Origin of the sequence: Methylobacterium sp., from assembly GCF_028290105.1 — a bacterium.
GTDB lineage: Bacteria > Pseudomonadota > Alphaproteobacteria > Rhizobiales > Beijerinckiaceae > Methylobacterium.
Genome location: NZ_JAQGKL010000081.1, coordinates 1 through 42155 on the forward strand (window position 1 = coordinate 1; position 42155 = coordinate 42155).

At 70.9% G+C, this 42155-nt stretch carries 44 protein-coding genes and 1 pseudogene; 23 read left to right on the forward strand and 22 right to left on the reverse strand.

Features of this window, described 5'->3' with window-relative positions; all coding sequences use genetic code 11:
* Both JWQ05_RS06265 and JWQ05_RS06270 read left to right on the forward strand, forming a co-directional pair.
* Positions 1-254 (forward strand): hypothetical protein (locus JWQ05_RS06265; RefSeq protein WP_299656206.1); only part of this gene is annotated, 254 nt, incomplete at its 5' end.
* A 175-nt stretch (positions 255-429) separates the two neighbouring features.
* Positions 430-900 (forward strand): hypothetical protein, encoded by a 471-nt coding sequence (locus JWQ05_RS06270; RefSeq protein WP_299656209.1) that lies wholly within the window; start codon positions 430-432, stop codon positions 898-900.
* Between the two features lie 16 nt (positions 901-916).
* Here JWQ05_RS06270 and hpxZ read toward each other — a convergent pair whose 3' ends face one another.
* The 4 genes from hpxZ to JWQ05_RS06290 form a co-directional block, all read right to left on the reverse strand.
* Entirely contained in the window at positions 917-1297 is a 381-nt protein-coding gene (gene hpxZ, locus JWQ05_RS06275; RefSeq protein WP_299656212.1) for an oxalurate catabolism protein HpxZ, read from the reverse strand.
* Positions 1298-1308: 11 nt separating this feature from the next.
* The gene (locus JWQ05_RS06280) at positions 1309-2712 is read right to left on the reverse strand and encodes an AtzE family amidohydrolase (RefSeq protein ID WP_299656215.1); all 1404 of its coding nucleotides are present in this window, start codon (positions 2710-2712) and stop codon (positions 1309-1311) included.
* 5 nt (positions 2713-2717) lie between these two features.
* Positions 2718-2921 carry a DUF4089 domain-containing protein gene (locus JWQ05_RS06285; RefSeq protein ID WP_299656218.1) on the reverse strand — a complete coding sequence of 68 codons (204 nt, stop codon included), beginning with the start codon at positions 2919-2921 and terminating at the stop codon, positions 2718-2720.
* Between the two features lie 178 nt (positions 2922-3099).
* Positions 3100-3777, reverse strand: coding sequence for a cysteine hydrolase (locus JWQ05_RS06290; RefSeq protein ID WP_299656221.1), 678 nt, complete (start codon positions 3775-3777; stop codon positions 3100-3102).
* Positions 3778-4222: 445 nt separating this feature from the next.
* Here JWQ05_RS06290 and JWQ05_RS06295 point away from each other — a divergent pair, with 445 nt between their 5' ends.
* The 9 genes from JWQ05_RS06295 (at position 4223) to xdhC (ending at position 16162) form a co-directional block, all read left to right on the forward strand.
* Positions 4223-5224 carry a hypothetical protein gene (locus JWQ05_RS06295; RefSeq protein WP_299656224.1) on the forward strand — a complete coding sequence of 334 codons (1002 nt, stop codon included), beginning with the start codon at positions 4223-4225 and terminating at the stop codon, positions 5222-5224.
* A gap of 141 nt (positions 5225-5365) precedes the next feature.
* Complete coding sequence (locus JWQ05_RS06300) at positions 5366-6727, forward strand: 8-oxoguanine deaminase (protein WP_299656228.1); 1362 nt, start codon at positions 5366-5368, stop codon at positions 6725-6727.
* Between the two features lies 1 nt (position 6728).
* Positions 6729-8327 carry an ABC transporter ATP-binding protein gene (locus JWQ05_RS06305; RefSeq protein ID WP_299656231.1) on the forward strand — a complete coding sequence of 533 codons (1599 nt, stop codon included), beginning with the start codon at positions 6729-6731 and terminating at the stop codon, positions 8325-8327.
* Positions 8317-9393 carry an ABC transporter permease gene (locus JWQ05_RS06310; RefSeq protein WP_299656234.1) on the forward strand — a complete coding sequence of 359 codons (1077 nt, stop codon included), beginning with the start codon at positions 8317-8319 and terminating at the stop codon, positions 9391-9393. The genes JWQ05_RS06305 and JWQ05_RS06310 overlap by 11 nt, the downstream gene beginning before the upstream one ends.
* Positions 9390-10316, forward strand: a complete 927-nt coding sequence (locus JWQ05_RS06315; RefSeq protein WP_299656237.1) for an ABC transporter permease — start codon at positions 9390-9392, stop codon at positions 10314-10316. Before JWQ05_RS06310 ends, JWQ05_RS06315 begins: the two co-directional genes overlap by 4 nt.
* 27 nt (positions 10317-10343) lie before the next feature.
* Entirely contained in the window at positions 10344-11420 is a 1077-nt protein-coding gene (locus tag JWQ05_RS06320) for a BMP family ABC transporter substrate-binding protein (RefSeq protein WP_299656240.1), read from the forward strand.
* Positions 11421-11488: 68 nt separating this feature from the next.
* Positions 11489-12985 carry a xanthine dehydrogenase small subunit gene (xdhA, locus tag JWQ05_RS06325; protein ID WP_299656243.1) on the forward strand — a complete coding sequence of 499 codons (1497 nt, stop codon included), beginning with the start codon at positions 11489-11491 and terminating at the stop codon, positions 12983-12985.
* Positions 12978-15347, forward strand: coding sequence for a xanthine dehydrogenase molybdopterin binding subunit (xdhB, locus tag JWQ05_RS06330; protein WP_299656246.1), 2370 nt, complete (start codon positions 12978-12980; stop codon positions 15345-15347). Before xdhA ends, xdhB begins: the two co-directional genes overlap by 8 nt.
* Entirely contained in the window at positions 15344-16162 is an 819-nt protein-coding gene (gene xdhC / locus JWQ05_RS06335; protein WP_299656249.1) for a xanthine dehydrogenase accessory protein XdhC, read from the forward strand. The genes xdhB and xdhC overlap by 4 nt, the downstream gene beginning before the upstream one ends.
* 3 nt (positions 16163-16165) lie before the next feature.
* Here the strand turns inward: xdhC and JWQ05_RS06340 are convergent, their stop codons facing one another.
* From JWQ05_RS06340 to uraD, 3 genes are all read right to left on the reverse strand, one after another.
* Complete coding sequence (locus tag JWQ05_RS06340; RefSeq protein WP_299656252.1) at positions 16166-16426, reverse strand: hypothetical protein; 261 nt, start codon at positions 16424-16426, stop codon at positions 16166-16168.
* A 31-nt stretch (positions 16427-16457) separates the two neighbouring features.
* Positions 16458-16685 (reverse strand): hypothetical protein, encoded by a 228-nt coding sequence (locus tag JWQ05_RS06345; protein ID WP_299656255.1) that lies wholly within the window; start codon positions 16683-16685, stop codon positions 16458-16460.
* A 190-nt stretch (positions 16686-16875) separates the two neighbouring features.
* Positions 16876-17757 (reverse strand): 2-oxo-4-hydroxy-4-carboxy-5-ureidoimidazoline decarboxylase, encoded by an 882-nt coding sequence (uraD, locus tag JWQ05_RS06350; protein WP_299656258.1) that lies wholly within the window; start codon positions 17755-17757, stop codon positions 16876-16878.
* Positions 17758-17959: 202 nt separating this feature from the next.
* Between uraD and JWQ05_RS06355 the strand changes: the two genes are divergently transcribed.
* Positions 17960-18328: a hypothetical protein gene (locus tag JWQ05_RS06355; RefSeq protein WP_299656261.1), complete on the forward strand. Its 369-nt coding sequence runs from the start codon at positions 17960-17962 to the stop codon at positions 18326-18328.
* A 255-nt stretch (positions 18329-18583) separates the two neighbouring features.
* Entirely contained in the window at positions 18584-20830 is a 2247-nt protein-coding gene (locus tag JWQ05_RS06360) for an EAL domain-containing protein (protein WP_299656264.1), read from the forward strand.
* A 10-nt stretch (positions 20831-20840) separates the two neighbouring features.
* On the opposite strand, the gene JWQ05_RS06365 is transcribed toward JWQ05_RS06360, so the two are convergent.
* Positions 20841-22796 carry an alpha/beta hydrolase domain-containing protein gene (locus JWQ05_RS06365; protein WP_299656267.1) on the reverse strand — a complete coding sequence of 652 codons (1956 nt, stop codon included), beginning with the start codon at positions 22794-22796 and terminating at the stop codon, positions 20841-20843.
* Between the two features lie 218 nt (positions 22797-23014).
* Here JWQ05_RS06365 and JWQ05_RS06370 point away from each other — a divergent pair, with 218 nt between their 5' ends.
* The 3 genes from JWQ05_RS06370 to JWQ05_RS06380 all read left to right on the forward strand — a co-directional run bounded on the left by JWQ05_RS06370 (position 23015) and on the right by JWQ05_RS06380 (position 25777).
* The gene (locus JWQ05_RS06370) at positions 23015-24343 is read left to right on the forward strand and encodes a nucleobase:cation symporter-2 family protein (protein WP_299656323.1); all 1329 of its coding nucleotides are present in this window, start codon (positions 23015-23017) and stop codon (positions 24341-24343) included.
* 31 nt (positions 24344-24374) lie between these two features.
* Entirely contained in the window at positions 24375-25217 is an 843-nt protein-coding gene (gene pucL / locus JWQ05_RS06375; protein WP_299656270.1) for a factor-independent urate hydroxylase, read from the forward strand.
* Between the two features lie 308 nt (positions 25218-25525).
* Positions 25526-25777, forward strand: coding sequence for a hypothetical protein (locus JWQ05_RS06380; RefSeq protein WP_299656273.1), 252 nt, complete (start codon positions 25526-25528; stop codon positions 25775-25777).
* Positions 25778-25869: 92 nt separating this feature from the next.
* Here JWQ05_RS06380 and JWQ05_RS06385 read toward each other — a convergent pair whose 3' ends face one another.
* The 7 genes and pseudogenes from JWQ05_RS06385 to puuE form a co-directional block, all read right to left on the reverse strand.
* Positions 25870-26349 (reverse strand): flavin reductase, encoded by a 480-nt coding sequence (locus tag JWQ05_RS06385; RefSeq protein ID WP_299656326.1) that lies wholly within the window; start codon positions 26347-26349, stop codon positions 25870-25872.
* Between the two features lie 71 nt (positions 26350-26420).
* Entirely contained in the window at positions 26421-27200 is a 780-nt protein-coding gene (gene rutD / locus JWQ05_RS06390; RefSeq protein ID WP_299656329.1) for a pyrimidine utilization protein D, read from the reverse strand.
* A gap of 7 nt (positions 27201-27207) precedes the next feature.
* Complete coding sequence (gene rutC / locus JWQ05_RS06395; protein ID WP_299656276.1) at positions 27208-27597, reverse strand: pyrimidine utilization protein C; 390 nt, start codon at positions 27595-27597, stop codon at positions 27208-27210.
* Positions 27598-27630: 33 nt separating this feature from the next.
* Positions 27631-28377, reverse strand: a complete 747-nt coding sequence (gene rutB / locus JWQ05_RS06400) for a pyrimidine utilization protein B (RefSeq protein ID WP_299656279.1) — start codon at positions 28375-28377, stop codon at positions 27631-27633.
* Positions 28377-29477 (reverse strand): pyrimidine utilization protein A, encoded by a 1101-nt coding sequence (gene rutA / locus JWQ05_RS06405; protein ID WP_299656332.1) that lies wholly within the window; start codon positions 29475-29477, stop codon positions 28377-28379. The genes rutB and rutA overlap by 1 nt, the downstream gene beginning before the upstream one ends.
* Positions 29478-29724: 247 nt before the next feature.
* The gene (gene rutR, locus JWQ05_RS06410; protein ID WP_299656282.1) at positions 29725-30369 is read right to left on the reverse strand and encodes an HTH-type transcriptional regulator RutR; all 645 of its coding nucleotides are present in this window, start codon (positions 30367-30369) and stop codon (positions 29725-29727) included.
* A 41-nt stretch (positions 30370-30410) separates the two neighbouring features.
* Positions 30411-31301 (reverse strand): annotated as a pseudogene (gene puuE, locus JWQ05_RS06415) (allantoinase PuuE); the annotation flags it as partial.
* Positions 31302-31524: 223 nt separating this feature from the next.
* Here puuE and JWQ05_RS06420 point away from each other — a divergent pair.
* From JWQ05_RS06420 to ureG, 7 genes are read left to right on the forward strand one after another with little or no spacing between them, the layout of a single operon-like run.
* Positions 31525-32145 carry an urease subunit gamma gene (locus tag JWQ05_RS06420; protein ID WP_299656285.1) on the forward strand — a complete coding sequence of 207 codons (621 nt, stop codon included), beginning with the start codon at positions 31525-31527 and terminating at the stop codon, positions 32143-32145.
* Between the two features lie 5 nt (positions 32146-32150).
* A complete protein-coding gene (gene ureC / locus JWQ05_RS06425) occupies positions 32151-33878 on the forward strand; it encodes an urease subunit alpha (protein ID WP_299656288.1) in 1728 nt (575 codons plus the stop codon).
* Between the two features lie 36 nt (positions 33879-33914).
* A complete protein-coding gene (locus tag JWQ05_RS06430) occupies positions 33915-34373 on the forward strand; it encodes a DUF29 domain-containing protein (protein WP_299656291.1) in 459 nt (152 codons plus the stop codon).
* A complete protein-coding gene (locus JWQ05_RS06435; RefSeq protein WP_299656293.1) occupies positions 34370-34870 on the forward strand; it encodes a DUF29 domain-containing protein in 501 nt (166 codons plus the stop codon). The genes JWQ05_RS06430 and JWQ05_RS06435 overlap by 4 nt, the downstream gene beginning before the upstream one ends.
* Positions 34867-35370, forward strand: a complete 504-nt coding sequence (locus JWQ05_RS06440) for an urease accessory protein UreE (protein ID WP_299656296.1) — start codon at positions 34867-34869, stop codon at positions 35368-35370. Before JWQ05_RS06435 ends, JWQ05_RS06440 begins: the two co-directional genes overlap by 4 nt.
* Positions 35363-36037, forward strand: a complete 675-nt coding sequence (locus JWQ05_RS06445) for an urease accessory UreF family protein (protein ID WP_299656335.1) — start codon at positions 35363-35365, stop codon at positions 36035-36037. Before JWQ05_RS06440 ends, JWQ05_RS06445 begins: the two co-directional genes overlap by 8 nt.
* 10 nt (positions 36038-36047) lie before the next feature.
* Complete coding sequence (gene ureG / locus JWQ05_RS06450; RefSeq protein WP_299656299.1) at positions 36048-36662, forward strand: urease accessory protein UreG; 615 nt, start codon at positions 36048-36050, stop codon at positions 36660-36662.
* Positions 36663-36705: 43 nt separating this feature from the next.
* Here ureG and JWQ05_RS06455 read toward each other — a convergent pair whose 3' ends face one another.
* The 7 genes from JWQ05_RS06455 to JWQ05_RS06485 all read right to left on the reverse strand — a co-directional run.
* Positions 36706-37173, reverse strand: a complete 468-nt coding sequence (locus tag JWQ05_RS06455) for a hypothetical protein (protein WP_299656302.1) — start codon at positions 37171-37173, stop codon at positions 36706-36708.
* Between the two features lie 131 nt (positions 37174-37304).
* Positions 37305-38045 carry a molybdopterin-dependent oxidoreductase gene (locus JWQ05_RS06460; RefSeq protein ID WP_299656305.1) on the reverse strand — a complete coding sequence of 247 codons (741 nt, stop codon included), beginning with the start codon at positions 38043-38045 and terminating at the stop codon, positions 37305-37307.
* Positions 38038-38763: a cytochrome b/b6 domain-containing protein gene (locus JWQ05_RS06465; protein ID WP_299656308.1), complete on the reverse strand. Its 726-nt coding sequence runs from the start codon at positions 38761-38763 to the stop codon at positions 38038-38040. Before JWQ05_RS06465 ends, JWQ05_RS06460 begins: the two co-directional genes overlap by 8 nt.
* The gene (locus JWQ05_RS06470; protein WP_299656311.1) at positions 38760-39347 is read right to left on the reverse strand and encodes an SAM-dependent methyltransferase; all 588 of its coding nucleotides are present in this window, start codon (positions 39345-39347) and stop codon (positions 38760-38762) included. Before JWQ05_RS06470 ends, JWQ05_RS06465 begins: the two co-directional genes overlap by 4 nt.
* A gap of 62 nt (positions 39348-39409) precedes the next feature.
* Complete coding sequence (locus tag JWQ05_RS06475; RefSeq protein ID WP_299656314.1) at positions 39410-40576, reverse strand: acyl-CoA dehydrogenase family protein; 1167 nt, start codon at positions 40574-40576, stop codon at positions 39410-39412.
* 93 nt (positions 40577-40669) lie between these two features.
* On the reverse strand, positions 40670-40834 hold the full coding sequence (locus tag JWQ05_RS06480) for a hypothetical protein (protein WP_299656317.1): 165 nt from the start codon (positions 40832-40834) through the stop codon (positions 40670-40672).
* Between the two features lie 188 nt (positions 40835-41022).
* The coding region (locus tag JWQ05_RS06485; RefSeq protein ID WP_299656320.1) for an SfnB family sulfur acquisition oxidoreductase at positions 41023-42155 on the reverse strand (1133 nt) is incomplete at its 5' end.

The following is a 42155-nucleotide window of genomic DNA, read 5'->3' on the forward strand; positions in this document are numbered from 1 at the left end:
CCGAATCGCTTGGGAACGACGCGTTTGACGAGCGGAATGTTCGTCTCGATCACCTGCATGGAAACACCTGCATCGAAAAGGCCTTCGATTTTCAAAATTCGACCGTTCTAGGCGGTTTTTGGACGCGATCTGTCAAGGGGCAGTCTGTTTTTCTAGTGCTTCACGCGAGCCGAAGTCGCGTCAGCCGCCGAGTGCATCGAGATCTTGGCCGTGTTTTTGACTTAGGACTTTGCGACGCGCTTTTGAAGTTTTGAATTCAAAGGACGCTTTTCAAGTTCTATCTTTGATCTTGCGCATCGGGCAGGGTGCAAGTGGAAAGTTGCGATGACCGAGATTTCATTTAGTTCCGGAGATTTCGGAGACGGTCCGGGATCTTATGACATGGGCGTCTTTCACTTGCCGAATGGTCAGGTGATAGGCATCGAGGACGTGGCGGACCTGATTCTGCCGGACGCTTCGGGTGCTGTGCCGGTTGCGCGTCGGGGTGGGATCGCCCGCGGCCTGCGGGATGCCCTGGCGGCTTCCGGACCCCTGCCCCGGCCCCTCGGCCTCGCGGCCTCCGTCATGGGCTTCGGCCTCGACGTCCTGGGGGCGGATGGCCGAGCCGCCCTGTCGTCCGTCGAACTCCGCTTCGCGGATGGCACGACGGCAACGATCCGGGTGGATGCCCAGTGCGCCGCGCAGATCGGTCGGGATCGTGAGGTGGTCCGCATGGCCGCCCTGCGCCAGGCGCGGTCGGCCCCACCGCGCCTTCCGGCCGAGTCGCGCACCGATAGACGGCCGACCGAGGAATATCACTCGGAGGGGCCGGACGCGCGCGCCCTGGCGTCGATCTTCGCCTACGAGAAGCGCGGGGGCCGCCTGCGCCGCCTCTCCGCCAAGGCGCCGGACGAGGCCTGATTCCCGCGCGCGGCGATCAGGCATTGATGACGCTCACATGGGCGGCGACGACCTTCCAGCCCTCGGGAAACCGGATCCAGGTCTGGCTCTGGCGCCCGATCCGACCCGGGGCGCTCGACCGTGTGAACAGCGTCATGGCGATGCCCGTGCCGGCGCCGTAGGTGGTGACGACCGTGTCCTTCAGGTCGCGGGCGAGTCCCTCGGGGGAGCGCCCCCGGCGGAAGGCACGGATCGCCGCCATGCCGTAGAGGTTCTCGGCTCCCCCATAGCGGATGGTGCGGGGATCGTCGTGGAAGAGGGCCTCCAGCGTCGGCATGTCGTTGCCGACCAGGGCCGCCTCGTAGGCGGCGAAGGCGGCCTCCACCTCGGCCATCACGGCCGGATCGTCGATGATCATCACGGTCTCGCTCACAGGTTCGCGACGGGCGCGCGGACGATGCCGTCCCGTTCGAGGCGATGCGCGACGCGCAGGGCCAGGTCCTCGCGCCACGGCGCGGCGATGACCTGGACCCCGAGCGGCAGGCCCTCGTCGAGGCGCACCGGCACCGCGACCACCGGCAGGCCGATGAACGAGATCGGCTGCGTGAACACGCCGATATTGGCCCGCACCGGCAGGGTCACGCCGTCGAGCACGAAGGTGGTCTGGCCGGAGCGCGGGGCGCGGCACGGGGTGGCGGGCGCCAGGATCACGTCGACATCGCGGAAGAGGTCGAGCACGGCGGCCCGGTACCAGCGGCGGAAGCGCTGCGCCCGCTCCACCAGGGGCGCGGGGATCATCGCCCCGGCGATCAGCCGGTCTCGGACGGCGGGGTCGAAGGCGTGGCCCTGGTGGCGCAGCCGGTCGAGATGGAGAGCCGCGCCCTCGGCGGCGGTGATGAGGTAGGCCGCCGCCCGGGCCCGGGCCGCCTCAGGAATCTCGACGCGGCGCGTGCAATCGAGGGCCCGGGCCACCTGCGCCACCGCCTCGAATGCCTCCGGATCCCCGCCGCGTGAAAAGTAGCCGCCCGCCACCGCGACGCGCAGGCCGTCGACGCCCTCGGCGAGGCCCGGGAGGGTCGGCTCGGGCGGGCGTTCGGTCGCCACCGGGTCGTCGGGGTCGGGCCCCTGCATCGCGTCGTAGCTGAGCGCGAGGTCCGTGACGCTGCGCGCCATCGGCCCGAGATGGTCGAGGCTGCCGACGAACGGGAAGCTGCCCGCCCGCGTCAGCCGGCCATAGGTCGGCTTGAGGCCGAAGCAGCCGCAGAAGGCCGAGGGCACCCGGATCGAGCCGTTGGTGTCGGAGCCGAGCGCGATCGGCACCAGCCCCGCGCCGACGGCGCCACCGGATCCGCCGGATGAACCTCCGGACATGTGGCCGAGATCGTGCGGGTTGCGGGTCGGGCCGTCATGCACGTTCTCCCCGGTGAAGTCGTAGGCGTATTCGCCCATGTTGAGGGCGCCGACCAGGATCGCCCCCGCCGCCTCCATCCGGCGCACCAGGGCGCCGTCGCGGTCCGCCGGAGCGCGGGTCCGGTTGATCCGCGATCCGGCCCGTGTCGGCAGGCCCGCGATGTCGAAGAGGTTCTTGACCGCGAAGGGCACGCCGGCGAGCGGACCCAGGGGCTCGCCCCGCGCCCGGGCCACGTCCAGCGCCGCGGCGCGTGCCGTGGCGCGCTCGCAGAGCACGTCGGTGAAGGCGTTGACCGCGCCATCCACCCGCGCGATCCGCGCCAGGACAGCCGCGACGGTGTCGGCCGCGCTGGTGGTCCCGTCACGAAACGCGCCGGCCAGCGCCTCGGCCGTCAGCGTGCCGGGATCGGGCCTCGTCTCCATCCGGCTCACGCCTCGTAGACCGGGGCGGGCTCCGCCTCGTCGGGTAAGGGAAACGCACCGACCTGGTCTGCTGCGGCGCGCAGGACGGCGAGATTGCTGCCGACGGCGCCCATCCAGGCCGGATCGAGGGGAATGGACAGCAATCCGGCGGCCGCCGCGATGTAGGTGTCGAGGTCGCCCGCCGGCGGCGTGTCGTTCTGCTCTGACATGAGCCGTCTCCCGAAAGGCCGCGCGGCACGGCGCCGGATTTCGCCGGACCGGACGCTAAAGCCGCCGTCACCGTGCAAGCAAGCGCCAGGCCGACCACGTATCCAAGCTGGGCCCAAAGCTGCTTTCGCGGTCGCATTTTCTCCACGCGAGCCGGCATCCATCTCCCTTGAAAAGGCGCTAGCGCGCGGCGCCGCCGAGGGCCGCGACCACCGCGCCGGAGGATGAGACCCAGCCGAAGATGCCGCCCTGGGCCACGATCATCGCGAGGCCGACCCGGTGGAACTCGGGAAAGTACGAGGCGCAGCCATCGCCGATCGCGACGCAGCGATAGCCCCGGTCGTTGCCCTCCCGGATGGTCGTGTGCACGCAGACCTCCGTCGTCACGCCGCAGACCAGCAGCGTGGCGATGCCGCGCGCGCCCAGGATGGCGCCCAAATCGGTGGCGTGGAAGGCGCCCTTCCCCGGCTTGTCGATCACCACCTCGCCCCGCACCGGCGCCAGGGCGGGCAAGATGCCGTGGCCGGGTTCGCCCCGGATCAGGATGCGGCCCATCGGCCCGGCCGCGCCGATCCGTGCCGTCGGCGCGCCCCGTTCGAGCTTGGCCGGCGGCGCGTCGGAGAGATCGGGCTTGTGGCCCTCCCGCGTGTGCACCACCAAAAGGCCGGCGGCGCGGGCCGCCGCCAGGACCGCCTGGATCGGCGCAACCGCGGCCTGGAGCAGAGAGACGTCGTTGCCGAGGCTCTCGCCGAAGCCGCCTGGCTCCAGGAAGTCGCGCTGCATGTCGATGATCACCAGCGCGGTGGTCGCCGGATCGAAGTGCAGGTCGGCGGGCTCGGCCGCGAGGGATCGGATCATGTCGGGGCCCCTTTTTCGGAGGTTCCGCTCCGTGCGGTGAGTGACGCGAGCCCGCCACACGATTCGTCTCCGATGATGCCCGCACGGGCGTGCGGAGGCACGCCCGAATGATGCGCGCAGCCGCATCGATCCGGCTCGGGCCGCGGCGCACCTGCGCGCCCTTCACGACCGACGAAGCGAAGACGCCGGACCGGAGCCGTGCACAGATCCGACGCATCCGTGATCGGAAAATGGCCTCGGCGCGCAGATGCGGCGGGCCGAGGCCCGCGCGTCGCCGAATGTGCCGGTGCCGACGCGCCTCCGGCGCCCGCCGGTGCGAAGGTCGCGCGGCTAAGTTGTTGCAAATTTGCGTCTGTCGGGCACGGGCTGATCGTGCAGCGTCGCGATGGCATATCGGTTGCTGATGCTTCCTCCCCATGGGCGTTCGAGCCCCTTGGGGGACGGTATGACGATCACGACATTCGCGACGCCGCTGGCGGCGGTGGCCCTCGGCCTCACCGCCCTGGTGCCGGCCCAGTCCGCCGACCTCGACAAAGCGAAGGCGCCTGTCGCGCCGGTCGAGATCCCGTCCTCCTTCTTCCTCTTCACCGACACGCAGGTCAGCTATCGCTACCAGTTCCCGGCCGCGAACCCGGGCAGCCAGGTCCAGCGGGCCGATGGCAGCTTCCGGAATCAGGATGCGCCCAAGCACATCCTCAACATCTCGCATGCCGATGCCTGGGCCTACGGCACGAACTTCTTCTCCCTCGACATCCTGAAGTCCGGCGCGCAATTCCCGGCGGGCATCACCAACGCTCAGGGCGTGCCCACTTTCTACGATTTCGGGAACACCGAAGCCTACGGCCTCTACCGCGGCACCCTCAGCCTGAACGCGCTGACCGGCACGAAGGCCTTCGTCGTCCCCGGCATCATCAAGGACGTGTCGCTCTCCTATGGGTTCGACGCCAACGCCCAGAACGACGCCTTCGGTTCGAAGAAGCGCGACGTGGTCGGCGGCCTGAACTTCGCCTTCGATGTGCCGGCGGGCTTCCTCAACGCATCCGTCCACGCCTACAAGGAGTGGAACCGCAACGGCTTCAACACCGGACCGGACCGGTCGACCAGCTTCGACACCGTGCCGGAATTCGAGATCGTCTATAACTTCCCCCTCGCCTTCACGGGCCTGCCGCTCAGCATCGCGGGCTTCAACAACATCGTGTTGCCCAAGGGGCGCGGCGTCGACAATCCGGCCGCCTTCGCATTCAATCCGAAGACCGGCCTCGAATTCCTGTCGCGAACCAACCTCGTTCTCGATGTCGGAAAGCTGATCTACAACCAGCCGAACCGGGTCGATGTGTTCATCGGCTTCCAGTACTGGCACAACAAGTTCGGCAACATCGAGCGCGTCGATTTCAAGGGAACGGAAGAGAAGAGCTTCCTGGCCGGTGTCGCCTTCCACGTCTTCTGAGATCAGCTCCCGCTCCGCAGAGACGATTGCGCCATTTCTGCTCGGGCCGAGCGTCCAGCAAGGCTAGAGGATCGCAACGGCAAGAGCTTTCGAGGGCAAGCGATTTAAAGGGCGGGAGATTTGGAAGGAATGACAGGCAGCATGGTCGAGACCCGCCCGGCGAAACGCCTCTGGATCCGCAACCCGCTGGCAATCCTGGCGCAAGATTCCGGCGGCGGCGTCGTCGTCGAGGGCACCCGCATCGTCGAGCGCGTGGCCTCGGGCGCCGTGCCGGCGATGCCGGTGGACGAGACCTTCGAGGCCGGTCGCCACGTAATCATCCCCGGCCTCGTCAACACCCACCACCACTTCTTCCAGACGCTCACCCGCGCCCATCCGGTGGCGATCAACAAGCCCCTCTTCCCGTGGCTGAAGTCGCTCTACACGGTCTGGGACAAGATCACCCCCGAGGCGTTCCGGCTGGCGACGCGCCTCGCCTACACGGAACTCCTGCTCTCCGGCTGCACCACGGCCGGCGACCATCATTACCTGTTTCCCAAGGGCCTCGAATCCTCCGTCGACATTCAGGTCGAGGAGGCCGGGCCGCTCGGTATCCGCGCCTTCGTCACCCGTGGTTCGATGAGCCTGTCCGAGCGCGACGGCGGGCTGCCGCCCGAATGCCTGACGCAGGACGACGACACGATTCTTTCCGACAGCGAGCGGGTCCTGCGCCTGTTCCACGATCCCAGACCCGGCGCGATGGTGCAGATCGGGCTCGCCCCCTGCTCACCCTTCAACGTGACGAAGCGGCTGATGCGCGAGAGCGCGGCCCTGGCCGAGGCCCACGATTGCCGCCTGCACACCCATCTCGGCGAGACGCTGGACGAGGACCGCTACTGCGTCGAGATGTTCGGCCAGCGCCCGGTGGACTACCTCGAGGAGGTGGGCTGGATGGGCCCGCGCACCTGGCTCGCCCACGGCATCCACTTCAACGACGACGAGGTGAAGCGCCTGGGCGCCGCCGGGGTCGGCGTCTGCCATTGCCCGACCTCGAACATGACCCTGGCCTCCGGGCAGTGCCGCACCTGCGAACTGGAAGCGGCCGGCAGCCCCGTGGGTCTGGGCGTCGACGGCTCAGCCTCCAACGACAGCTCGAACCTGATGGAGGGCGTGCGCCACGCCCTGATGCTCAACCGCCTGACCTACGGCGCGGAAGCCGTGACCCATCTCGACGCCCTGCGCTGGGCGACGGAGGGCTCGGCCGCCTGCCTCGGGCGCGGCGACATCGGCCGGATCGCGGAAGGGTGCGAGGCGGATCTGGCGCTGTTCACCCTCGACGAACTGCGCTTTTCCGGGGCGCACGATCCGCTCGCCGCCCTGGTGCTCTGCGGCGCCCACCGGGCCGATCGGGTGATGGTGGCGGGCGCCTGGCGCGTCGTCGACGGCCAGCCCCTCGGCATCGAGACCGGGCAGTTGCGCGAGGCCCATACCCGCCTCGCCCACACGCTGTTCGGGACGCTCTAGGATGCCGCCCCTCGCGCCGCGCCCGCCGGCCGAGGGGCCGACGCCCCTGTTCGGCGCCTACGGCATCGTCAAGCGCTTCGGCGACTTTCGCGCCAATGACGGGATCGACCTGGAGATCCGGGCCGGCGAGATCCACGCCCTGCTCGGCGAGAACGGGGCCGGCAAGTCGACCCTGATGAAGATCCTCTACGGGCTCCTGGAGCCGACCGAGGGCGTCGTCACCCATCGGGGCGACATCGTGCGCCTCTCCAATCCGGAGGCCGCCCGGGCGCTCGGCATCGGCATGGTGTTTCAGCACTTTTCCCTGTGCGAGAACCTCACGGTGGCCGAGAACATCGCCCTGGTGATGCCGCGCGGCCTGAACCGTCGGACCTTGAGCGCGCGCATCGCGGAGGTCGGGGCCACCTACGGCCTGCATCTCGACCCCGGCCGTCCGGTCTGGTCGCTCTCGGCGGGCGAGCGCCAGCGCATCGAGATCATCCGCTGCCTCCTGCAGGACCCCAGGCTCGTGATCCTCGACGAGCCGACCTCGGTGCTGACCCCGGGCGAGGCGGAGGGGCTGTTCACCGTGCTGGAGCGCCTGCGCGACGAGGGACGGGCGCTGCTCTACATCTCGCACCGCCTCGACGAGGTGCGCCGGCTCTGTTCGCGCGCCACCATCCTGCGCGGCGGCCGGGTGGTGGGCGCCTGCGACCCGCGCGAAGAGACCGCCCGGTCGCTCGCCGCCATGATGGTGGGCGTGCAGGTGGGCGAGGTGAAGCCGCCCGCCGAGGTGCCGGCGGGGCCCGAGCGCCTCGTGCTCCGGGACCTCGCCCTCCCCGCCCCCGGATTGCACGGGACGGCCCTGCGGGACGTCTCCTTGAGCGTCCGGGGCGGCGAGATCGTGGGCATCGCTGGCATCGCCGGCAACGGGCAGGCGGAGCTGTTCGACGCCCTCTCCGGCGAGGCGCTGGCGCCGGAGCCCGGCATGGTGCGGCTCGACCGCGTCGAATCCGGCCGCCTCGGCATCACCGCGCGGCGGCGCAACGGCGCCGGCTTCGTGCCCGAGGAGCGCAACGGCCACGCCGCCGCCCCGACGCTCAGCCTGTCGGACAACGCGATCCTCTCGCGCCACGCCACGGCGGCTTTGAGCCGTTTCGGAGTCCTGAGGCGGGCCGCCGCGAAATCCCTCGCCGAGGCCGTGACCAGCGCCTTCGACGTGCGCAAGGCCGGGCCCGACCCGGCCGCCGGCACGCTGTCCGGCGGGAACCTCCAGAAGTACCTGATGGGGCGCGAGATCCTGGCCGAGCCCGGCATCCTCGTGGTCAACCAGCCGACCTGGGGCGTCGATGCGCTGGCCGCCGCCCACATCCGGCAGGCACTCCTCGATCTCGCGGGCCGCGGCGCCGCCGTGCTGGTGATCAGCCAGGACCTCGACGAATTGTTCGAGATCGCCGGGCGCATCGCCGTGCTGCACGCCGGCCACCTGTCCCCGGCGGTGCCCGCTGCCGAGACCAGCCGCGAGACCCTCGGGCTGCTCATGGGCGGGGCGGCGCCCGCGCAGAGCGCGACGGTCGCCGGTACGCCGGAGCCCGCCCGGGAGCCCGCTCATGCGCATTGACCTCACCCCACGCACCAACCGCTCGGCCGGGATGGACGCGCTCTCGCCCGTCCTCGCCTTCCTGGCCGCGCTGGTCGTCGGCGGCATCGCGGTGGCGGCCATGGGCCGCTCGCCGGCGCAGGCCTTCGTCACCTACTTCGTGGCGCCGTTGAGCGAAGTCTGGTCGCTGCAGGAGGTGGCGCTCAAGGCCGCGCCGCTCGCCCTCGTCGCCACCGGCCTCGCCTTCTGCTTTCGCGCCAACATCTGGAATATCGGCGCGGAGGGGCAGTTCGTGGTCGGCGGCCTGTTCGGCGGCTGGATCGGCGTCGCCACTCACGGGGCCACCGGCAATACGCTCTGGGTGCTGCCCCTGATGCTCGTCGTCGGCACGCTGGCCGGCATGGTCTATGGGCTGATCCCGGCCCTGCTGAAGGTCCGACTCGGGGTCTCGGAGATCCTCACCAGCCTGATGCTGGTCTACGTCGCCGAATTGCTCCTCGACTACATGGCGCGGGGGCCGTTGCGCGATCCGGCGGGCTTCAACTTCCCCCAGAGCGTCACCTTCGATGACGCCGCCCGCCTGCCCTACCTGATGGAGGGCGACACCCTGCATGCCGGCGTCGCCATCGCGCTGGCGGCGATCGTCGTCGCCACTCTGGTGCTGTCGCGCACCCTGTTCGGCTTCACCGTGCGGGTGGTGGGCGCGAGCCCGCGCGCGGCGCGCTTCGCGGGCTTCAGCGACGCGCGCCTGACGCTGGCGGTCTTCGCGATCTCGGGCGGTGCGGCGGGCCTCGCCGGGATCGCCGAGGTGGCGGGCAAGATCGGCCAGCTTCAGCCCTCGATCTCGCCGGGTTACGGCTTCACCGCCATCATCGTGGCGTTCCTCGGGCGGCTCTCGCCCGTGGGGATCCTGGTGGCCGCCCTCGTGATCGCGCTCACCACCATCGGGGGCGAGGGCGCGCAGATCGACCTGAAGCTCCCCCTCGACCTGACGCGGGCCTTCCAGGGCCTGCTGCTCGCCCTGGTGCTCGGGGCCGATGCCCTGTCGCGCTACCGCGTCCGCCTCGTGCCGGGCGTGGCGGCATGAGCCCGGACATGATCCAGATGGTGCTCGTCACCATCGTGGCGGCCGCCACCCCGCTGATGATCGCCGCGCTCGGCGAACTCGTGGCCGAGCGCGCCGGCGTGCTCAATCTCGGCGTCGAGGGCATGATGGTGCTGGGCGCCGCCACCGGCTTCGCGGTGGCGGTGGAGACCGGCTCGACGCTTCTCGGCGCGGCGGCGGGGGCCGGGGCGGGCCTCGCCCTCGCGGCCCTGTTCGGCATCCTCACCGTGGTCCTGAGCGCCAATCAGGTCGCCTCCGGACTCGCCATGACCATCCTCGGCCTCGGGCTCTCGGGCCTCGTCGGTGCCTCCTATGTGGGCTTGAAGCGCGAGCCGGCGCCGCACCTGAACCTGGCGGGGCTCACCGACCTGCCCGGCATCGGCCGCCTCGTCTTCGGGCAGGACGGCTTCGTCTACCTCGCCTTCGCGCTGGTGGCGGGGGTGTGGTGGTTCCTCTGGCGCACCCGCGCCGGCCTGATCCTGCGGGCCATCGGCGACGACCACACCGCCACCCACGCGCTCGGCCTGAAGGTGCGCCGGGTGCGCTTCCGCGCCGTGCTCTTCGGCGGCGCCTGCGCGGGCCTGGCGGGCGCCTACCTGTCGCTCGCCTACACGCCCTTCTGGGCGCCCGCGATGACCGCCGGGCGCGGCTGGATCGCCCTCGCCCTCGTCGTCTTCGCCTCGTGGCGCCCGCTCCGGGTGCTCGCCGGCGCGATGCTGTTCGGCGGCGCCACCGTGCTCCAGCTCCACGCCCAGGCCGCCGGGCTCGGCCTGCCGGGGCAGGCGCTCTCCGCCCTGCCCTACCTCGCCACCATCCTGGCCCTGGTCTTGCTCTCACTGGGCAAGCGACAGGGCGGCTCCCTCGCCCCGGCGGCCCTCGGCCGGGTCTTCACCCCGCACCGCTAGGCGCGCTTCACCGGAGACATCGAAACGATGCGGATTCTACGCGGTGCCCTGTCGGCCGTCCTCGCGCTCGGGATCGGCGCGGCGCAGGCTCAGGAGAAGAAACCCGGCGAAAAGCTGAAGGTCGGCTTCGTCTATGTCGGCCCGGTGGCCGATTACGGCTACTCGTTCCAGCACGACCAGAGCCGCAAGGCCCTGGCCGCCGCGCTCGGCGACAAGGTCGAGACGAGCTTCCTCGAGAATGTGCCGGAGGCCGACAGCGAGCGCTCCATCGAGAGTCTCGCCCGCTCCGGCCACGGCCTGATCTTCACCACCTCGTTCGGCTTCATGGAGCCGACCCTGAAGGTCGCCAAGAAATTCCCCAAGCTGAAGTTCGAGCACGCCACGGGCTACAAGCGTTCGCCCAACGTCTCGACCTACTCGGCCCGTTTCTACGAGGGCCGCTACATCTGCGGCGAGATCGCGGGTCGCCTCTCGAAGACCGGCACGCTCGGCTACATCGCCTCGTTCCCGATCCCCGAGGTGGTGAGCGGCATCAACGCCTTCATGCTCGGCGCGCAGTCGGTGAACCCCAACATCAAGCTCAAGATCGTCTGGGTGAACACCTGGTTCGATCCCGGCAAGGAGGCGGAGGCCGCAAAAGCCCTCCTGGCGCAGGGCGCCGACATCCTGTCGCAGCACACCGACTCGGCCGCGCCGTTGCAGGAGGCCGAGAAACAGGGAAAACTCGCCTTCGGACAATCCTCCGACCAGATGCGCTTCGCGCCGAAGGCCCAGCTCACCTCCATCGTCGACGATTGGGACGGCTACGTCATCGCGGAGGCCAAGGCGGTCCTGGACGGCACCTGGAAGAGCCACGACACCTGGGGCGGCATCAAGGACGGCATGGTCGTGCTGGCGCCCTTCGCCAACATGCCCGACGACGTGAAGGCCAAGGCCGAGGCCAGCAAGAAGGCGATCGCCGACGGTACGCTCCACCCGTTCCACGGCCCGGTGATCAAGCAGGACGGCACCGAGGCGGTGAAGGCCGGCGAGACCGCCCCCGACCCGATGATCCTGGGCATGAACTGGTACGTGAAGGGCATCGAGGACAAGCTGCCGCAATAGGGTCGGCCGTCGACGGCGCGCCTGCGCGGGGCGATGCTGATCCGCGCAGGACACCAACCGAGGCTCGCATGAGACACGCCATCCGCTTTCTCCTCGGCCACGAACTGCGCACGATCGAGGCCTGCGGTCCGACGCTGACGGTGCTCGACTGGCTGCGCGGCCCCGAGCGGCTGATCGGCACCAAGGAAGGCTGCAACGAGGGCGATTGCGGGGCCTGCACCGTGGTGCTCGTGCGCCCCGAGGGCGAACCCGGCGCCGAGCGCCTGCGCTACCGCACGGTGGATGCCTGCATCACCTTCGTGGGGCAGCTCGACGGCTGCCAAGTGCTGACCGTGGAGCACCTGCGCGGGGCCGACGGCGCGCTCCATCCAGTGCAGCGCCTGATGGTGGAGGAGCACGGCTCGCAATGCGGCTTCTGCACGCCGGGCTTCGTGATGTCGCTGTTCGCGCTCACCAAGGACTCGCCCGCCGCGACCGGCGAAGCCTGGGCCTCGGCGAGCCCCATCGACGATGCGCTCGCCGGCAATCTCTGCCGCTGCACCGGCTACGCCCCCATCGTGCGTGCCGCCGAGCGGGCGTTGTCCGCCCCCGCGCCGGACGCCTTCGACGCGGCCCACGACGCCACCCTCGCCCGTCTGCTGGCCCTGCGCGACGACGAGACCATCGCGGTCTCGGGCGCCAGGGGCCGCTTCTTCGCGCCCGCCACCCTCCCCGCCCTGACCGATCTCGTCGCCGAGCATCCGGGGGCGACGATCGTTGCCGGGGCCACCGACGTCGCCCTCTGGGTCACCAAGGGCCTGCGCGTGCTCGATCCGGTGATCTGGCTCGGCCGGGTGCGTGATCTGGCCGTGATCACGACGACGCCGCAGGGCCTGCGGATCGGCGCCGGCGTGACCCTGGCCGAGGCCGGCGCGACGCTGGCCGGTCTCCACCCGGATCTCGGTGAATTGTTTCGCCGCCACGGCGCGGCCCAGACCCGCAATGCCGGTACGCTGGGCGGCAACATCGCCAACGGCTCGCCCATCGGCGACGCGGCCCCCGCCCTGATCGCGTTGGGGGCGACGCTGCATCTCGCCAGCCGGGCCGGCACCCGCGACCTGCCCCTGGAGGATTACTTCATCGCCTATGGCCGCCAGGACCGTGCCGCCGACGAGATCGTCACGGGCGTCACCGTGCCGGTCCTGGCCGAGGGCGCGCGTCTGGCGGTCTACAAGATCTCCAAGCGCTTCGACGAGGACATCTCCGCCGTTCTCGGCGCCTTCCGGCTCACCCTCGAGGGCAATACGATCCGCCAGGCTCGGATCGCCTATGGGGGCATGGCCGGCACCCCGAAGCGCGCGACCCACGCGGAGGCCGCCCTGATCGGCTTGCGCCTCGACGCCTCCGCGATCCCCGTCTTCAAGGCGGCCCTGGCCCAGGATTTCACGCCGCTCTCGGACATGCGGGCGTCGGCCGCCTACCGCCTCAAGGTCGCCGGCAACCTGATCGAGCGCCTGATCCACGAAGCCGGGCCCCAGGCGCCGGAAACCCGCCTCGCCGCGGTTCGGGAACCGGCCCATGCTTGACCGCACGCCCGACCCCATCGCCCCCGCCGCGAAGGCGGACGACCGCATCGCGGGCGGCGCCCATACCCCGCGCATCCATGACAGCGCCGCCCGCCACGTCGGTGGCTCGGCCCTCTACATCGACGACATGCCTGAGCCGGCCGGCTTGGTGCATGTCTGTCTGGGCCTCAGCGAGCGCGCCCATGCCCGCCTCCTTTCGGTGGATCTGAGCCCCGTGCGCGCGGCCGAAGGGGTGGTCGCGGTCTTCACCGCCGCCGACGTGCCGGGCGTCAACGAGATCTCGTCCTCGCATCGCGACGACGAGCCGATGCTCGCCGAGGACACCGTCTCGTATCTCGGCCAGCCGATCTTCGCGGTGGCGGCGCTCACCCGCGACGCCGCCCGCCGGGCCGCGCGTCTGGCCGTCATCGCCTACGAGGACCGCGATCCCGTCCTGACCTACCGCGAGGCCCGCGCGGACGGCACCCTCGTCTGGCCACCGATGACCCTGAAGCGCGGCGATTCCGACGCGGTGCTGGCGGAGGCCCCCGGCATCGTCCGGGGTCGCCTCGCCATCGGGGGCCAGGAGCATTTCTACCTCGAGGGTCAGATCGCGCTCGCCATCCCGGGCGAGGACGACGAGGTCACGGTCTACACCTCGACGCAGCACCCCTCAGAGGCGCAGGCCCTGGTGGCCAAGGTGCTGGGCACGGTGAATTCCGCCGTCACGACCGAGATCCGCCGCATGGGCGGGGGCTTCGGCGGCAAGGAGAGCCAGTCGAACCTCTTCGCCTGCGTGGCGGCGCTGGTGGCCAAGAAGACCGGACGCGCGGCCAAAATCCGGCCCGACCGCGACGACGACATGCTCATCACCGGCAAGCGCCACGATTTCGAGGTGGATTACCTCGTGGGGCACGATGCGGACGGCAGGATCCTGGCGGTGGACATGCAGCTCGCCGCCCGCTGCGGCTGGGCCGCCGACCTGTCTGGGCCGGTGACCGACCGGGCCCTGTTCCACGCCGACAATTGCTACCACTACCCGGCGGTGCACCTGACCTCGCGGCCCTACCGCACCAACACCCAGTCCAACACCGCCTTCCGGGGTTTCGGCGGGCCGCAGGGAATGGTCGCGGCCGAGCGGGTGATCGAGGAGGTCGCCTATGCCTGCGGCCTCGACCCGCTGGAGGTGCGCAAGCGAAATTTCTACGGCACCGAGTCCGACAACGTCACGCCCTACCACCAGATCATTTCCGACAATTGCATCCGGGACCTGGTGGCCAAGCTGGAGGCGGATTGCGACTATGCCGCGCGCCGCAGGACGCTGCATGCGGCGAACGAGATCAGCCCGGTGATCAAGCGCGGCATCGCTTTGACCCCCGTAAAATTCGGCATCTCCTTCACTTCCACCGCTTACAACCAGGCCGGCGCTCTGGTGCACATCTACAACGACGGCTCGGTCGGCCTGAACCACGGCGGCACCGAGATGGGCCAGGGGCTCTATGTCAAGGTCGCGCAGGTGGTGGCCGAAGAATTCCAGATCGACGCCGACCGGGTCCGCATCACCGCGACGACGACGGGCAAGGTCCCCAACACCTCGGCCACCGCCGCGTCGTCGGGGGCGGACCTCAACGGCATGGCGGCGCGGGCCGCCGCGCAGACCCTGAAGGGCCGCCTCGTCGCCTTCGCGGCGGAATCCTGGAGCGTCGCCCCCGAGACGGTGCTGTTCCTGCCCAACCGGGTCCGGGTGGGAAACCAGGAGATCGCTTGGGGCGAACTCATCCACAAGGCGTATCTCGCCCGTATCCAGCTCTCGGCCACGGGGTTCTACAAGACGCCCACCATCCATTGGGACCGGGACGCCGGCCGGGGCCACCCGTTCTACTACTTCGCCTATGGCGCCGCCTGCGTGCAGGCGGCGGTGGACACGCTCACCGGCGAATATCGCATCGAGCGCGCCGACATCCTGCACGATTGCGGCCGCTCCCTGAACCCGGCGGTGGATCGGGGCCAGATCGAGGGCGGCTTCATCCAGGGGCTCGGCTGGCTCACCACCGAGGAATTGTGGTGGGACGGCAAGGGCGCTTTGCGCACCCACGCCCCCTCCACCTACAAGATCCCCGCCTGCGGCGACCGCCCGCGCATCTTCAACGTGGCGCTCTACGAAAACGAGAACCGCGAGGCGACGATCTATCGCTCGAAGGCGGTGGGCGAACCGCCCCTGATGCTCGGGATCGCCGGCCTACACGCCCTCTCGGACGCAGTGGCGAGTGTCGCCGGCCACCGGTATTGCCCCCGCCTCGACGCGCCGGCGACACCGGAGCGCGTCCTCGACGCCGTCGACCGGATGCGGGCCCTCGCCGAAGCGCCGCCCGACCAGCCGTGAGCGCGGACCCGTCCGAGGCGCTGTCCGAGGCCCTTGCCGCCGCCCTCGCCTCGAGCGAGCCGGCGGCCCTGGTCGCCCTGTCGGAGGCGCGCGGCTCCACCCCGCGCGAGGCCGGCACCGCCATGCTGGTGATGCCGGAGCGGGTCGTCGGGACCATCGGGGGCGGCACCTACGAATGGGAGGGCATCGCCCGCGCCCGGCGGCTCCTGGCCGAGGGGGAGGTCGAGGCCAGTCTGCGCATGCCGCTGGGGCCGGAGACCGGCCAGTGCTGCGGCGGGCACGTCACGCTGGCGATCCGCAGGGCCGATGCCGGCACCCTCGCGGCCCTGCGGGCGCAGGAAGCGGGGCGCGCGGCGCAGGCGCCCCTGGTGCTGATCTACGGGGCCGGCCATGTCGGGCGCGCCCTGGCGCTGGCCCTCGACCCGCTGCCCTTCCGCACCCGGATCGTCGATGCCCGGCCGGAGGAGATCACGCGGGTCGAAGCAGGCCGCGTCGAGCGCAGCGTCGGCTCGGGGGGCGCGCTGGCGGAGGCCGCGCCGCCCGGTGCGGCGCACGTGGTCGTCACCCACAGCCACGCCCTCGACAGCTTGATCTGCGCGACCCTGCTGGAGGCGAACACCTTCGCGTATCTCGGCCTGATCGGGTCCGCCACGAAGCGGGCGACCTTCCTCGGGGCCTTCCGGGCGATGGGCCTCGACGAGGCGGCGCTCGCCCGCCTCGTCTGCCCGATCGGGGGCACGCGGGTGCGCGACAAGCGCCCCGCCGTGATCGCCGCCCTGGTGGCGGCCGAACTTCTCGGGGTCTTCGCGGCCTGAGCCTCAGGGGCGCGGCGGGGGGGGCGGCGTCATCGGTACCTCGGGGGCCGGCATGCGCTCCTCGACCGGGACGCCGGCGCCCGGCGGCACCGGGATGGCCTCGCCGCTGCGGATCGCCTCCGCCTCGTTGCGAGGGCCGGCCCGGCCCTCGGTCCCGCCCGGGGCGGTGGCGCTTTCCATGCCGGCGGGGGCGCCGACGCTCTGCGCGAAGGCCGGCCCCGCGAGGCCGAGGGACAGGGCGAGGAGTGTCGTCAGGCGGATCATGGGCAGGGCTCCTGGATCGGGGCGGGATGTCTTAACGGTGACGGCGCTGATGGATCGTCCCGCGCCGGGCCTTGTGCCGGTGCCTCAGGGCCGCGCGCCCGCGCAGGCCGCCGGGGGCCGTCACGCGCGGCTGGCCGCCGGGCGCGATCAGGGTGCCCTGCGCCCGGGGCGCCGGGGTGAGGAGGAACAGCCCGGCCGTGAGGAGCGTGGCCGCGAGGGCTCGCGCCGCCAGCCGGGTGGCCGAAAACCGATGCGTCAAATCCGATCCTCCCGCGGGCGTGGCGCCCGACCGTCGGTGAGGCGGCAGGCAAAGGATGTGCCGGAGCCATCTGAAATCACAGGGTTTTGCCTGAACCGGCCGACGTGGCGTCGGCGAGGCTCCGCGAGGGTGGCCAGGAGCGCACCCGGGCGCCGGGATGGTGGCTGATCCCACCCCCTGCAGGCCGGCCTCAGCTTCCCCGATAGGTCTGGTAGCTCCACGGGCTCGCCACCAGGGGCACGTGGTAGTGACCCTCCGGATCGGCGACGCCGAAGCGCAGGCTGACGATGTCGAGGAAGGGCGGTTCGGGCAGGCCCGGATGGGTCGCTCGGAAATGGTCGCCGATCCGGAAGCGCAGGTCGTAGGCGGCGATCGGCACCGGCCGGCCGCCGATCAGGGGCGCGTCGGTGCGCCCGTCGGCGTTGGTCACGGCCCGGGCGACCAGGGCGGTCTCGGTCTCCGAGACCCATTCGTGGAGTTCCACCGCCACCCCCGGCGCCGGCCGGCCCGACGCGGTGTCGAGGACGTGGGTTGAGATCCGGCCCGTGGTGCGCGGTGCCTCCGCTCCGCTCACCAGGGCGCCGAGGCGGATCGCGGCGATGCGGAAGACCTCGGTCAGCGCGGTCGCGCGCTCGCTCTCCGGGTCGGAGTCGAGGCGCGCATGGAAGGTCCGCATCAGCGAGGCGCGGCCGTGCCGCTTGATGCAGAGGATGAAGGGAAAGCCGAAGGCCTGCCGGTAGGCGCCGTTCAGCGCCGCGAAGCGGGCGTACTCCGCCTCCGGGAGCCGGTCGAGCCCCGCCGAGGCCTGCTCGGCGATGGAATCGGGGGCGATGGCGCCGTCGCGGGCCGCGCGCCCGGCCAGTTCCGGGTGGTTGCTCAAGAGGGCGAGGCGCGCCTCCCCGGACGCGGCCTCCACCGCGCCCCGCATGGCGGCCAGGAGCGCCGCGACGGTGGGAAAGGGGCGCTGTCCGGCAACGGCCTCGGCGACCCAGGGCGCGTGCTCGAAGACCGCCCCGAGGGTGGTGACGAACGTGCCGTGCGAGGCCTGGTTCAAGTCGTCGAGGGTCGGCATCGAGATCTCAATCCTGCGCGCGGGGCCGGCGGCCGGAGAACGGCTTAGCAGGCAACGGGCCAGCCCGCCCGAACTCGACCCGCCGGCAACCCCGCCGGTGAACCTCGCCAGCAACCCCGAAATGTGGTCTGGCCCGCGATCCCGGCCGTCGGCGCGCATGGTTCGTCCCGGCGGCCCGGACCCGACAACGAGGCGACGCCCCATGATCCGCAAGACGCATCTTCCGCCCGACGCGACGCTGATCCAGGTCGCGGGCGATCTCGCCGAGCCCGAGGAATACCTGCGCCGGCTCCTCGGCAACATGCGCTTCTGCCAGAAGCGGCACGGCGACGCCCTGGTGCGCATCGGCGTGAGCGGCAAGGGCGGGGCCCACGGGATCAGCCCGTCCTACCGCATCGACTACCACGTCGACGGGGTCGAGACCGTCTTCAACGGGTTCGGCGGCACCTCGCACAGCGCTTTCACCGAGACCAACGTGCGAGAGACGAACTGGAGCCGGGGCCACGCCACGATCCAGGAGGTCCAGCGCCTCTACGACGACCTGCGCAAGGGCCCGCCGCGCGCCTCTTGAGCGAAGCCCGGCGGCCCAAGGGGCGTGCGTCCCGCCTCGCGCAACCAGGGTGCGAGGCGCGCGCCCGGTTTCGTCCAAGCGCATCGGTTCCGAGAGGAGGCCGTCACCTCGGAAGATCGAAAATAGTAAATTATGTTAATGGCGACTCGGGTTCCCGGTTGAAATCAGTCGTCGCGACAATCGATCCTGTATTCGTCTTCGATTGAAGGTTGTAGGGAGATCCGCTCGACGTGTGGATTCGTGGGCCGGACGGAAATGATCGGAGCATCCCTTTCGTGCGTCGTGCCCGATGCCTCCGAGGTCTCGGGCGAGCCCGCGCCGGATGCCCAGCTTGATGCCGTGTGCCGGACCGCCGCCGCGCTCTTCGGCGTGCGCTTCGCCTTCGTGTCGCGGGTGGACAAGGCCTACCAGTGGTTCCTCGGTCGCGAGGGCTTGAGCGTTCCGGGCACGCCGCGGGAGGTGGCGTTCTGCGCGCATACCGTCCTGGGCGAGCCCCACGTGCCCCTCGTGGTGCTCGACACCCACCGCGACGCGCGCTTCCGCGCCAATCCCCTGGTCACGGGCGAGCCGTTCCTGCGCTTCTACGCGGGCGTGCCGATCGCCCTGGCCGACGGCATCAACGCCGCGACCGTCTGCATCGCCGACACGGACCCCCGCGCCGGCTTCGGCGAGGCCGACCGCAGGCGCCTCGCGGATCTCGCCCTGTTCGTCGAGGCGACGCTGCGCGGGCGGGCGTCGCAGGTCGAGGCCGCCCAGGCCCAGCGCCGGGTCGAGGCCTCGGACACGCTGCTGCGCACCACCCTGGAGAGCATGGACCAGGGCCTGCTCATGACGGATGCCGACGACCGCGTGCGGGTCTACAACCGGCACGTCGCCGCCATGATGGGGGTGGCGGAGGCTCTCCTCTACGACGGCGCGCCGTTCGCGGCCGTGCGCGCCTACCAGACGGCGCAGGGCGAGTTCGCCCACCTGCCCGATACGCTCCGCGCATGGCTGGAGCGCGGCGATCCGGCGGCACGCATCTACGATTACGAGCGCGCCCGCCCCGACGGCACCGTGCTCCAGGTGCGCACGCTGCCCCTGCCCGAGGGCGGGCTGGTGCGCACCTTCACGGACGTGACGGGGCGCCGGGCGGCGGAGGAGCAGATCCGCTACATGGCGCTGCACGATGCCCTGACCGGGTTGCCCAACCGCACGCTGTTCCGCGACCGGCTGGATCAGGCCATCGCGCATGCGAGCCGGGCCCGCAGCGCCTTCGCGGTGCTGGCCTGCGATCTCGATCGCTTCAAGGCGGTCAACGACAGCCTCGGGCATCCGGCCGGCGACGCGCTGCTGCGCGTGGTCGCCGAGCGGATGCGGAATGTGCTGCGCCCCTACGACACCATCGCGCGCCTCGGCGGCGACGAATTCGCCATCGTGCTCGCCTATCTCGACGAGGCCCGGGAGGCGGACGGCATCGCGGACCGGCTGATCGCGGCGGTGAGCGAGCCGATCGACCTCGACGGCCAGAGCGTCGAGGTCGGCGTCAGCATCGGCGTCACGATCGGGACCGAGCTGGACCAGGACCCGGACGAACTGTTCCAGCGCGCCGACATCGCCCTGTACGAAGCCAAGGCGGCGGGGCGCAACACGCACCGGGAGTTCGAGCCCGGGGCGGGCGCCCGCATCGCCACGCGCGGACAGCTCGCCCTCGACATGAAGGAAGCGATCCGGTCCCGCGAGTTCCACCTCGCCTACCAGCCGGTGGTCGATTCCGCGACGGCCTCCGTCGTCAGCTTCGAGGCGCTGATGCGCTGGCGCCATCCCGTCCAGGGCGAGATCCCGCCCGGCGCCTTCATCGCGCTCGCCGAGGAGACCGGGTTGATCGTGCCGCTCGGCGCCTGGGCGCTGCAGGAGGCCTGCCGCGAGGCGGCGTCCTGGCCGGCACCCGTCCGCGTGGCGGTGAACGTCTCGGTGGTGCAACTCCGGCGCGCGGGCCTGGAGGCCACCGTGATGGCGGCCCTGGCCGCCAGCGGCCTGCCGGCGGACCGCCTCAAGCTCGAGGTCACCGAGAGCGTGCTGATGCAGGATGCGGAATCGGTGATCGCCGGTCTGCATCGCCTGCGCGCGCTCGGCGTGCGCATCGCCCTCGACGATTTCGGCACCGGCTATTCCAGCCTGAGCTACCTGCGCCGCTTCCCCTTCGACCAGATCAAGATCGACCGGTCCTTCATCCGCGACATCGCCGATCCCGATGCGGCCGCGATCGTGCGGGCGGTGGTCGGCATCGGTGAGCGTCTCGGCATGGGCATCGTGGCCGAGGGCGTGGAGACGGCCGAGCAGCTCGAACTCGTGCGCCGGGAAGGCTGCACGCAGGTCCAGGGCTTCCTGTTCAGCCGGCCTCTGCCGCCGGACGCGGCGCGCGATTACCTCCGGACCGCGGCGCGCCTGGATTCGTCCGAACGAGGCGCATTCGGACGCGGCGTCGCGAATCGGGGTGCCCCGGAATCGGACGGCGCGTGAACACGCGGGCTCAAGGCTGAGGCCCTGCCGCACCGACGAGGCGTTCGGCGTCTTCCGGCAGGAGCAGCCGGTCCGCCACCAGCAATTCGGCCGCGCGCGCGACCGCCGCGGCGTGGTCGCCCGGCGCCGGATAGCGCTCCTCGAGGGAGGGGCGCGGATCGCCTTGGGCCTCCCGCTCGGCCCGGGTCCGGGCCAGGGGCAGCCGGCTGCCCTCCCGGTCGCAGAGTTCTCCCGCCGGGAACGGCTCGGCGTAGAGGTTCCAGCCCGTATGGGTCGCGAGCGGCGCCGCGACCTCGGGCAGACGGATGCCCGCGATCTCGTGCCCGTCCGGGTCGACCTTCGGCACCAGGGGGCGATATTGCGGGCCGCTTTCGGGACGCGGATCGACGAAGCTCGCAAAGCGCGCGATGGCATTGGGCGCGTCGGGCAGGCGCAGGCCCGGCACATAGGGAAAGCCGGTCTCCCCAGCGGCCACCAGCGTCCCGTCGGCCAGGCGCGGCACCCGGCTCGGCGGGGGCGCGATGCCGCGCGTGACCCAATCCTCCAGGGCCACCAGGAGCGCGCGCAGGGCCGGGGCGGGGTTCAGGGTGTTGCGGGGGTGCAGGCACGGCCCCTTGTTCGCGGTCAGGCCCGCGCGCCCGTAATGGAAGCCGCTGGCGACAAGGTAGGCCCGCGCGGTCCCGGGTAGCGCCACGTCGGCCTGACCCAGGGGATCGGTCGTCAGCAGTGAGGCGCCCTTCTGCCAGTATTCGGTGCTGGTGTTCACCTCCATCAGCAGCGGGTCGAAGCCGTCCCCGCGCAGCAGCGCGCCGGTCTGGCCCGTCACGGGATCGTGCTGGGTGGCGGCGGAAAACGGGAAGGCGTTCTCGGGGTAGAGGTGGTCCTCGTGCTGGGTGTTGGTGCGCGAGGGCTGGCCGAAGCGGGCGTTCAGGAAGACGCCGCCGATGCCCGAGATGTGCAGGAGCATGCCGTCGAAGACGCGCTGGCCGGCCTCGTCCTGGTTGAAGCCCTGGCGGATGTAGTCGCGCAGGAAGCGCCCGCTCTGCGAGATGCCCAGCGCCACGGCATGCCGGATCACGCCGCCCGCCGGGTTCTCGGGGGCGGCCGGCCCGCGCAGGAAGGCCACGACGTCGCGCGTGGCGGCAAAGCCGATGCCGAGCACCTTCGGGTTGGCCGCCTGATAGGTCAGCGAATAGAGCGTCCCGGGCTCGGGCTTGACGGTGGCGGGCAGCAGGCGCAGCTCGCCCGGCGAGGCGAAGGTCCAGGCGCCTTCCGGAACCGGACGGGGCGCGTCCGCCTCCCGGCGCCGGACGGTGAGCTGGGCGCTCGCGCGATCGAGGCCCGCGGCCTTGAAGGTGAGGAAGAACGGCGCCTCGGGCGGCCCCCGCGTCCCGCTCACGAGTTCGTCGCGCACGGTCTCGACGATCGGCGTTCCGTTGCGGGTCGCCACCGGCACGTCGATCGCCATGCCGCCCTGCTGGCGCAGGGCGTCCGCCTCCCAGCCCGACCAGACGATGGTGTCGCCCCGGCGCAGCACCAGGGCCGTGCCCGCATCCCCGGCGCCCCTGGGGTCGTTCACCGCCTGCGCGGCCTGCGCGGGGGCATCGAGCACCCAGTTGAACAGGAATTTCCGGCCCCGATTGGGCGCTTCGTACAGCAGGGTGCCGCTGGCGCGGGCGGGATCCTTCGGACGCAGCAGGAAGATGTCGGTCCGGTATTCCACCATCCCGCGTCCGTTGCGGGGCGCCAGCGTGAGGTCGACGATCCTGGCGTTGCGCGGGTCCGCCGGATCGAGCTCACCCTGGGCGACGCCGACGACGCGCTCGTAGGCACCGGCCTCGCCGAAGCTCTGGTTGTCGGCGAAGGGCTCGACGGCGCGCACCTCGATGGCGGTGATCCGCGCTTCGACGGGCTGTCCGAGGCTCCCATACAGGAGGGCGCCCAGGAGAGCGGAGACCGTTCGCATGGATGTTTCCTCGAGCCCCGCCAGCGTCAAGCTGCGCTGTTGGCCGGGATCTTACACGGCGCATCCGCGCGGTCGAGGGCGTCTTGGCCTGGGGGATCGCCCCTTCTGGGGTGGCACGTGGTTTGCGGACCCTTCTCCGTGCGCGGCCCTCAGCGGCTCGCCTGACGAGGGACCGACGCGTGGATCACAGCGCTTCTCAACCTGCCCCACCCGCGCCGGTGGCCAAGGTGCCTCCCGTCGCCCTCGGCCTCCTGGGACTGCAGCACGTGCTGGTGATGTATGCCGGTGCGGTGGCGGTGCCGCTCATCGTCGGGCGCGCCCTCAAGCTGCCCCCCGAGCAGGTGGCGATGCTGGTGAGCGCCGACCTGTTCGCCTGCGGCCTCGCCACCCTGGTCCAGAGCTGGGGCCTGCCCGGCATCGGCATCCGCATGCCGGTGATGATGGGCGTCACCTTCGCGGCGGTGACGCCGATGATCGCCATGGGCACCAACCCGGCCCTCGGGCTCACCGGCATCTACGGCGCGGTCATCGTCGCGGGCCTGTTCGCGCTCTTCGCCGCTCCGCTGGTCGGGCGCCTGCTGCCCCTGTTCCCGCCGGTGGTGACCGGAACGGTGATCCTCGTCATCGGCATCTCGCTGATGCGGGTCGGCGTGAACTGGGCCGCGGGCGGCATCGGCAACCCCCAATACGGGGCGCTGCTCTACCTCGGCATCGCGCTCTTCGTGCTCCTCGTCATCCTCGGACTGACCCGCTACGCCCAGGGCTTCCTCGCCTCCGCGTCCGTGCTCATCGGCATCGTGGTCGGCATGGCGGTGGCGGGGTTCTTCGGCCTCGTCGACCTGTCGCGGGTGGCCTCGGCGCCGTGGTTCGACGTGGTGCGCCCCTTCGCCTTCGGGATGCCGAAATTCGACCTCGTGGCGAGCCTGACCCTCTGCCTCGTCATGGTCGTGGTGATGATCGAATCCACCGGCATGTTCCTGGCGCTCGCCGAGATCACCGGCGAGACCGTGGACGAGGCGCGCTTGGTCCGGGGCCTGCGCGCCGACGGGCTCGGCACCGTGCTCGGCGGGATCTTCAACACCTTCCCGTACACCTCGTTCTCGCAGAACATCGGGCTGGTCGGCGTCACCGGCGTGCGCTCCCGCTTCGTGACGGTCATCGGCGGCTTCGTGATGCTCGGCCTCGGGCTGGTGCCCAAGCTCGCCGCCCTGGTGGAGGCCGTGCCGCAATGCGTTCTCGGCGGCGCCGGCCTCGTCATGTTCGGCATGGTGGCGGCCACGGGCACGCGCATCCTCGGCGCGGTGGATTTCGCGGGCAACCGCAACAACCTGTTCATCGTCGCCGTCTCGGTGGGCTTCGGGCTGATCCCCCTGGTGGCCCCGGCCTTCTTCAAGCAGATGCCCGACGTGCTGCATCCGCTGCTCGAATCCGGCATCCTGCTCGCCGCCCTGTCGGCGGTGGCCCTGAATCTGTTCTTCAACGGGCTCGGCAGCGAGGCCGGCGCCCGCGCCGAGGCGACCCGCCTCGCCCACGCCGCCGAGGCGTGAGCCAACCGACCACGAAAAAAGGACACGCATCATGGCGCTGACGAAGGCACGCTACGGCAAGGGCCGCGTCCGGGTGCTCCGCCTCGCCCGCGACGGCGAGCGCCACGCTGTGCGCGAACTCTCCCTGACGGTGCTGCTGGACGGTGATTTCGGGGCCGCCTGGACGCGAGGCGACAACCGGCAGGTGGTGGCCACCGACAGCATCAAGAACATCGTCAACATCACCGCCGCCCGGCACGTCGAGGCCGAGACCGAGGCCTTCGTCGGCCACGTGGCGGCGCTGTTCCTGGAGCGCTACGCGCAGGTCGCTTCCGTCAGCATCGAGGCCCTGGAGACCCGCTGGCTGCGCCGGGACGTCGACGGCCGCCCCCATGCCCACACCTTCACCCTCGACGGCAACGGCCAGCCCTTCGTGCGGCTGGTGGCCGACCGGCAGGCCGCGGTGCTGCAATCAGGCCTGCGCGGCTACACCCTGATGAAGACCACGCAATCGGGCTGGGAGGACTTCGTCGACGACGAATTCCGCACCCTGCCCGATACGGGCGACCGAATCTGCGCCACCAGCATGGACGCGACCTGGACCTGGACCACGCCGCCCGAAGACCCGGTGGCGGCGAACGCCGCCGTGCTCGACACGATGATCGCCGAATTCGCCACGACCTACAGCGCGGGCGTGCAGGACAGCATGTACCGCATGGGCGAGGCGGTGCTGGCCGCCCGGCCGGACATCGCCGAGATCGGCTTCGCGATGCCCAACAAGCACTACATCCCGATGAATCTCGCGGCCTTCGGCATCGATCACGGTGGGCAGGTCTTCCTGCCCACCGACGAGCCCCACGGGCAGATCGAGGCCACCATCGGCCGTGCCGGCTGACGCACACCCGGCCTCATCCGCCGCACGGTGTGCCGAACCGCACGCTCCGGCCGAGAACCATGCCAAGGCGCCTGCCCGGCTGCGGGAATTTTGGGCGACAGCCTAAGTCGATGTGAATGTTTGGCTTTTTTCGGATGAGCGCCGTGCGTATCGCGGGCGCGTCGAGAATTCGTAAGATCTGCACATCTTCAATGCACAGTCGGCGAGCATTTTCTGTTGTTTTACGCGGCAGGTGTGCTCAATTTTGAGGAACATGAACGGTGCGCGTCGCGTCTTCGCGACAACCGTTGTGATCCAGGATTGCCGACATGACCCATCGCCGTCTCACCGCCGCCCTCGCCATGGCCCTCGGCCTCTCCGCCTCGGCCGCCCTCGCCCAGAGCTACAATGCCCCCGCGGGCATCCCGGCCGCCGTGGCGCCGGGTGGTCTCGAAGGTCAGGCCGCGGCCCGGAACCTGAACGAGCTTCGCAGCAGCCGCGGTTATGTCGTCGCCCCGCGCGCCGATCAGGGCGACTTCACCACCGGCTCGGTCCGCGCACGCCGCAACGACCGCTGGTAAGGCCCGGACCCGACGACCCATCATCAGGAAGGCCGGCGTTCCCCCGAGGAGCGCCGGCCTTCGTCGTCTCGAGCGTCCCGCGAAAACCCGCCTCAGGCGGCGGCCTCGCGCGGGGCCGCCCCGCCCAGCGGGACCGTGTGATAGTCCCGGTCCGCGTAGACGAGGCCATGCCCATCCCCGGGCTCGGCGAGCCCCAAAACCTCGCAATAGAGCACGTCGTGGGTGCCGACCGGATGGCGGGCGACGATGCGGCAATCGAAGGCGGTGAGCGCGCCCTGGAGCACCGGCGCGCCCGTGAGGAGGGTCGTCCAGGCGGCCGCCGCGAAGCGGGCCTCCATCGGCGTGCGGCCCCCGAAGGCGGCCGCGATCCCGGTCTGGTCGGCCGCCAGGGTGTTGATGCACAGCGCCGCGTTGGCGCTCACCGCCGCGTAGGCCGACGAGGTTCGGTTGATGCAGACCAGAAGCGTCGGCGGGGCGTCGCTGACGCTGCAGACGGCGGAGGCGGTGAAGCCGGCCCGGCCCCCCGGCCCGTCGGTGGTGACGAGATGGACCGCGCTGGCGACCCGCGCCATCGCGCCGCGAAAGGCGGCGCCTTCGACGGGCGGGGGCGTCGTTCCGGTCGGCCTCGTCTGAATCACGGCGCTCACTCCTGTCGCGCGAGGAACGCCACGAGCGTCCGGTTGAAGGCGTCGGCGCGGGTCACGCTATGGGCGTGCCCGCCGCTCGGCACCCGGTCGAGGCGCGCGTTGGGCAGGCCCCGTGCGAGCGCCTCCGAGCACAGATAGGGCACCAGCACGTCGTCGTCCGCCGCCATCACCAGGGTCTCGTGCGAAATTGCGGGGAGATCCGCCGTCAGGTCGAAGGCCTCCAGGGCCGCGATCCGCGCCAGCACCGTCTCGCGCCCCGGAAAATGCGCCAGGGCATGCGCCTCGTCCTCGGCCACGCGGGCGGCGTTCTGCGAGAGCCACGGCGCCGGGTAGAGGAAGATGGCCTGCGCCCGGACATAGGCCTCGGGGCCGGCATCCAGCAGCAGCTTGCGGGCGGCAAAGCAGCGCCTCGTCGCGGAATCCGCCTTCGCCCAGCCGTTGATCACCACGAGGCGCCCGACCCGCTCGGGGTGGGTGCGGGCGAGTTCGAGGCCGATCAGGCCGCCGAGCGCATGCCCGACGATGTCGCAGGTGGCGACATCGCAGGCATCCATCACCGCCAGCGCGTCGCGGGCCATCGCGGCGATGTCGTGCCCCCGCTCGAGCGCTCCCCCCGAGCGTCCGGTGCCGCGATGATCGTAGGTGACGACGCGAAACCGCGCGGCGAGCGCCTCCATCTGCGGCGCGAAGTAGCCGGCCGAGCCGCCGAGCCCCGGCGAGAGCAGCACCGTCCGGGTGCCCTGACCCTGGACCGCGTGGTGGATCGCGGCGGCCACGCGCGCCTCAGGCCCGGCCGACATGCGCCACCGAGGCGATCTCCACCAGGGCGTCGGGCTTCACGAGGCCGCACTGGATGCAGTAGCGCGCCGGCTTCTCGCCGGGAAAGTACTCGGCGTAGACCGCGTTGATCGCCGCATAATCGGACCAGTCCTTCAGGAAGACGTGGTTGAAGGTGACGTCGTCCATGGTGCCGCCGGCGGCCGCGACGACACCCTTGATCGTCTCCAGCACGTGCCTCGTCTGCGCGGCCGCGTCGCCCACGTGGACGACGTTCGCATCCGCATCGAGGGGCAGCGTGCCCGAGACGTAGAGCACGCCGTCGGCCAGGGTGCCGGGCACGTAGGGCGCCAGCGGCTTGCCGGTGCCGGGCGGAACGATCACGGTCTTGGGCATTGTTCGGGGTGCTCCTCAGAGGGCGTCAAGGGCCTATTCGGCGGCCGCCGCGATGCCCGGCCGCAGCGCGGCCTCGAAGGCGGTCACGTCCGAGACCCAGCCGAAGAAGGTCTCGATGTTGGACAGGGCCCCCGCCTGCAGGGCCGGCGGCCCGGCCTGATGCGTCGCGTCCGCCAGGACGATCCCGAAATATTCGAGGAAGAAGCCGTCGCGCAGGGTCGATTCCACACAAACATTGGTGGCGATGCCGGTGAAGACCAGGGTGCGGATGCCGGCCGCGCGCAGCAGGCTGTCGAGCTGCGTGTTGTAGAAGCCGCTGTAGCGCGGTTTGCCCAGCACGATGTCGCCGGGCTCGGGCTTCAGGGCATCGACCAGCGCGTAGTCCCAGGTGCCCCGGGCGAGCAGGCGCTCGTTCATACCCGGCCGGCTTCTCATGGTCTTGAGGGCGTTCGACTTGTGCCAGTTCGGCGAGCCCGGTCCCCCCGCCTCCACGTAGTCGGGGTCCCAGCCGTTCTGGAACCAGACGATCCGGATTCCGGCCGCCCGCGCCGCTTTCACCGCGCGGGCGATGCACGCCACCACCGGGCCCGTGCCGGAGACGTCGAAGCCCGCGAGATCGAGGTAGCCCCCCGGCGTGGTGTAGGCGTTCTGCATGTCGACGACGATGAGCGCGGTGGCCGACGCGTCGAAGGCGATGACCTCCGGCCGCGCCGCCAGGGTGATGCCGCCCAGGCGCCCCGCCGGGTCGGTGTAGCCGGCGGGTTTTTGCGTTTCCGCCATCACGCCACCTTCGCCATCGGTTCGGCTCCAGCCGCGATATGCGCCCGGCTCGCCATCAGCGGCTGGATGCGGGTGCCGTAGGCGTCGAGCCCTTTCAGGAAGTCGTCGAAGACCAGGAGCACGCCCTCGGTGCCCGGCACGGTGGCGACCTCGTCGAGCATGCGCGCCACCTCCGCGTAGGAGCCGACCAGCGTGCCCATGTTGATGTTCACCGGCGAGGTCGGGTCTGTCATCTGGCGCACGTTGGTGTCCGCCCCCGACCGGGTGTCCGCCGCGCCCTGCAATCCGAGCCAGGCGATGGCCTCGGCATCCGCGCCGGCCTTGTAATGCTCCCAGGTGGCGCGGGCGGCCTCGTCGGTCTCGTCCGCGATGATCATGAACAGCACGTAGGAGGAGACGTCGCGGCCCGTGGCGGCCTTGGCGGCCTCCAGGCGCTCCACCGTGGGGGCGAAGGCGGTCGGCGTGTTCACGCCCTTGCCGAAGCAGAAATTGTAGTCCGCGTATTGCGCCGTGAACGCCATGCCGGCGGTGGATTGGCCCGCGCAGATGACCTTCATGTCGGCCTGGGGGCGCGGGCTCAGGCGGCAATCCTCCATCTGGAAGAACTCGCCCTTGCGGTCGCAGGCGCCGGTCTCCCAGAGGTCGCGCAGCACCTGCGCGTATTCCGCGAGGTACTCGTAGCGGCGGGAGAAGTACTCGTCGCCGGGCCACAGGCCCATCTGGGAGTATTCCGGCCGCTGCCAGCCGGTGACGAGATTGAGGCCGAAGCGTCCGTTCGAGATCGAATCGATGGTGGCGGCCATGCGCGCCGTGATGGCGGGGGGCATGCACAGGGTGGCGGCGGTGGCGAACAGCTTGATCCGGCTGGTGACGGCGGCCAATCCCGCCATCAGCGTGAAGGATTCGAGGTTGTGGTCCCAGAACTCGGTCTTGCCGCCGAAGCCACGCAGCTTGATCATCGAGAGGGCGAAGTCGAGGCCGTAGCCCTCGGCCTTGAGCACCACCTGCTTGTTCAGCTCGAAGCTCGGCTTGTATTGCGGCGCGTTCTCCGAAAGGAGCCAGCCGTTGTTTCCGATCGGGATGAAGACGCCGACGTTCATGGAAGCCTCGCTGGGCATGACGACCTCGCTCGCGCGGACGCAACCTCTCCGAAGGCAAGTCCGCGGCCCGCTTGGACCGACCGGAGACTGGGAATCACCTTCGGTTGACCCGATCGAAGATCATTCAGACCAGATGGTCAAACTCTGAACCGCCGGTTTCGGCCGGTTGCATAAACTCTCTCCCGTCTGCCTATGGGCTGAGCGAGGTTTGCCCAGCCGGGCGGCGAAAATTCGGGTCCGTGACGGCTCAGGGCCGCAGGCCGAGCCCGCCCAGGATCAACGCCTGCGTGCTCGCGACGACGCTCTCGAAGAACTCCGGGTCGTCGAGGCCGCGTCCGGTGACGGCGTTCACCTGAACGGCGAAGTCCGCGTAATGCTGGGTGATCGCCCAGATCGAGACGATCAGGTGGTGGGGATCGTGCGCGCCGATCCGCCCCTCGGCACGCCAGCCCCGGAGGATCGCGGCCTTGGCCTCGACGAGCGCGCGCAACGGTCCTTCGAGTTCGGCGCGCAGCAGGGGGGCACCCTGCACGATCTCCAGGCAGAACAGTCGCGAGGCCTGCGGCGCGTCGCGCGACAGGGTGAGCTTGGCGCGGATGTAATCCTTCAGCGCCTCGGCCGGCGCGCTGTCCGCGTCGAGGGCTTGCAGGGGGTCGAGCCAGATATCGAGGACCCGGCGCAGGACCGCGACGTAGAGGTCTTCCTTGGAGGGAAAGTAGTAGAGCAGGTTGGTCTTCGACAGGCCTGCCCGCTCGGCGATGCCCTCGACGCTGGCGCCGTGCAGCCCGAGACCCGAGAACAGCGCGAGGGCCGCATCGAGGATCGCCTCGCGCCGCGCTTGTCCGTCCTTGCGGCGCCGACGCGCGGGCGGCGTGTTGGCTGGCTGCTGCACGAAACGATGACTCCCTCGGGCGAGGCTGCGCGTCAGGCCGGCGGATGCGTCCGGATCCAGTGCTCGGCGATGTCGATGCGCCGCGCCACCCAGACGTGCTCGTGGGTGGCGATGTGGTCGAGGAAGCGGATCAGCGCGCCGATCCGCCCCGGCCGCCCGATCAGGCGGCAATGCAGGCCCACCGACATCATCTTGGGCGCCTCCGCCCCCTCGGCGTAGAGCGCATCGAAGGTGTCGCGAAGATAGGTGAAGACATGCTCGCCGGTGTTGAAGCCCTGGATCGCCGCGCACTTCATGTCGTTGGCGTCCAGCGTGTAGGGCACCACGAGGCCGCGTCCGCTCGGTTCCGTGATCCAGTAGGGCAGGTCGTCGGCGTAGGAATCGGCCAGGTATGTCATGCCGGCCTCGATGCCGAGGTCGAGGGTGTGGGGCGAGGAGCGCCCGGTATACCAGGCGCGCGGGCGCTCCCCCGTGATCTCGGTGTGGATGCGGATCGCCTCGTCAAAGTGCACCTTCTCTTGCGCCCGGGTGAAGTCGCGGTAGTCGATCCACTTGAGGCCGTGGCAGGCGATCTCCCAATCGGCCTCCTTCATGGCGGCGGCGACATCGGGGTGGCGGGCGAGCGCCGTGGCGACCGCGAACGCCGTCACGGGGATGTTGCGCGATCGGAACAGCCGCCAGAGGCGCCAGAACCCGGCGCGGGCGCCGTATTCGAACAGCGATTCCATGCTCATGTGGCGCTGGCCGGGCCAGGGTTGCGCGCCGACCAGCTCCGACAGGAATGCCTCCGACGCGGCGTCCCCGTGCAGGATGCAGTTCTCACCGCCCTCCTCGTAGTTGAGCACGATCTGCACCGCGATCCGCGCGCCGTTCGGCCAGCGCGGATGCGGCGGGTTGCGGCCATAGCCGACGAGATCGCGGGGGTAGGTCAACGGGCCGGCCCTTTGGCTCGGGGAAAGGATCGGCCCTGCTGTTCGGCCGAGGGGCCGCGCCCTGTCAACCGCCGGAGCGCGCACCGGAGCGCGCTCCGGGGCCTTGCGCTCGGCCCTGCGGGATGCATGCATGCGGCCCGCGTCCGAGAGGCGGCCCGCCGCGCACGGTCCTTGCCTTCACGGCCCCCGACAGGCCCCGCGCCCAACCCCTGAGGTTCTTCCCGTGCTCCTGACCCCACGCGAAAAGGACAAGCTCCTCCTCGCCATGGCCGCGCAGGTGGCCCGCAACCGCCTCGCCCGCGGGGTGAAGCTGAACTACCCGGAGGCGATCGCGCTGATCAGCGACTTCGTGGTGGAGGGGGCACGCGACGGGCGCTCGGTCTCCGACCTGATGCAGGCGGGCGGGCACGTGCTCAGCGCCGAGCAATGCATGGACGGCATCCCCGAGATGATCCACGACATTCAAGTCGAGGCGACGTTTCCGGACGGCACCAAGCTCGTCACCGTGCACCACCCGATCCGGGGGGCCGCCTCCGCCGAGGTGCCCGGCACCGTGACGACCCTGCCCGGCGAGATCGTCTTCAACGAGGACCTGCCCCGCACCTTGTTGAGCGTGGCCAATGTCGGCGACCGGCCGATCCAGGTCGGCTCGCACTACCATTTCTACGAGGTGAACCTCGGCCTGACCTTCGAGCGCGAGAAGGCGCGCGGCCAGCGCCTCGACATCGCCCCCGGCACGGCGGTGCGCTTCGAGCCCGGCGCCACCCGCGAGGTGGTTCTGGTGCCGCTCGGCGGCGACCGCACGGTCTATGGGTTCCGCGGCGACGTGATGGGAAAACTCTGAACACCATGACGAACCTGCCCCCCCGCGCCGCCCTGCCCCGGGCCGCCTATGCCGACATGTTCGGCCCGACCACCGGCGACCGCATCCGCCTCGCCGACACGTCCCTCGTCATCGAGGTCGAGCGCGACCACACCACCTACGGCGAGGAGGTGAAGTTCGGCGGCGGTAAGGTGATCCGCGACGGCATGGGGCAATCCCAGGTCACCAACCAGGACGGCGCCGTCGACACGGTCATCACCAACGCGGTGGTCCTCGACCATTGGGGCGTGGTGAAGTGCGACGTCGGCATCGTGAAGGGCCGGATCGCGAAGCTCGGCAAGGCCGGCAACCCGGACATCCAGCCGGGCGTCGACATCGTCGTCGGGCCGGGCACGGAGGTGATCGCCGGAGAGGGCAAGATCCTGACGGCGGGCGGGTTCGACAGCCACATCCACTACATCTGCCCGCAGCAGATCGAGGAGGCCCTGTGTTCAGGGATCACCACGATGCTCGGCGGCGGCACGGGGCCGGCCCACGGCACCTTCGCCACCACCTGCACGCCGGGTCCCTGGCACCTCGCCCGGATGATCGAGGCGGCGGATGCGTTTCCCATGAACCTCGCGTTTGCCGGCAAGGGCAACGCCTCGCGGCCCGAGAGCCTCGTCGAGATGATCCGCGCCGGGGCCTGCGCCCTGAAGCTCCACGAGGATTGGGGCACCACGCCGGCGGCCATCGACACCTGCCTCACCGTGGCGGACCTGCACGACGTGCAGGTGATGATCCACTCCGACACGCTCAACGAATCCGGCTTCGTCGAGGACACGATCCGGGCGTTCGCCGGGCGCACCATCCACGCCTTCCACACGGAGGGGGCGGGCGGGGGCCACGCGCCGGACATCATCAAGGTGGCGGGCCTCGCCAACGTGCTGCCCTCCTCCACCAACCCGACGCGGCCCTACACGGTCAACACCATCGACGAGCATCTCGACATGCTGATGGTGTGCCACCACCTCGATCCGGCGATCCCCGAGGATCTGGCCTTCGCCGAGAGCCGCATCCGCCGCGAGACCATTGCGGCCGAGGATATCCTGCACGACATCGGCGCGCTCTCGATGATGTCGTCGGACAGCCAGGCCATGGGCCGGGTCGGCGAGGTCGTGATCCGCACCTGGCAGACGGCGGACAAGATGAAGCGCCAGCGCGGCGCCCTCCCCGGCGACACCTCCGGCCACGACAACCTGCGCGCCCGCCGCTACATCGCGAAATACACCATCAACCCGGCCATCGCCCACGGCGTCTCGGCGCATGTCGGCTCGGTGGAGCCCGGAAAGCTCGCCGACCTCGTCCTGTGGAACCCGGCCTTCTTCGGGGTGAAGCCCGACCTCGTGATCAAGGGCGGCGCCATCGCCACCGCGCCGATGGGCGACCCCAACGCCTCGATCCCGACCCCCCAGCCCGTGCATTACCGGCCGATGTTCGGCAGTTTCGGCCGCGTGCCCTTCGCGACCGCGCTGACCTTCGTCTCGAAAGCGGCCATCGAGGACGGGCTCGGCGACAGGCTCGGCGTGCAGAAGCGCCTCGTGGCCGTGGAGAACGTGCGCGGCGGCATCTCGAAGAAGAGCATGATCCTCAACGACGCCACCCCCCACATCGAGGTCGATCCCGAGACCTACGATGTCCGCGCCGACGGCGAATTGCTGGTCTGCGAGCCGGCCGAGGTGCTGCCGATGGCGCAGCGATACTTCCTGTTTTGACGTAGGATGGCGTCGCGAACCCTCAGGGAGGCCCTCGTGTCCAAGGTCGCGCTGAAGCCGCCACCGGCGGCCGATCTGTACGAGCGGGATTTCTTTGCCTGGACGCAGGCGCAGGCCCACCTGCTCGCGCGGCGCGACGATGCCGCGCTCGACGTCGCCAACCTGCTCGAAGAGGTGGAAAGCTGGGGCCGCAGCCAGCGCGACGCGATTACCTTGCGCCTCGAAGTGCTGCTTGCACATCTGCTCAAGTTTCGCCTGCAGCCTGAGCGCGCCACGCCGAGCTGGCGCAGGGCGCTTCGCGAGCGACGCCGCCAGATCGAGCGGCTGATCGCACGCAATCCCAGCCTGCGCGGCCTGCCGCGCGAGGCACTCCCGGACGTCTACCCGGATGCGGTGCGGATCACCTCCGGCGAAACCCGCATCGCCATGGCCGCGTTTCCGCCCGCCTGCCCCTTCACGATCGAAGACATCCTCGATCCCGGATTCGAAACGTGACGCTGTCGCCGCCCGATGCCTTTTCCGCCGATCTGAGCGCCTGGGCCGAGGCGCAGGCGCGTGCCCTGCGCGAAGGCCGCACCGGCCGGCCGGATCACGGGAATCTGTCGGCGGTGGTCGGCCGGCTCGGCCTTCGCGAGCGGCACGACCTGCGGGCACGCCTGGGGGTCGTCCTGACGGGCCTGCTGCGATGGGCCGAGCAGGTCGACCTGCGCTGCCATGGCTGGGCGGCGACCCTCGACAACCAGTGGCTTCGGATCGAGCGCAGCCTTCGCGACGACCCGAGCCTGCGTCGCGAGATTCCCGACTTGATCGCGCGGATCTATCCGGCCGCGAAGGCGCGTGCGGTTCTCGAAAGCGCGTTGTTCGACGAGAGCTTCCCGGATTCCTGCCCTTTTTCGGACAGCGAGATCCTGACGGTCGGCGTCTATCCGGATCCTCACGGAGATGAGGCGATCCGCGGCGAGGGCTGGTGGATGCTGAAGGTTCTCCCATGATCCGCGCCACCCGCGTCCTGCGCCGCGACGCGCTCCGGGGCGAGATCGTCGACCGCATCGTCCTCGACCACGGCGACCGGCACCGCCGGCGCATGGCGATGCGGGGTCTCGGAGGGCTGTCCTTCCTGCTCGACCTGCCCGAGCCGACGATCCTCGACGACGGCGACGCCGTGGTGCTGCAGGATGGACGGCTGATCTGGATCGAGGCCGCGCCGGAGCGGCTCCTGGAGATCCGCGCGGCCGACGACCGCGCCCTCAAGCGTCTGATCTGGCATATCGGCAACCGCCACATCCCGGCCGAGATCGGCGCGGACGCGGTCTACATCGCCTTCGACCATGTGCTCGCCGAGATGGTGCGGGGGCTGGGCGGCAGCGCCGAGCCCGTGGAGCGCCCGTTCCGCCCCGAGGGCGGCGCCTATGCGGGCGAGGCCGCCGGCCATCACCACGGGCCTCATCACCACGATCATCCACTCCACGATCATCCGCATCCCCATGATTGAGGCCCTGCGCCTGATGGCGTGGCTGTCGCCGGGCTATCCGGTGGGCGCCTATGCCTATTCGCATGGGCTCGAAGGGGCGGTGGAGACGGGCGACGTCACCGACGAGGCCTCGCTCACGCCCTGGCTCGCCGACGTGCTGGAGCACGGTTCGGGCCGCAACGACCTCATCCTCCTCGCCCACGCCCATGCGGCGGCGCTGGGCGAGGATGCCGCCGCGCTCGCCGACCTCAACGACCTCGCCCTGGCCCTGGCCCCATCGCGCGAACTGCACCTGGAGACGAGCCAGCAGGGCCGCAGCTTCCTCGACGCCACCCAGGCGGCCTGGGGCGCCCCCGGGCTCGAGCGGCTTGCCGCCGCCCTCGAGGGCGCGGTGGCCTACCCGGTCGCGGTCGGCCTCGCCGCGGGGGCGCACCGCATGGCGCTGGCGCCCGTGCTGGCGGGCTTCGGCCTCGCCTTCCTGCAGAACCTCGTCTCGGCGGCCCTGCGCTGCGCGCCCATTGGCCAGAGCGCGGGCACGCGGATCATCGCGACCCTGACGCCCCGGGTGACGGCGCTCGCCGCCACGATTCCCGCCCTCGGCCTCGACGATCTCGGCAGCGCGACCCTGAACCTCGATCTCGGCTCGTTCCGGCACGAGACCCAGTATTCCCGGATTTTCCGTTCCTGAGGACTGAGCGATGACCTCTCCAAATGGCCCGCTTCGCGTCGGCATCGGCGGCCCCGTGGGCTCTGGCAAGACCGCCCTGATGGAGCAGCTCTGCAAGCGGTTCCGCGACGTCTACGAGATCTGCGCGATCACCAACGACATCTACACCAAGGAGGATGCCCGCCTGCTCACGGTGGCGGGCGCCCTGCCCGAGGAGCGGATCATGGGTGTCGAGACCGGTGGCTGCCCGCACACGGCGATCCGCGAGGACGCCTCGATCAACCTCGCGGCGGTGGCGGAGATGCGCCGGCGCTTTCCGAAGCTCGACCTCATCCTGATCGAATCCGGCGGCGACAACCTCGCGGCGACCTTCTCGCCGGAATTGGCCGACCTCACCCTCTACGTCATCGATGTGGCGGGCGGCGAGAAGATCCCCCGGAAAGGCGGGCCCGGCATCACCCGCTCGGACCTCCTTATCGTCAACAAGACCGACCTCGCGCCGTTGGTCGGAGCCGATCTCGGCATCATGGAATCCGACACGAAGCGCATGCGCGGCACCCGGCCCTACGTGTTCGCGTCGCTGCGCGACGGCCACGGGGCGGACGCCATCGCGCGATTCGTGGTGGAGGCGGGCGGACTGTCCTGACGCCGGTCCGCTCCCGCTGGATCCCGACGCGAGCCGGAATCACCTATCTGGGAAGCCGGATCAGCCGCGGTCTCCAGATGCCCAGCACGACGTTGGCTGTGGCGACGACGAGCAGGACCCAGAGCGTGTTGCGCTCCGGCCCGAGGGTCGCGGCGAGCGTCGCGGGGTCGACGCGGCCCGCCAGCGCCCCGGCGCTCTGCTCCGCCTCCTGCTGCATCGGCCCCTGCACGTAGACCAGCACGCCTTCGAACATCAGGACCCCGGTGGCGAGCTTCAACCAGGCCCATCCGGCGTTGAGGAAGGCCCGGTTCAGGGTCATCGCCAGGAGGCCGGACACCAGCATGAGCGCCAGGCTCGGCAGGATGATCCAGGTGGCGACGGCCCCCATGGCCCCGCGGACCGCCGCGTAGCTGGCCAGCGCGCTCGGCGGGGGCGCTACGCTCAGCATGACGAGAAGCGCCGCCATCGCGCCCATCAATCCGGCCGCCCCCATCGTGTGGAGGAATTTCATCAGGCGTCGCCGCATGCGTCCAGGAACCCGCCTTCGTCAGACGCCGGGATCGTAGCCATTCCCGGACGTGCCGTGCATCCGGGCGCTCGCCACGATCACGCGAGCCGGCCGGTCGCGCCCCGCGCCGAGCCTCAGATTCCCGCGTACCAGGGAAACCCGAGTTCGGCGACCATGCTGCCCCGGCCCTTGCCGAGGCCGTCGACCCGCGCCACCGCCTCGATCGCGCTGACGTATTTCAGGCTCTTGTAGCCGAGCTGGCGCTCCACCCGCAGGCGCACCGGCGCCCCGTGCGCCAGGGGCAGGTCGCCCCCGTTCATGCCGTAGGCGAGGATCGTCTGGGGATGGAGCGCGTCGAACAGGTCGTAGCTGTCCCACCAGCCGTCGACGCTGCGGATCACGATGAAGCGCGCCTCCGGCTTCAGGCCGACCTGCGCGAGCAGATGGGCGAGCGGCACGCCCGTCCAGCCGGCGATGGCCGACCAGCCCTGCTCGCAGGCATGGAGCGTGATCTGGGAGCGCGCCGGCATCGCCCGGAGTTCGGCGAGCGAGAAGGCGCCCGGGCGTTCCACCAGCCCGCCGACGGGAAGCCTCCAGTCCGAGAAGCCGAGGGCGCGGGAGCGCCGGTAATCGGGATTGTCGGGATCGGTGGTGTTGATGGTCGGGAAGACCGCCGAGATGGATTCCGGCCCGAACTCCCGCACCAGGGGCTGCCGGCGCAGGAGCCAGCGCTGGACCGCGAAGGTGAGGCCGTTGCTCCAGTCGTAGGGGGTGGCGAGGCGCGACAGGGCCGGCGCATCGCAGCCCCCGAGCAGCCCGGCGCCGACGAGCGTGCCCGAGCCCGCGAGGAGGCGGCGGCGCGAGAGGTCACGCATCGGGGGCCCCCGCGAAAGTCTCTTTGGAGATCTCTGGAGGGACGCGGAAGCGTCCGGTGATCATCGCGCGCATCAGGTTGCCGGCCCCGCCGACGAAGACCTGCGCCACGTGGACCACGAGGAACAGCACGAGCAGGCAGGCGGCCAGGAAGTGCAGCGTGCGCGCCGATTGGCGACCGCCGAACAGGCTGAACAGCTCGGGATAGGCCGCCGTGACGCCCGGCGACATGGTGAGCCCGGTGAGCACCATCAGGGGAAACAGCAGGAGCAGGACGGCGAGATAGGCGAGCTTCTGCAAGGCGTTGTAGCGCAGGGCCTCGCGCCCGCGCGCCGGCCTCAGCCGGGCGTGGTCGGCGATCTCGCGGGCGAGGTGGCCGGGGGCCAGCTGGTCGGAGGTCGGTACGAGGTCGCGCCGCAGATGGCCGCCGACCAGGGCGGCGACGAGGTAGAGCGCGCCGTTGAGGACGAGCACCCAGGCCGCCAGGAAGTGCAGGTTTCGGCCCCAGCCCGTCTGTTCGAGATTCACCGGCATGGGGAGCTCGAAGGCGGCCGGCGCCCCGTTGGCGCCGGTCTCCCCCCAGAACAGGCGCGGCAGGGCGAGCAGGATCGCGACCCCGCTGACGGCGAGCGCCAGGAAGGCGGCCGCGTTGAGCCAGTGGGTCAGGCGCACCCAGGCGGCGTGCCGGTGGACGACGTCCGGAGGCGGCGCCTGCGTCACGCGGGTGCCCGCAGCACGTCGAGGCGGTAGCGCTCCGTGCGGCTCTGCAGGCCGGACTGCAATTGGCCCGCCGTCGCTCCGATCAGCGTCTCCACGGCCTCGTCCGCGCTCAAGGGGAAGTTCGTCTCCCCGAGCCAATGCACGAGGACGACCTCGCCGCCGGGCTTCAGTGCCGCGAGGAGATGCGCGGCGAGGCTCGCCAGATCCTCAGGAGTGAAGAAGTACAGGACCTCCGAGAGCACGACGAGGTCGAATCGGCCGGGCGGCCACTCGCTCGGCACTGCGGCCCGCAGGAAGGCGACGTGCGGGCTGTCGGCGCAGCGTGCCTTGGCGGCATCGATGGCGCTCTGGGCGACGTCGAGGGAAAGCAGGCGTCCGCAGCGATCCGCCAGCTGCCGGGTGAGCACGCCGATGGAGCAGCCCACCTCGAGGGCCTCGGCGTAGGTGGGCCGGCCGAGAGCCGCCAGGGTGGCGGCGTACTTGGCGTGCTCGTAGGGGCTGGCGGTGAAGTCCCAGGGATCGGGGTTGGAGGCGTAGAGCTCGGTGAAGTAGTCCGGCGGGATCGATTCCGTGGTGCGTGTCATGGACCCTCACCGTTGATGGACGTGCCCGAAACGACGTGCCGGATTGCAGATTTGCCGGAGCTTCATGGAGTAAGGGCCTCGGCGGGATCGCGCCAGAGCCGGTCGGCGGGGCCCGCATCGGCGAGGACATAGGCGGCCGCGCTGGTCAGGGCCCGGTCGGGGCCGGGCTGGCGCAGGTAGGTCGCGAGATCGCGCGCCAGCCGCTCCAGGGGATGCGGCGCGAGGAAGCCGGACAGGCCCACCGAACGCTGGGCTCGCTCCAGCACGTCGAGCCCCGCCCGCTCCACGGCGAGCCGGGTTAGGTTGACGTAGGCGATCACCCGGTTCGGGTCGGCTTCCGGGTCGCTGGCGAGCGTCGCCGCCTGGGTCACGAACAGGCGGGCGGTCTCGACCGCGATCGCGGCCTCCCCGAGGCGGGCCGCCTGATGCGGGTCGCCGCCCCGCCCGGTCTCCCGGAGGTGCGTGCGCAGGGCGTCGAACACCGCCTCGATGCCGCCGAGTTGCACGGCGGCGAAGCGCCAGGCCCCGCCCGAGAAGTGCGGCTCGGCGAAATAGGCGTCGGGGCCGCCGACGAAGCCGTCCGCGTCCGCCGGCAATCCGGTGAAGTCGAGCACCCCGGAGGTCGAGGCGCGCATGCCCTGCGCGCGCCAGCCCGAGAGGTCCGCCCGGGTCCCGGCCTCCAGCGCCACCACCAGCATCTGCTGGCGCCCGTCGGGCCGGCGAGCGGTCACGAGGGGGCGCGTGACGGAGCCGGCCCCGGAGGCGAACGACTTGGCGCCGCTCAGCGTCCAGCCGGCGCCCGCCGCCTCGAGGCTGAGGCCGCCCGCCTGCGGCTGGGTGTTCCAGACCCCGAACAGGTGCCCGGCGCGGGCGTCCCGCGCCAGGCGCTCGGCCACGGCCGGTTCGGCGTAGCGAAGGACGAGGGACAGGGCGTTGACGTGGCCCTCGTAGAGCCGCCCGAGGGCGAGGCTGCCGCGCCCGATCTGCGCCAGGAGATCGGCCAGAACCGGCGCCATTCCGGGTGCGTCGAGGCCGGCGCCGCCGAGTGCCACCGGCAGCGGCGCCGTGAGCAGCCCGGCCGCGTGGGCGTGCGCCACGTCCTCGGCGGGAAACCCACCCTCCCGGTCGAGGGCGTCGGCGCGCTCCGCCGCGCGGCGCGAAACGGCGCGCCCGGCGGCCCTGATCCGGGCCGGGCCGGTCTCGATGCGGTCTTGAAAAGCGAAGTTCATCCCGGTGACATGGATCACACATCCGCGATCACCAGATGCGATCTGCGTCGGAACCGGGGCTTTGCCCGCGTCAAAGGGCGCGGGGCTCGGGCCTCAGGCCCGGTTCGCCTCGGAGGGTCCGCTCCGCCGCTCGGCGCGTCCGGCCCGCAGGTCGCTCACCATGTCGCGGATCATTCCGACCATCGTCAGCACGGAAAAAGCCCCGATGGCGAGGACGAGGGCGGCCCCCACCAGCATCTTGGCGGTCTCGGTATCCACGGCGTTGCAGTCCTGAAAACACGTTTCGGCCGCCGCATGAGGCGGCGGAAGAGATGACGATGATCTTAAGATGCGCCCTCGCCCCCGTCCGGAGGAGTACCGCGCGGCGATACGCTGCCATGCGTCGGGCGGCTCCGGGCGCGTGCCCCTGCACACGCCCGTCGTCCCGTTGCTTCGCCGCGAAGGCGTCAGCTCCAGGCGTGGAAGGGCGGGTTCACCCCGTTGAGGGCGTGGTTGCCGACGATCGCGTATTTCCAGCGCACGGGGTCGTGGAGCGTGTGGGTGCGGGCGTTGCGCCAATGCCGGTCGAGGTTGTGCTCGGCGAGCGTCGAGCGGGTGCCGGCGAGTTCGAACAGGGTGTTGGTGGTGGCGAGCGCCACCTCCGTCGTGAGCACCTTCGCTTCGGCCACCGCGAGCTGCGCGGCCGCCACCGTGTCGGCATCGGGTGCGGCGACCGCGGCGTCGATGGCCAGACCCGCCCGGTCGAGCAGCGCCTCGGCCGCGTGCAGGCGGATCGTCAGATCGCCGACGATGCGGATGGTGTGGGGATCGTCGGACGCGCGCTCCAGGCCGCTGTCGATCCAGGGCCGGGACTTGGTGCGCACGAAGTCGATGGTCTCGGCGAGCGCAGCCCGGGCGATGCCCGCATCCACCGCCGCCTGGATGATCTGGAAGATCGCCCCGTCGGCGCTCGGATGCGCATAGCCCTTCCAGGCGGGCACCAGATGGGATTTCGGCACCCGCACCCCGTCGATCCGGACGGTGCCGCTCGCGGTGGTGCGCTGGCCGAAGCTCGACCAGTCGTCGATCACGGTGAGGCCGGGCGCGTCGCGCTCCGCGATGGCGTACCAGGCCCGGCCCTCTCCATCGAGGGCCACGATGGGCACGAGGTGGGCGAGCAGCGCCCCCGTGGCGTAGAACTTGGTGCCCTGGACCACGACGTGGTCGCCGTCCTCGACGAAGCCGGTCTTGAACTCGGCCGCGCGCGGTGTGCCGATCTCCGAGAAGGCATTGCCGAAGCGGGTGCCGGCGAGCACGAGGCCGAACAGCAGCGCCTTCTGGGCCTCGTCCGAGACGGTGTCGATGGAGGCCACGATGCCGAGATGGTTCTGGGCGATCTGGCCGATGGAGGGGTCGGCCGCCGAGATGATGGCGATCACCTGCGCCAGGGTCCTGTAGGACACCCCCGGCCCGCCGTGTGCCCGGGGCACGTTGATCGACCACAGGCCGCTCTGCGAGAACGCGTCGAGTTCAGGCAGCGGCCGGCGCCCGGTGCGGTCGCGCTCGGACGCCCCGACCCGGAACTCCGCCGCGAGGCGCG

Excerpts from the sequence above, each read along its gene's own strand:
- hpxZ (WP_299656212.1), bottom strand. The coding sequence starts at position 1,297 with ATGATCATCGACGATCCGGCCGTGATGGCCGAGGTGGAGGCCGCCTTC.
- JWQ05_RS06280 (WP_299656215.1), bottom strand. The coding sequence starts at position 2,712 with ATGGAGACGAGGCCCGATCCCGGCACGCTGACGGCCGAGGCGCTGGCC.
- JWQ05_RS06285 (WP_299656218.1), bottom strand. The coding sequence starts at position 2,921 with ATGTCAGAGCAGAACGACACGCCGCCGGCGGGCGACCTCGACACCTAC.
- JWQ05_RS06290 (WP_299656221.1), bottom strand. The coding sequence starts at position 3,777 with ATGATCCGATCCCTCGCGGCCGAGCCCGCCGACCTGCACTTCGATCCG.
- JWQ05_RS06295 (WP_299656224.1), top strand. The coding sequence starts at position 4,223 with ATGACGATCACGACATTCGCGACGCCGCTGGCGGCGGTGGCCCTCGGC.
- JWQ05_RS06300 (WP_299656228.1), top strand. The coding sequence starts at position 5,366 with ATGGTCGAGACCCGCCCGGCGAAACGCCTCTGGATCCGCAACCCGCTG.
- JWQ05_RS06305 (WP_299656231.1), top strand. The coding sequence starts at position 6,729 with ATGCCGCCCCTCGCGCCGCGCCCGCCGGCCGAGGGGCCGACGCCCCTG.
- JWQ05_RS06310 (WP_299656234.1), top strand. The coding sequence starts at position 8,317 with ATGCGCATTGACCTCACCCCACGCACCAACCGCTCGGCCGGGATGGAC.
- JWQ05_RS06315 (WP_299656237.1), top strand. The coding sequence starts at position 9,390 with ATGAGCCCGGACATGATCCAGATGGTGCTCGTCACCATCGTGGCGGCC.
- JWQ05_RS06320 (WP_299656240.1), top strand. The coding sequence starts at position 10,344 with ATGCGGATTCTACGCGGTGCCCTGTCGGCCGTCCTCGCGCTCGGGATC.
- xdhA (WP_299656243.1), top strand. The coding sequence starts at position 11,489 with ATGAGACACGCCATCCGCTTTCTCCTCGGCCACGAACTGCGCACGATC.
- xdhB (WP_299656246.1), top strand. The coding sequence starts at position 12,978 with ATGCTTGACCGCACGCCCGACCCCATCGCCCCCGCCGCGAAGGCGGAC.
- JWQ05_RS06340 (WP_299656252.1), bottom strand. The coding sequence starts at position 16,426 with ATGATCCGCCTGACGACACTCCTCGCCCTGTCCCTCGGCCTCGCGGGG.
- uraD (WP_299656258.1), bottom strand. The coding sequence starts at position 17,757 with ATGCCGACCCTCGACGACTTGAACCAGGCCTCGCACGGCACGTTCGTC.
- JWQ05_RS06355 (WP_299656261.1), top strand. The coding sequence starts at position 17,960 with ATGATCCGCAAGACGCATCTTCCGCCCGACGCGACGCTGATCCAGGTC.
- JWQ05_RS06360 (WP_299656264.1), top strand. The coding sequence starts at position 18,584 with ATGATCGGAGCATCCCTTTCGTGCGTCGTGCCCGATGCCTCCGAGGTC.
- JWQ05_RS06365 (WP_299656267.1), bottom strand. The coding sequence starts at position 22,796 with ATGCGAACGGTCTCCGCTCTCCTGGGCGCCCTCCTGTATGGGAGCCTC.
- pucL (WP_299656270.1), top strand. The coding sequence starts at position 24,375 with ATGGCGCTGACGAAGGCACGCTACGGCAAGGGCCGCGTCCGGGTGCTC.
- JWQ05_RS06380 (WP_299656273.1), top strand. The coding sequence starts at position 25,526 with ATGACCCATCGCCGTCTCACCGCCGCCCTCGCCATGGCCCTCGGCCTC.
- JWQ05_RS06385 (WP_299656326.1), bottom strand. The coding sequence starts at position 26,349 with ATGGCGCGGGTCGCCAGCGCGGTCCATCTCGTCACCACCGACGGGCCG.
- rutC (WP_299656276.1), bottom strand. The coding sequence starts at position 27,597 with ATGCCCAAGACCGTGATCGTTCCGCCCGGCACCGGCAAGCCGCTGGCG.
- rutB (WP_299656279.1), bottom strand. The coding sequence starts at position 28,377 with ATGGCGGAAACGCAAAAACCCGCCGGCTACACCGACCCGGCGGGGCGC.
- rutA (WP_299656332.1), bottom strand. The coding sequence starts at position 29,477 with ATGAACGTCGGCGTCTTCATCCCGATCGGAAACAACGGCTGGCTCCTT.
- ureC (WP_299656288.1), top strand. The coding sequence starts at position 32,151 with ATGACGAACCTGCCCCCCCGCGCCGCCCTGCCCCGGGCCGCCTATGCC.
- JWQ05_RS06440 (WP_299656296.1), top strand. The coding sequence starts at position 34,867 with ATGATCCGCGCCACCCGCGTCCTGCGCCGCGACGCGCTCCGGGGCGAG.
- JWQ05_RS06445 (WP_299656335.1), top strand. The coding sequence starts at position 35,363 with ATGATTGAGGCCCTGCGCCTGATGGCGTGGCTGTCGCCGGGCTATCCG.
- ureG (WP_299656299.1), top strand. The coding sequence starts at position 36,048 with ATGACCTCTCCAAATGGCCCGCTTCGCGTCGGCATCGGCGGCCCCGTG.
- JWQ05_RS06455 (WP_299656302.1), bottom strand. The coding sequence starts at position 37,173 with ATGAAATTCCTCCACACGATGGGGGCGGCCGGATTGATGGGCGCGATG.
- JWQ05_RS06460 (WP_299656305.1), bottom strand. The coding sequence starts at position 38,045 with ATGCGTGACCTCTCGCGCCGCCGCCTCCTCGCGGGCTCGGGCACGCTC.
- JWQ05_RS06470 (WP_299656311.1), bottom strand. The coding sequence starts at position 39,347 with ATGACACGCACCACGGAATCGATCCCGCCGGACTACTTCACCGAGCTC.
- JWQ05_RS06475 (WP_299656314.1), bottom strand. The coding sequence starts at position 40,576 with ATGAACTTCGCTTTTCAAGACCGCATCGAGACCGGCCCGGCCCGGATC.